37 protein-coding genes, 1 tRNA gene and 2 pseudogenes are annotated in these 52,991 nt (G+C 35.8%); 15 read left to right on the top strand and 25 right to left on the bottom strand.

Annotated features, from left to right (window positions below):
• Positions 1-653: 653 nt before the first annotated feature.
• The 19 genes and pseudogenes from IR213_RS10885 to IR213_RS10795 all read right to left on the bottom strand — a co-directional run bounded on the left by IR213_RS10885 (position 654) and on the right by IR213_RS10795 (position 19,541).
• On the bottom strand, positions 654-1,382 hold the full coding sequence (locus tag IR213_RS10885; protein ID WP_194312348.1) for a hypothetical protein: 729 nt from the start codon (positions 1,380-1,382) through the stop codon (positions 654-656).
• 94 nt (positions 1,383-1,476) lie between these two features.
• Entirely contained in the window at positions 1,477-2,136 is a 660-nt protein-coding gene (locus IR213_RS10880; protein ID WP_194312347.1) for an ATPase, read from the bottom strand.
• 256 nt (positions 2,137-2,392) lie between these two features.
• Positions 2,393-3,229: a transcriptional regulator gene (locus IR213_RS10875; RefSeq protein ID WP_194312346.1), complete on the bottom strand. Its 837-nt coding sequence runs from the start codon at positions 3,227-3,229 to the stop codon at positions 2,393-2,395.
• A gap of 13 nt (positions 3,230-3,242) precedes the next feature.
• Entirely contained in the window at positions 3,243-3,545 is a 303-nt protein-coding gene (locus IR213_RS10870; protein ID WP_194312345.1) for a helix-turn-helix domain-containing protein, read from the bottom strand.
• Positions 3,546-3,821: 276 nt separating this feature from the next.
• Positions 3,822-4,712 carry an RteC domain-containing protein gene (locus tag IR213_RS10865; RefSeq protein WP_194312344.1) on the bottom strand — a complete coding sequence of 297 codons (891 nt, stop codon included), beginning with the start codon at positions 4,710-4,712 and terminating at the stop codon, positions 3,822-3,824.
• Between the two features lie 49 nt (positions 4,713-4,761).
• Positions 4,762-6,014 (bottom strand): annotated as a pseudogene (locus tag IR213_RS10860) (site-specific integrase).
• A gap of 249 nt (positions 6,015-6,263) precedes the next feature.
• Positions 6,264-6,348: transfer RNA gene (locus IR213_RS10855), tRNA-Ser, on the bottom strand.
• A 167-nt stretch (positions 6,349-6,515) separates the two neighbouring features.
• Positions 6,516-7,649 (bottom strand): 3,4-dihydroxy-2-butanone-4-phosphate synthase, encoded by a 1,134-nt coding sequence (gene ribB / locus IR213_RS10850; protein ID WP_194312343.1) that lies wholly within the window; start codon positions 7,647-7,649, stop codon positions 6,516-6,518.
• Between the two features lie 6 nt (positions 7,650-7,655).
• Entirely contained in the window at positions 7,656-9,092 is a 1,437-nt protein-coding gene (locus IR213_RS10845; protein ID WP_194312342.1) for an LptF/LptG family permease, read from the bottom strand.
• Between the two features lie 6 nt (positions 9,093-9,098).
• A complete protein-coding gene (locus IR213_RS10840) occupies positions 9,099-9,761 on the bottom strand; it encodes a LolA family protein (RefSeq protein WP_194312341.1) in 663 nt (220 codons plus the stop codon).
• Positions 9,745-12,192 carry a DNA translocase FtsK gene (locus tag IR213_RS10835; RefSeq protein WP_194312340.1) on the bottom strand — a complete coding sequence of 816 codons (2,448 nt, stop codon included), beginning with the start codon at positions 12,190-12,192 and terminating at the stop codon, positions 9,745-9,747. The genes IR213_RS10840 and IR213_RS10835 overlap by 17 nt, the downstream gene beginning before the upstream one ends.
• 18 nt (positions 12,193-12,210) lie before the next feature.
• Complete coding sequence (locus IR213_RS10830) at positions 12,211-12,585, bottom strand: diacylglycerol kinase (protein ID WP_194312339.1); 375 nt, start codon at positions 12,583-12,585, stop codon at positions 12,211-12,213.
• 6 nt (positions 12,586-12,591) lie between these two features.
• Entirely contained in the window at positions 12,592-13,089 is a 498-nt protein-coding gene (gene tpx / locus IR213_RS10825) for a thiol peroxidase (RefSeq protein WP_194312338.1), read from the bottom strand.
• A 663-nt stretch (positions 13,090-13,752) separates the two neighbouring features.
• A complete protein-coding gene (locus IR213_RS10820) occupies positions 13,753-14,010 on the bottom strand; it encodes a DUF6952 family protein (protein WP_194312337.1) in 258 nt (85 codons plus the stop codon).
• Positions 14,011-14,012: 2 nt separating this feature from the next.
• Entirely contained in the window at positions 14,013-14,321 is a 309-nt protein-coding gene (locus IR213_RS10815) for a thioredoxin family protein (RefSeq protein ID WP_194312336.1), read from the bottom strand.
• An 18-nt stretch (positions 14,322-14,339) separates the two neighbouring features.
• The gene (locus IR213_RS10810; RefSeq protein WP_194312335.1) at positions 14,340-14,978 is read right to left on the bottom strand and encodes a peroxiredoxin; all 639 of its coding nucleotides are present in this window, start codon (positions 14,976-14,978) and stop codon (positions 14,340-14,342) included.
• Positions 14,979-15,115: 137 nt separating this feature from the next.
• On the bottom strand, positions 15,116-16,720 hold the full coding sequence (locus tag IR213_RS10805) for a glycoside hydrolase family 3 protein (RefSeq protein ID WP_194312334.1): 1,605 nt from the start codon (positions 16,718-16,720) through the stop codon (positions 15,116-15,118).
• Between the two features lie 10 nt (positions 16,721-16,730).
• Positions 16,731-18,002 carry an MFS transporter gene (locus IR213_RS10800; protein ID WP_194312333.1) on the bottom strand — a complete coding sequence of 424 codons (1,272 nt, stop codon included), beginning with the start codon at positions 18,000-18,002 and terminating at the stop codon, positions 16,731-16,733.
• Positions 18,003-18,017: 15 nt separating this feature from the next.
• Complete coding sequence (locus IR213_RS10795; protein ID WP_194312332.1) at positions 18,018-19,541, bottom strand: glycoside hydrolase family 10 protein; 1,524 nt, start codon at positions 19,539-19,541, stop codon at positions 18,018-18,020.
• 237 nt (positions 19,542-19,778) lie between these two features.
• Here IR213_RS10795 and IR213_RS10790 point away from each other — a divergent pair, with 237 nt between their 5' ends.
• From IR213_RS10790 to cmk, 6 genes are all read left to right on the top strand, one after another.
• On the top strand, positions 19,779-22,691 hold the full coding sequence (locus IR213_RS10790) for an FAD-binding and (Fe-S)-binding domain-containing protein (protein ID WP_194312331.1): 2,913 nt from the start codon (positions 19,779-19,781) through the stop codon (positions 22,689-22,691).
• Between the two features lie 181 nt (positions 22,692-22,872).
• On the top strand, positions 22,873-24,804 hold the full coding sequence (locus IR213_RS10785) for an amino acid permease (protein ID WP_194312330.1): 1,932 nt from the start codon (positions 22,873-22,875) through the stop codon (positions 24,802-24,804).
• 133 nt (positions 24,805-24,937) lie between these two features.
• Positions 24,938-26,245 (top strand): MFS transporter, encoded by a 1,308-nt coding sequence (locus tag IR213_RS10780; RefSeq protein ID WP_194312329.1) that lies wholly within the window; start codon positions 24,938-24,940, stop codon positions 26,243-26,245.
• A 298-nt stretch (positions 26,246-26,543) separates the two neighbouring features.
• Positions 26,544-28,994, top strand: coding sequence for an endopeptidase La (gene lon / locus IR213_RS10775; RefSeq protein ID WP_194312328.1), 2,451 nt, complete (start codon positions 26,544-26,546; stop codon positions 28,992-28,994).
• 164 nt (positions 28,995-29,158) lie between these two features.
• A complete protein-coding gene (gene porQ, locus IR213_RS10770) occupies positions 29,159-30,178 on the top strand; it encodes a type IX secretion system protein PorQ (RefSeq protein ID WP_194312327.1) in 1,020 nt (339 codons plus the stop codon).
• 7 nt (positions 30,179-30,185) lie between these two features.
• On the top strand, positions 30,186-30,866 hold the full coding sequence (cmk, locus tag IR213_RS10765; protein WP_194312326.1) for a (d)CMP kinase: 681 nt from the start codon (positions 30,186-30,188) through the stop codon (positions 30,864-30,866).
• 102 nt (positions 30,867-30,968) lie between these two features.
• Here the strand turns inward: cmk and IR213_RS10760 are convergent, their stop codons facing one another.
• Complete coding sequence (locus tag IR213_RS10760; RefSeq protein WP_194312325.1) at positions 30,969-33,542, bottom strand: glycoside hydrolase family 3 N-terminal domain-containing protein; 2,574 nt, start codon at positions 33,540-33,542, stop codon at positions 30,969-30,971.
• A 155-nt stretch (positions 33,543-33,697) separates the two neighbouring features.
• Here IR213_RS10760 and IR213_RS10755 point away from each other — a divergent pair, with 155 nt between their 5' ends.
• Positions 33,698-34,444 (top strand): NUDIX hydrolase, encoded by a 747-nt coding sequence (locus IR213_RS10755; RefSeq protein WP_194312324.1) that lies wholly within the window; start codon positions 33,698-33,700, stop codon positions 34,442-34,444.
• Positions 34,445-34,529: 85 nt separating this feature from the next.
• Here the strand turns inward: IR213_RS10755 and thrC are convergent, their stop codons facing one another.
• The 3 genes from thrC to thrA all read right to left on the bottom strand — a co-directional run bounded on the left by thrC (position 34,530) and on the right by thrA (position 39,321).
• Positions 34,530-35,819: a threonine synthase gene (gene thrC, locus IR213_RS10750; RefSeq protein WP_194312323.1), complete on the bottom strand. Its 1,290-nt coding sequence runs from the start codon at positions 35,817-35,819 to the stop codon at positions 34,530-34,532.
• 53 nt (positions 35,820-35,872) lie between these two features.
• Positions 35,873-36,796: a homoserine kinase gene (locus tag IR213_RS10745; RefSeq protein ID WP_194312322.1), complete on the bottom strand. Its 924-nt coding sequence runs from the start codon at positions 36,794-36,796 to the stop codon at positions 35,873-35,875.
• Between the two features lie 77 nt (positions 36,797-36,873).
• Positions 36,874-39,321: a bifunctional aspartate kinase/homoserine dehydrogenase I gene (gene thrA, locus IR213_RS10740; protein WP_194312321.1), complete on the bottom strand. Its 2,448-nt coding sequence runs from the start codon at positions 39,319-39,321 to the stop codon at positions 36,874-36,876.
• Positions 39,322-39,700: 379 nt separating this feature from the next.
• On the opposite strand from thrA, the gene hutH reads away from it, so the two are divergent.
• The 8 genes and pseudogenes from hutH (at position 39,701) to IR213_RS10695 (ending at position 49,697) form a co-directional block, all read left to right on the top strand.
• A complete protein-coding gene (gene hutH / locus IR213_RS10735; RefSeq protein ID WP_194312320.1) occupies positions 39,701-41,203 on the top strand; it encodes a histidine ammonia-lyase in 1,503 nt (500 codons plus the stop codon).
• 57 nt (positions 41,204-41,260) lie between these two features.
• A complete protein-coding gene (locus tag IR213_RS10730) occupies positions 41,261-41,638 on the top strand; it encodes a hypothetical protein (RefSeq protein WP_194312319.1) in 378 nt (125 codons plus the stop codon).
• Positions 41,639-41,820: 182 nt separating this feature from the next.
• Entirely contained in the window at positions 41,821-42,405 is a 585-nt protein-coding gene (locus tag IR213_RS10725; protein ID WP_194312318.1) for a heavy metal-binding domain-containing protein, read from the top strand.
• A gap of 78 nt (positions 42,406-42,483) precedes the next feature.
• Positions 42,484-42,711: a heavy metal-binding domain-containing protein gene (locus IR213_RS10720; RefSeq protein WP_194312317.1), complete on the top strand. Its 228-nt coding sequence runs from the start codon at positions 42,484-42,486 to the stop codon at positions 42,709-42,711.
• 62 nt (positions 42,712-42,773) lie between these two features.
• Positions 42,774-46,001 (top strand): annotated as a pseudogene (locus IR213_RS16630) (efflux RND transporter permease subunit).
• The gene (locus IR213_RS10705) at positions 45,988-47,247 is read left to right on the top strand and encodes a TolC family protein (RefSeq protein WP_194312314.1); all 1,260 of its coding nucleotides are present in this window, start codon (positions 45,988-45,990) and stop codon (positions 47,245-47,247) included. Before IR213_RS16630 ends, IR213_RS10705 begins: the two are co-directional and overlap by 14 nt.
• Entirely contained in the window at positions 47,244-48,494 is a 1,251-nt protein-coding gene (locus tag IR213_RS10700; protein WP_194312313.1) for an efflux RND transporter periplasmic adaptor subunit, read from the top strand. Before IR213_RS10705 ends, IR213_RS10700 begins: the two co-directional genes overlap by 4 nt.
• A 3-nt stretch (positions 48,495-48,497) precedes the next feature.
• Positions 48,498-49,697: an efflux RND transporter periplasmic adaptor subunit gene (locus tag IR213_RS10695; protein WP_194312312.1), complete on the top strand. Its 1,200-nt coding sequence runs from the start codon at positions 48,498-48,500 to the stop codon at positions 49,695-49,697.
• Between the two features lie 56 nt (positions 49,698-49,753).
• Here the strand turns inward: IR213_RS10695 and IR213_RS10690 are convergent, their stop codons facing one another.
• Both IR213_RS10690 and IR213_RS10685 read right to left on the bottom strand, forming a co-directional pair.
• Positions 49,754-50,704, bottom strand: a complete 951-nt coding sequence (locus tag IR213_RS10690) for an alpha/beta fold hydrolase (protein WP_194312311.1) — start codon at positions 50,702-50,704, stop codon at positions 49,754-49,756.
• 461 nt (positions 50,705-51,165) lie between these two features.
• Positions 51,166-52,326 carry an alpha/beta hydrolase-fold protein gene (locus IR213_RS10685; protein ID WP_194312310.1) on the bottom strand — a complete coding sequence of 387 codons (1,161 nt, stop codon included), beginning with the start codon at positions 52,324-52,326 and terminating at the stop codon, positions 51,166-51,168.
• Positions 52,327-52,991: the final 665 nt, after the last annotated feature.

The following is a 52,991-nucleotide window of genomic DNA, read 5'->3' as shown; positions in this document are numbered from 1 at the left end:
TTCAATATCTTTGGAACTCATAAATTTTGTTTTTTGTCACTCAAAATATATGAAAAAAAGGGCTTACTTTTAAAAGTAGCCCTTTCTGTTTAAAAATATTAATCGGTTAGTAGTGTATCAATATATATTATGGCACATAAAACAAATATCATATTCAAAAATGGTTTTATTAAATTAGTATTGAAATTAAATAGTAGTCTTTTTATTCTTAACCAAATCTAATCAAAATCAATGCTATTAAAAGTACTACAAATAAGACTTTGTTAACAAAATTTATAATCAAAAAATAATCTAGTTAGACCATCTTGTTTTACCGTTTCCCTTATTTTGATAGATTATTTTAAATTATCTCTTGTCATTTGAGTTTACATTAAAACTGATAAGGTTGAACATATTTCGCATTCTGGAATGCAGCCTGTTACCATAGAGCATTTCAATTTCGGAGGCGGATAGATTGGAGGTAAGGTGAGTGATGGAATTATTCACCACGAACTGCTCGTAACGACTGATCAATACCTCAGCCATTACATTGCAATCGTTGCCAAAATGTTTGATTTGTTGTTCGGCACCTAAGTCATCAAAGCAATAGCCGGAAAGGCGTGATTGGAAATTTGTTTTGAGGGATACTTATTTATAGATCGTTTTTCCTTAACTTAATTATTTTGAAATAAGAACTCGTGTGTATCAATAACGGCAGCTCTTCCCATCTGTACTAAATTTTCCGTTTTTTTTAAAAATATCCCCAATGTTTTTTCATTATAAATCAATTTCATTTCCGAAGAATAATCGGTCACTAAATACATATCACCTTCTAATTTAAAAAAAGGAATTTCAGATTTGCCTTTTGCTTTTATTCCTTTATTTACGACAACACCATTATTTAATACATCCTTTAGTACTGCATCACTTTTTTCTTTTGAAGCCACTTTTGCATAGGCTACCATCATATTCAGCCATTCGTCACTATCAATCAAGTACCATTGTACCTTGTTAAAGTCAATACCTTGATCGCTGATCCAACCATAGCTGGTAAAAGCGAGTAATACCTGCTTTCTGCCATCAAGTTTTGGATTATCTGATGGACTAAATTCTTGTATTTTAAAAGAAATAACAGAAGTTGCTGACATATCTTTTGTTTTTTTGCCATTAAAATCAAGTGTTTTTAATGAAAAACTATTTAATTCTGGATGATTAGCTAAAACCCATTGGGTGGCGGTCAATTCTGCTCTTTCTTTCATATCCTCAACTGCAGCGATTCCTGCTCCAATGGCTAAAAGACCAACGCCAACTGCAGCCGCAGCCGCAGCACCATTACTTTGCGCTTTTGATTGTTTAGGAACCAGTAATGTAATAATAATTAAAGCAATAGTTAATTTTTTCATTTTATAGTACGATTTGGATTAATAATAATCAAATGTAGCTTATGGAATATCGTTTGCATTACGGTTTTCCACATTGTGAAAAAATTATTTAAAATCATCGTTTATCATTGGAGTTGTCATTAAAACTAACGAGGTTGAACATATTTCGCATTCTGGAACGCAACCTATTGCCGTAAAGAATTTCGATTTCGGATGCTGATAGGTTGGAGGTGAGGTGAGTAATGGAATTATTTTCCACGAACTGCTCGTAACGACTTATCAATACCTCAGCCATTACATTGCAATCGTTACCGAAATGTTTGATTTGTTGTTCAGCACCCAAGTCGTCAAAGCAATAGCCCGAAAGGCGTGATTGGTAGTTTTGTTTTAGTGTGTATTTGTTGATAGCGTCAAAACCACTTTTTGCAAATTCGAAAGATATTTCCCGACAGGTTTTGATTTTATAATCGGATAAAGGGCTTGCAAATGTTTTGATGAGGTGCATTATTGAGGTTTTTCCGCAACCAATTGGACCCGATAATAAAATGCCTTTGTTGAGGTCGATTTGTAATTTTAAGGCTGTGTTTTGGTCTTTGATCATATAGATTACCAATTTGTAAATGGTTGGAATATCGAGTATGTTTATTTTGAATGATTGCCCGTAATGTTCTTTTCCTTGGGATTCTATATAGGAAAGGCATTTGTTGAAATCATAGATTTTTTGGTTGTTTTCAATAGTATATGTTTCTTGGATTTTATGGATATGAATTTGCATTTTTTGTGAATTATAAGATTATAGAATCAATCTTTCTTTTTTTCTTGATAAAAAAAGAAACAAAAAAATCAAGTCTTGGAATCCTCATCGGTCAAAATAACTCTCAAATTCTAAATGAAAAGAACTCGCTGCGCTCAAACAGCTTTTCATTTTACGAATTCTTCGTGTTTTTTGACACTCGATTCCGGATCCCTAGGACGTGGAGGGATGTATCGACTAAACTTTTTTATAATTCTGGAACTTTTGAAGGGAAAAATTATAAAGGTTCGGCATAGTTTTTTGAATTTGTAGTATGTAGATGATTCGGCTGGGGTTTGTTTGATTTTGGTTGAAAATTGTTTGTGTTAAGCATCCAATTTCGGGCAGCCGCTTTCCAGTCTTTCATTTTGGATTTTCCACCCACAAGCCAGCCGTTGCTTTGGAAGTGGTTGTAGAACTTTTGGGCTTCGATTTCGGAATTGTTTTTCTCCTTGAAATAAAGAGCTACTTCTTCCCAGATGGGAGGGATTTTCTCACCGTGTTCTATACCTTTTTTTTCGCGCAACTTTTTTTTGGGCTGCGGTTCCTTTTCTAACAAAAAAGCGTCGTTTTTATCTTGCTTTTTTTGTGCTTGCCCGTTTACAATGTTTATACTGTTTGTATTGTTTATATAAGGTAGAAGTTCAGTGCTTGTACAGTGCTTGTTTAGTACTTGTTCAATACCAAGTTCATCAACTTGTACAATAGCTTGTTCATTGACTTGTTTGATTTTTTGCTGGGTTTTGAGCTTTTTTATTTCCTTTTTTTGAATTGGTTTGGTGTAGAAATCCAAGTTGAGTACCTCGAGTGTGGATCCTTTGAACGGATTGTAAGAAGGCATATATTTCACAAAATCTCTTTCGTCCAATTCCCGGATGCATTTGTGGTAGGTTGCGTAGGAAGCGATTTTGCTGATGCGCATTAATTCATCCCTGGAAATGCCAATCGGGTTTTGGAAACGGTTTTGGTTCCATAATTGGAATATGGCCATATAGAGGCTGATGTGCGTTGGGTTGAGGTCGAAGTCGGTTGATACTTTTTCGAAAAAGCCTGTGAGGTGTTTGATGTAGTTCATTATGGGTGTTGGGTTATTTGTTAAGCAACTTTAAGATGTCATCGTACTTGTAGTAAATGATCCCGCCGATCCGGTTATAGTTGAGGGTTCCGTTAATGCGAAGATTTTGTAAAGTGCCAGGAGAAATTTTAAGGAGTTTGCGCACCTCGGAAGATTTGAGCCATTGGGGAGGTTGTTCCACTGCAGGTTTGCCTGATTGGATTTCGTGGAGTAGCGCGTTGCCAAAGTTGAGGAGATCTCTTTTGGTTACCATTTGGTGGTTTAACAACTCAAAGTTGTCGATTTCCGGGAAGAGTTTTTTTGGATGTAAATTCATAATGAAAGTGTTTGATTTGTTAGATTTTACCAGCTAACATTTATGAGTTAACTGCTAATACAAATTACTTTCATTTGGTTATTTTTACTTCCCAAGTAATACCCAAGTTGGGTGTTATTATTCATCAAAAAAAAACAGAACCCTTTTGTTTATTGGGTTCTGTTTTTGAATTTTAACATTTGAGTGCTTATTTTTCCCATTGGAGTATTAGAGGGATTCAACCAAAAATATAGTCTTGACAAAGGAAACCCAAGGTGTACCCAATGGGGTATTTTGTTAATGCTTCTTTTTTGAATCATCATTATCCATTTTCTCGATAAGTTTTTCAGACATCGTGTTGATGAATCGTGTTTTTGAAACTTTACGGGATTTTATATCCGAGTAGTTTCCGTATAGATTGGAATCAATTTCTACATTTAACATTGTGCCTAAAAAAATGGCCAATTCTTTTAAATCAAAATTTCCATTATTGATACAGCCAGTAGCTTGAAATGCATATACGAGTTCTGTCATATCTACTTTTGAACCGGTCCAATTGAATTTGTTATCTATTGGAAGATTTTTAGGTAGGTACTTGCCATTGAGTTCGTCGAGTTTGTTTTCCAAATGAATGGCAAAGAGATCGTTTGCCATTATGGTGGCCACATTGTAATCGTGTGAGGTGCTCAGTTTGGAATCGAAATTTATGAGACAACAATCATATTTGATGATGTCCTTGAAGCTATGACGTACAAAATGATCTTCATCTTTGTCTGATGATCTGGAGCGATAGTATTCGTATAAATCCTGATTGCTTATTGCATGATAATGAATACCCATCAACAATTTTTCGTACTGCTTTTTTTTGTCCATTTTGGTTTGGGGTAAAGTGGTTTCTAATTTGAGTATTGCTTTGTAATAGATCAGTTTTGAAACCAGTCTTGGTTTCAATTCTTTGAAAAAATGGATTTCTTCTTGAAGCGTTTTAAAAATATGATTTTGTAACCAATTGTATATCTCTTTTAACTTCTTTTCAATATAATGAATAATCTCTAAAGAAACAGTCAAAACATCTTTTGAAGTGTTATTAAGGACTTTATATTCTCTTTCAAATTCATTAAAGTAGCTGATGTAATTGAGTTCCATGAGGAATAACTGGTTTGAATTGGGTGTGCCAAAATAAACCATTTTGTATTGATTTTTGTCATACTTTTCGCTAAAAAGTTATTAACAGTCCCTAAGCCTTGCGGCTACTTAATTTTTTATCATTTAGTGCCTTTGAAGCAAATTTTGATTTTAAAATCATCATATCTTCGCTAATTTTTTTATCTAAAATTTTAGCATAATGTTGGGTAGTTTTAAGGCTGGTGTGTCCCAACATTTTACTGACCGTTTCCAGAGGAACACCATTGGAAAGTGTCACAGTTGTCGCAAAAGTATGTCGAGCAATGTGGAAGGTCAATTCCTTTTTGATTTCGCAAACATCTGCAATTTCTTTAAGATAGGCATTCATTTTTGATTGCTCAAAATAGGGAGGAGGCGTTTCTCGTTTTTGCAAACCGGATAATCGGCATATTTGTCGATGATGTCTTTTGCCGTTGGCAATAATGGAATTTTAGAAGCGGTATCTGTTTTTTGTCTGTTCTTGAAAATCCATTTATCACCATCTATTCCCAAAGAAATATTGTCCAATGTTAATTGTTTCACGTCGATATATGCTAAGCCTGTAAAGCAGCTAAAAACGAATATATCGCGAACAAGTTCCAATCGCTCGGAAACAAATTCTTTGTTCATCATTTGTTCTATTTCAGCTTCAGAAAGGAATTCTCGAATGACTTCTTTGACTTTCGCTTTGTAATTGGTGAAAGGATCCTTGTTTAGCCATCCGTTGGCCAAACACTGGTTGATGATTTTGTGGAAGTTCTTGATGTATTTTACAGCGGTGTTGTTGGCACATTTTCGTTCGCTGCGCAAGTAGAATTCATATTCTGTGATAAAGGAATGATCTATCTTCTCGATATTGATATCCGTGATGTTGTATTTCCAGAAAATGAAATCTTTGGTGTGCTTCAACGAAGTTTCATAGCGTTCCAATGTTCCAGGTGCATATTCCTGACCAACCAGTTCTTTGATTTTACGATTGTGTTCTTGGAAGATTGGAACTAACATTCGCTCCCGTTCTTTTTTTCCGGTTAACTCATTTTTGAAGGATTCAAAATTTACCGGAATGTCTTTTTTGATTAGATTTTTTTCCACATTTAGAATCTTTGATTTTAAATTGTCAAGATGTCCATTGATTGAACGAGCTTCTTCCGAAGTTCCTCTCATTTTAGACATTTCGGAGTGCCATTTGTCTGGGTCAACAAACTTGCCAGTACTGTTATCCAATCGTCTACCATTGATGGTAATTCGTTGGAAAATTGGAGCCAAACCTTGAGCATTGACTTTGACTCTTTTTAAATAAAAAAGGATTGAAATTGGATTGTCCATAATTGGTAACCTTTAAGTTAATAGAAATTTAGAAAAACTATCAACACAAAACAAGATGTTCAATGAATGAACCCCTTGTTTTAAAAGGGTTAACAAAGGTAGGGGCACAATGATTTTGAATTTTTAAAGTGCCCCGAATTGTACCCCTTTAGAATGAGAAACTATGAATAATTTGGATAGGGGTAGAATTAAAAAACCCTCTAAATCATACGATTTAAAGGGTTTTGGTAGGTTTTTTGAAATAACCAGCGGAGAAAGAGGGATTCGAACCCCCGGACCTGTTACAGTCAACAGTTTTCAAGACTGCCGCATTCGACCGCTCTGCCATTTCTCCAATAAACCGCATTGGATTTCTCAATGCGGTTGCAAATATAAGAACCTTTTTTTGTTTTACAAAAACTATTTTTATAAAATAAACATCCTTTTTAGCCCTTTTTTTTTAATCGTTTCATTTCTTGGTTTTTAATTCAAAAAAAAACCAAAAAAAAGCAAAATAAAGTGCTAATACATTACGTATTCTTTGATTTCAAGCCCGTATCCAATCATTCCCACACGTTTGGTCTGCTCCGTATTCGAAAGCAGTCGGATCTTCGAGATGTCCAGATCGTGTAAAATCTGGGCACCAATACCAAAATCCCGATTGTCCATTTTAATCTGTGGGGCTTTAAAAACACCTTTGCTTTGCAGCGCCTTCAGTTCCAAAATCCGATTCAGTAAATCTCCCGACTGCGATTCCTGATTGATAAATAATACAGCTCCTTTACCATCGGCATTAATCAACTCAAAAAGATCACACAATTTTTTATTGGCATCATTGGTCAGTGTACCCAAAATGTCATTATTAATCAAAGTCGCATTAATACGGGTCAATACCGGCTCACCAATATTCCAGGTTCCTTTAGTTAAGGCAATATGAACCCGATTGTTCGTAGTTTGAAGGTAAGCTCTGAGTCTGAATGTGCCAAAACGAGTTTTAATCTCAAAATCTTCTTTCTTTACAATCAAACTGTCATGTTGCATGCGGTAAGCAACCAGATCCTCAATCGAAACTAATTTCAAATCAAACTTCTTGGCGACTTCTGCCAATTGCGGTAAACGCGCCATCGTGCCGTCCTCATTCATGATTTCAACAATCACTCCAGCCGATTTGAAGCCTGCAAGACGGGCAAAATCAATCGCAGCCTCCGTGTGCCCTGTGCGTCTCAAAACGCCTCCCTGCTTAGCAATGAGTGGAAAAATATGGCCTGGTCTGGCTAAATCATGGGGTTTGGTGTTGGGGTCGGTCAATGCTAAAATGGTATGCGCGCGGTCTGCCGCCGATATACCTGTGGTAACACCGTTACCTCTTAAATCCACTGAAACGGTGAATGCGGTTTCCATAGGGTCGGTGTTGTTATGTACCATTGCAGCGAGTCCCAAATCCTTACAACGATTTTCGGTCAGTGGAGCACAAATAAGCCCCCGACCATGGGTAGCCATAAAATTGATCATTTCTGGTGTGACCTTTTCGGCAGCAGCCAAAAAATCACCTTCATTCTCCCGATCTTCATCGTCAACAACAATAATGATTTGACCTTGACGAATGGCTTCGATAGCTTCTTCGATGGTATTGAGTTGAATGGTGCTTGCAGCCATAATTACTTATTTTGAAGGTGGAAATATTTTTTGAAAGATTTTTTGAAAGGGCGCCAAAACGACATCCATATTGATTAAGCCAATGTCATTTGTGGCCCGATAAGTCAGTAAAATAGCCAGTGGCAACAAGATAAACGAGGACATCCAGGCGCCTAAAAAAGGAGCCAGTCCGTTTTCTTGTGAAATTCGTTTCCCAAAAGTATTGATAAAGTGAAAGGATATAAATATTAATACGGCAAAAACTATTGGTAAACCTAGTCCTCCTTTTCGAATAATGGCACCTAGCGGAGCTCCAATAAAAAACATCAGGAAACAGGCGAAGGCAATGACAAACTTGTCATAAAAAGCCAGAATGTGACCGTTGATATTCTTTTGTTTGTTTTCTAATTCAGTATTGGTTCCGTTAATCGAAAACAGCGTGCTTTCGACGGTGCTACCCGCAAAACTTAAGATAGCCAGTTTTTTATCATTGGTATATAAGGACAGTAAATCTTTAGGAAGAGCCTTGTGTTTTTTGATAGGGTTAATGACTTTTATAGTTCGTTGAATCCCGATGCGCTGATTGATGTTTTCCGAAAAAGACAATATATCAGTATTCATATTTTTATGCAAAGAATCTAAAGTATAACTTAGTTCACTAAGATTCAGCATGGTATTAGTATTAGTGATACTGGCATCATTTACATCTACCTTATTCAGTTTAGACAGATCAATATTAAGGATGTACCGTTTGAAAGTGCTTTTTGCAAAAGGAACTTTGCTGCGGTCTTCGTATTTTTTAGGGGTGATATCTTCATAATAATAGCCGTCGTTTAGCACCATTTTAAGGGTGTTTGATTGCTCACTACTGATTAGTACGCCGTTTTTGGCCTTGATTACGGTCTTATTTCCGTCACCCATAGCTGATTTCTTGTGGATAGTTATTCCCGTCAAATTATTGCCGTTGGGACCTGATTTCTTATTGACCTTGATCGAATAAAGCCCCACCGTGCTAAACTGCCCTTCGGCAATAGCCAAAGCCGGTTTTAGCTGGGCAATGTTTCTCCTGAAATTGATAAACTTATATTCCGCATAAGGTATCACATTATTGGCAAAGGAAAAGGCTACGACACTCAGGATAGCAATGAAAATAATCAGGCTTTTCATGGCGCGTTGCAGCGAAATTCCCGCCGACTTCATAGCAGCAAATTCATAATTTTCGGCCAGATTACCAAAGGTCATAATCGAAGCCAGTAAAACCGATAAAGGCAATACTAAAGGAACGATACGAGGCATTGCAAATAATAAAAACTTGAGAACCATGACTAAATCCAAATCCTTACCAGCTAATTCTGCGATGAACAACCATACCGACTGGAGGATGAATATAAAAAACAGGATTATAAATACCATGAAAAAGGTACTTAGAAAAGTCTTTAGTAAGTATTTATCGAGAATTTTCACCTAGAATTAATCTAATTTATTGATGTAGTAATTTGGATATTTACTGGCCACAAAGATAAATTGATTTTTTGACAAAGGTTGGTTGGTTTTAAAAGAATTAACAGTGAGTGTTGTTTTGGTCCCTTTTTTGCCGGTTTCTATTAGATTGTAGATGTGTTTTGTCTGAATATCAATGCCTAATAAAATCTCTTTTCTTTGGTCTTTGGTGTTCATTGGAACTAGTTTGACGTATTGAATTTTACGACCTTTGATGTCTTGAAGCTCATCCATACTGCACTTGTAACCGGTATTAAAAAAAGTCAGCATTTTCGAAGGAGTAATGGCATTGTCGTCTTTTTCGTTAACGGTTGAAACAGTAACCTCTTCGTCTTCTGGAACAATGGTATAGGTTTTCTTTCCGTCGAATATCTTGGTCACACCCATAAAATTTAATACATATTGATTGCTTTTCATCGTGACATTTCCCTTGCTATCCTGATTGATGTTTTCTTTGGCGTTATTCAGGGAATATTTAAAATCAATGATAATATTGTCGTAGCTCTTTATTTTTGCGGTGACTTGATTAAGAAGGTCTTTAGCGTCTTTATCTTGTGCATGTGCAAAAAGGCTAATAAGGAATAAAAAAGTAATCTGTAATGTCTTAGTCATTGTATTAATTATTTTGTTCATTTTTGAAAAATTGATCAAGAGAACCCATATCTAGAATGTTGACGCTTCGGGCTTTGCTACCTTCAAAAGAGCCCACTATACCGGCCGCCTCTAGTTGATCAATAAGTCTTCCGGCTCGGTTGTAACCCAATTTTAGTTTTCTTTGCAAAAGCGAAGCAGAGCCTTGTTGTGCCATTACAATAATCTCGGCAGCTTCTCGGAATAAAGTATCTCTTTCGGAAATATCCATATCAAGATTGATGCCACTTTCTTCTCCAACAAACTCTGGAAGCAAATAAGCAGTAGCGTAGGCTTTTTGGGCGCCAATAAACTCCGTGATTTTTTCCACTTCAGGAGTGTCAATAAAAGCACATTGCACACGCACCACATCATTTCCGTTGTGATATAGCATATCGCCGCGTCCTATTAATTGGTCTGCACCTTGTGTGTCTAAAATCGTCCTGGAATCAATTTTAGATGTTACTCTAAAGGCGATTCGGGCAGGAAAATTGGCTTTGATCAATCCCGTAATCACATTTACCGAAGGTCGTTGTGTGGCAATAATCAAATGGATACCAATGGCACGGGCTAATTGAGCCAATCGCGCTATTGGAACTTCAACTTCCTTTCCTGCGGTCATGATTAAATCCGCAAACTCATCCACAATTAATACAATGTAAGGTAGAAATCGGTGACCGTTTTCTGGATTTAATTTTCTGGATTTAAATTTGTCGTTGTATTCCTTAATGTTGCGAACCATTGCATCTTTCAATAAAGAATAGCGATTGTCCATCTCCACACAAAGTGAATTCAAGGTATTGATAACCTTGGCATTATCTGTAATAATGGCGTCTTCGGTATCGGGAAGTTTAGCCAAATAATGTCTTTCAATCTTGTTGAAAAGGGTTAATTCCACCTTTTTTGGATCGACCAAAACAAACTTGATTTCGGCTGGATGTTTTTTGTAAAGCAATGAAGTAATAACAGCATTTAAACCAACAGACTTTCCTTGTCCCGTTGCACCAGCCATTAGTAAGTGAGGCATCTTGGCTAAATCGACCACGAAGGTTTCATTCGAAATGGTTTTCCCCAAAGCAATTGGCAATTCCATTTCAGCTTCCTGAAATTTGGCTGAGCCAATTACACTTTTCATCGATACCATTGTTGGATTCTTGTTGGGAACCTCGATTCCAATGGTTCCTTTCCCGGGAATAGGAGCGATGATACGAATCCCTAATGCCGAAAGCGACAAGGCAATATCATCTTCTAAACTCTTGATTTTTGAAATACGGATTCCCGCTTCGGGCACAATCTCATAGAGCGTCACCGATGGACCAACCGTCGCTTTAATCTGAGCGATTTCTATTTTATAATTGCGAAGTGTTTCTACAATTCGGTTTTTATTTTCTTCTAATTCCCCCTGATTAATGGTGATACCGCCAGTGGAGTATTCTTTTAATAAATCAATTGTAGGGTATTTGTAATTGGATAAATCCAAAGTAGGATCAAACAATCCAAAATCAGCCACTAGTTTCGACGCCAAATTCTCTTCTATAATGTTTTCTTCGGGAGCTTTCTCAATCACAAAATGATCATCGTTGGTATGAATAATTTCCGGTGAATGAAAAGACGGTGGTGTCACTTCTAAAGGAACAGTTTTCAAACTAATCTCCGAAGGATTACTAATCGTAGGCTTTAACGCTTCTTTGTTGAGTTCAAATTGAGAACCAGCAGATTTCAAATGAATATCTTGGCTTACATCTTCAGCATCTTCCACAGCATATTCTTCGAGGTTGTAGGCGCTGGAATCAATAGTCGAAGCATTCGTAGCTAAATCGGCTTTGATTTCTTTCTTAGTTCTTTCAAAAAAGGATTTAATCTTCTCAGGAGATACCTTAATTTTAAAGATCAGATAAAGAATGAGTCCAAAAACCAAAACTAGTAATGTGCCGGTTTTGCCAATGTAATCCTGAGCGAATAAATTCAGTTCATAACCAATGGTTCCACCTAACTCGGGTAAGGAAGTGGCAAAAAAACCAAACGATACCGAAAGGAGAATTGCCACAAATAAATCCCAAAACCAAATATTCTTGAGCTTCTTAAGGGAAACATCTAATATTAAAAACATTCCGGTTAGGAAGAATAATTTGACAAATAGAAAGGAAGCAAGGCCAAAACCTTTATAAACAATTAAATCTGCCAAGAAAGCACCAAATTTTCCCAGCCAATTCTCAACCGTTTCGTTTCGGTCAGCCAATTGATTGACGGTGCTTTGGTCGGCTTGTCCGTAGATATAAAAGGAAATGAAAGCAAGCAATAAAGCAATGGAAAATAATACCAAGAGCGAACCCAAAACAATTTTGTGCTGTTTTGTAAATGTCCAGGACTTCTTTGTCCCGGATTTAGTATCAATTTTCTTGTCTGGAGTTGCTGTTTTTATTGTTTTTGCCATTCTTTATTTAACTATTTGCTAGAAAATTTTTGGTACATATATAATTAATCCAATGGCAATGTCCGTGATAGCAGCAAAAAATACAGCACCAGCGGAAATATCTTTGATGAATCCAATTTTTTCATGATATTCTGGATGAATAAAATCAGCTATTTTTTCAACTGCAGTGTTCAATCCTTCAATACTCATTATTAAACCAATAGCAAAAATTTGAAAAAGCCATTCAATTGCAGAAATAGAAAAATAGAAACCAGCAATTGTCATTAAAATGGCAATTGAAAATTGCATCTTGATACTGTCTTCGGTGGTAATTAATTTTACGGCACCTTTCACTGCAAATGAAACGCTTTTTAATCTTCCGCTAAAGAATGAGTTGTCTTTCTGAAATTCCATACTTTATTAAAGCACCGCTAAGGCAGCTTCATAATTGGGTTCATTGGCTATTTCAGGAACTTGTTCTGTGTAAATAATAGACCCATTTGCATCAACAACAATAATACATCTTGAATGTAAACCTGCCAAAACACCATCAGCAATTTCTAAACCATTGGTTTTACCAAAACTACCGTCTTTAAAATCCGATAAATTAACCACATTTTCGATTCCTTCAGCACCACAAAAACGTTTTTGTGCAAAAGGTAAATCTCTTGAAATGCACAATACTTTGGTGTTGGCTAATTTGCTGGCACTTTCGTTGAATTTACGAACCGAGCTAGCGCAGGTTCCCGTATCGATACTTGGAAAAATATTTAGAACTAATTTTAATCCTGCAAAATCGCTTAAAGAAGCTACAGAAAGATCGTTTTTCACTAATTTAAAATCGGCTAATTTTGTGCCAACTTTTGGTAATTCACCTGAAGTGTGTATTGGATTTCCACCTAATGTTATTGAAGCCATAATTTATTTAGTTTTTAATGTGGCTCAAAAGTATGAAAATTTATTTAGTTAAGTTTTTCTAAAACACTTTTTTGTTTAATTGATTAATCGTGATATCACAATATAAAAATTAATTAATTTCATACGAGCATCAAAATCAGAAAGTTTTTCAGAAGAACACAATCAATTGGCGACATAGTTTAAGGCATTGTCAACTCCGACAAGAATAGCAATAATCGAGTATTTGTTTGTTGTTTATATGTGTATTTGTGGAGATATTGAAAAAACTTGCCTGTGGGAGGAACTTCAACCGATGTAGTAATTATCAATTGCATATTAAACTTGGTTCCAAACAAACAAAAAAGCTTTCAGTGAAATCTACCGCATTCTTATAAAAAAAGGTGGACACTTCAGTATTTCAGATTTCGCTGTTATTAGGTGTATTGCCTGAAAAGAAAAAAAACGCTACCAAAATGAATGCTGGTTGTTTGGCTAATGCCATTAAAAAAGACCACATTACCTCAAACCACAAGCTAACCCCAAATCAAATGCATTACAAAATAATAATAACCTATAAAACTAAAAAACAGCATCAAAAAACGTTTTTGATGCTGTTTAATTTATCAATTATTGTCTAATAATCTGTATCAATTATTTAGGACTGGTCAAATTAATAAAGCAAATCTATTTATCGATAGAACCCAGAACACGCTTCATAAAAGTATTCAAAGCCTCTTTTTTATCCATTCCGCCCTTGATCATTTTGTGAACTTCAAGTGCTCCGTACATATTGGAAATTAGCTCCCCAATAACGTCCAATTCTTCATCTTTCAGAGTAGAAAGTTCAGTCAAAGTTTCTAAAACTTCAATGGTTTCCACAAGATAATCCTGATCATTTTCTTCGATGAATTGAGACAAATGTTTGATAATGGGTAATTTCATAGTTATTTGATTTCGTTAACCAATTCTGCTAAAATTTCAGCTTTATTGGTTTGGGTTTCGTTAACTAATTTTCCATTAACAAAAGTTGCGAATGTAGGCAGGTTACTCACATTGGCCAGTTTTCTGGATTCTGGAGAATTCTCGGCATCAATCAAAACAAAAGCCAAGTGTTCGTTTTCAGAAGCCATTTTCTTGAATTTGGGTTTCATAATGCGACAATTCCCGCACCATGAAGCTGAAAACTGAACAATTACTTTTTCATTATTGGAAACTAAGTCCTGTAAAGTATCTTCGTTTAATTCGATTAACATATTTCTTTATTTAATGAATTAGTGGGAACCTAAATAAGCTGCAGTACTGTTTCTGTCTGCGTGCATAGCATCTTTTCCTTCTTCCCAGTTTGCTGGACATACTTCACCTTTTTCTTGAACGTGCGTATAAGCATCAACTAATCGTAAATATTCTTTGACGTTACGGCCCAATGGCATATCATTTACACTTTCGTGGAAGATTTTTCCCTCTTCATCAATTAAGTAAGTGGCTCTGTAAGTTACATTTGAACCTTCAACAATCACTGAATCAGTTTCGTCGCTGTAGCTGGTAGACTCGATATCTAGAATTCCAAGAATGTTCGAAAGGTTACGGTTAGTATCTGCAAGGATTGGATAAGTAACACCTTCTATTCCTCCATTGTCTTTTGCTGTGTTTAACCATGCAAAATGCACTTCATTAGTATCACAAGAAGCTCCTATTACGATGGTGTTTCTTTTTTCGAATTCTGGCAAAGCCGCCTGAAAGGCGTGTAATTCCGTTGGACAAACGAATGTAAAGTCTTTTGGATACCAAAACAATAATACTTTTTTGTTATTTTTTGTAGCTTCTTCGAAAATGTTGATTTTCAAATTATCACCCATTTCTGAGATGGCGTCTACTGCAATACTTGGGAATTTTTTTCCTACTAATGACATTTTTGTATGATTTTAAGTTGTTATTTTTTTATTTGAAACAAAGGTAATTCAAAACACTTTCTGTGAATATAAATAGTAATTATAATTTTTTATATTATAATAGTTTAAAGTTATGAAAATTTAATATTCAATAATAATTACTTATTCAATCCCTTTACCTTTACCGGCAAAGTTCCTCTACATTTCGAGTTTCTGAGTAATTGACGTGCCGCACTTTCTTGGAATTCCTTAAAATCCTGATACACTTGGATAATGCCTAAAGTATATTTTAAATTTGGAATTACCTTCAAAGCATAAGGATTTCCAAAAATGTATAAAATGCATTTCTTCTTGGAAAATAAATCTCCTAAAAAGGTCAAAACTGTATCTTCGATTTCAAAATTGTGTAAAGGTTTTGCTTTGGGCACAAAAAGCGAGATTAATAAGGTGTCATAATCTTTTAGCTTTTCGGTCAGTTCTTGAATCGTATCTTTATCTCCTGTTTCGAGAGCAAATTTTGGAGAAGGCAAAACTATGGACAATGATTTGAAAAAGAGGTTGTCAGGGTTTTTATAAAGACTTAATTTAGCTAGTTTTTCATTGTTCTTGGCTTCAAATAAGTGTAAACTATTGTTATTGTCTTTGATTTTGGTAGTGCTTTTATCAGCAATTAAACGATTTAAAATAGAAGTGGTTTCAAAATCAAATTTGCCCTGAGGGTCTGTGTTTCCATCAATAATTCCTGCTTTTTGTTTGCATTTCCACAAACGGTTGAAACTGGCTTCAATGCGTTCAGGTGTGGCATTTTTGAGGATTTCCTGTATGCCTTCGGTCACGTTTTCGGCAAAACACAACACATCGTTTCCGGCATTGAAGGCTTCCCATTCCAGTTGCCCTTTTTTGTCATACAATTTTGAAACGCTGTGCATATTCAAAGCGTCCGAAATCACCAGACCATCATAACCTAATTGAGTTCTTAAGATGCCTTCAATAATTGGTTTCGACAAGGTTGCCGAAGTGTTTTTGCCATCATTCAATGCAGGAACGGCCAAATGTCCAATCATAATCGAATCGACATTATGCTCGATTCCTTTGATGAAAGGAACCAATTCGTTTTCCATTAATTCTTCTAAAGTTTCTTCTAAAATGGGCAATCCCAAATGAGAATCTATGCTGGTGTTTCCGTGACCAGGAAAATGTTTTAAACATCCTAAAACGCCAACTTCATTTAAACCACGTAAATATTCCAAGGCTAAATTGGCGACTTTTTCTTTTTTTTGACCAAAAGAACGGTAGCCAATTACGGGATTATTGGGATTGTTGTTGATGTCTGCCAGAGGCGCTAAATTGTAATGAATCCCTGCTGCTTTTAAGTCCAAACCAGTTTGTTTTCCCACTTCATGAGCCAAATATTCGTATCGTTCCGGCAAAGCACCAAGTGTTATTGCATAAGGATATTGTGGCGTATTTTCGACCCGCATCGCCAATCCCCATTCGGCGTCAATACTCATCAAAAGTGGAGTGGAGGCACATTTTTGAAATCGTACGATGAGTTCTTTTAATCGATCAAAACTAGTATCGTTGTGTTCAACTTTTTTCTTAGATTCATAGTTAGTTGCAGCACTGGCTCGACTGTGAAAAAATGTCAACCCGCCAATGTTATGTTCTTTAATTAAACGCTCAATTTTCTGAATGTTTTCTTCGGTGTCGTTGATGAAAACGGCCGGAAAAAAGAATTGTCCTATTTTTTGTTCTAATGTCATACTTAGAGATTTATGCTTCTGATTTTTTTCCAAAATCCTTTGGAAAGATTAAAAAACGAGAAAGAATTAACCCTGGGACCGTGGCGCAAAGCACCCAAATAAAGAAACTGGCATATCCCAAATATTCCTGAATATATCCGCTCAACATTCCCGGAAGCATCATTCCTAATGCCATAAATCCAGTAGCAATAGAGTAGTGGGAGGTTTTCGATTCGCCATCGGCAACGTAAATCAGAAACATCATAAAGGCGGCAAAGCCAAATCCATATCCAAATTGTTCGCAAATAACTGTGGCATATACATAGAAAATTGAAGCAGGATGAAAATGAGAGAGCAATATAAACCCGATTATTGGTAAGTGCATCGTCAGAATCATAGGCAGCATCCATTTACCAAGTCCGTCTTTGGAGATTGCAATTCCTCCTAAAATTCCGCCAACAACAAGAGCACTAACACCAAAGGTGCCATATATAAGTCCAATATCTTCAGTAGTTAATCCCATTCCGCCCAATGATTTTTCATCAAGAAGAAAAGGAGTCAGCATTTTTAATAATTGAGATTCTCCCAGTCTAAATAACAAGATGAAAGATAGAACCAAACCAATTTGCTTCTTTTGGAAAAAAGAAACAAAGACTTCCCCGAAACTAATTTTGGGTTTTGATTCAGTTGGTTCTTCAAGGATTTTTGTTTCAATTCGTGGTGTCGAAAAATAATTATAAATCGTTATTGCTGCCATAATGAAAGCAACAATGACCATAGTATATGACCAAGCTTTCGTTTTATCACCATATTTTTCTTCCAGAAAACCGGCAATGATTACGATTAATCCGTTTCCGGTAAGCAAAGAAAGACGGTAAAACGTGCTTCTGATTCCCAAGAAAAAAGATTGTTGTTCTTTGGCCAAAGCCAACATGTAAAATCCGTCACTGGCAACATCATTCGAAGCGGAAGCAAAAGCGGCTACCCAAAAGACAGCCAAACTCAATACGAAAAAATTGCTCATCGGAATCGTTAATCCAACAATCAGAAAAGCAATAGAAATCAACAATTGCATGGCTAAAAACCACTTTCTTTTGGTGGAATATAAATCAATAAACGGACTCCATAACGGTTTGATTACCCAAGGTAAGTACAGTAAACTGGTGTAAATTCCAATATCTTCATTACTGATTCCCAGATTCTTGTACATAATCACCGAAACTGAAATAATAATAGCGTAAGGCAGGCCAGAAGCAAAATTTAATACGGGTATCCAAAACCAGGGTTTAGAGTCAATTTTCATCTATTTTTTAATGGATTAATTTATTATGGTTGCAGCACTTTCATTGCCATAATAATCGATGAAGGTGATGGCGCACGTATTGTTTTCATCTGGTTTTTTCATTGGAATAGAGACAAAAATTGAATCGCTTTTTGAATCCAAAGTTATTTTTTCAATGATTTGACTCGGATTATTGATATCAATATTAAATGTCTTTTTGGCACGATAAACCATGATGTAACGTACTTTGCTGTTCAATGGATATTTAATGGAAAAGCAAGAAGTGTCCATGTCTTTTTCAATCAAGTTTATCGTTGGAATATCAATCATACTCTTCTTTGAATTGGGAACAGCAAACGGAAGCGCAGGATATTTATATTGATTCGCCGACAATAATTGGGCAACAGCCTGATTTTTATTCACAAACGATTTGGCACTGAAAAAGGCATTTCCCTGAACGTTTTTATAGGTTCGGGTAACATTGATCTGATTCGGAATTTCATTTGGATTATTCCATTTTTTATCGGAATCACTGTTGATTTTATAGGTCCCATTTCCAATGTAAATAGCCGTGTTTTTTGAATTCTCAGACCACCATTTCAATAATTTTGAGTAAGAAGCTTTAGGATGATCCAAACTCCAATACAGTTGTGGAACGAGATAATCAATCCAGCTATTTTCCATCCAGGCCAATGGATCTGCATATAAATCGTCATAATTAGTTTGACCGGATTCTGTGTCAGAACCTTTTGGATCTACGGATTTATTGCGCCAAACTCCAAACGGACTTATGCCAAATTGCACCCAAGGTTTGATGCTTTTTATGGAAAGGGAAACATTTCTTACCAGATTATTTACGTTGTTTCGCCTCCAATCTTCCAGACCAAGTCCGGAACCATATTTTACGAATGAGGCTTTGTCGTTAAATACTTCACCTGTTACTTTATACGGATAAAAATAATCATCAAAGTGAATGGCATCGATGTCGTAATTGCGAACCACTTCACTCACCACGGCAATTAAATGATTCTGAACTTCAGGTAAAGCCGGATTGTAATAATATTTACCGCCATATTTAATCATCCATTCGGGATGAGTATAGAAATCGTGAGTGGGACTTAAAATGTCTGTTCTTAAATCCATCGTGGCACGATAGGGATTGAGCCAAGCATGAAATTCGAAACCTCGGGCGTGAGCTTCAGTAATCATCCATTCCAGCGGATCAAAATAAGGGCTTGGTGCTTGACCTTCTTTTCCGGTCAAATATCGTGACCAGGGAGCCAATTGGGTTGGATAAAAAGCATCGCCACAACTTCTAATTTGAACGATTACAGCATTATAATTTAGTTTTTTATAGGTGTCTAAAATCTCAATAAAATCGGCTTTTTCTTTTTCGACTGCATCAATATTGCTCTTTGGCCAGTCAATATTAGCCACTGTAGCTATCCAAACCGCCCTAAATTCGTTTTTGGGATTTGTCGCTGTTTCCTGAGCATTTCCATTCGAAAAGGAAAGTATAAATAGGAAAAACTGTAACAGTAAAGACTTGTATTGATTCATTTTTAATCTAATTATGTAAAAGTCAAAAGTAGTTTTTTTGGTGAAATTTATCATATAAATTATTCATAAAATTCAACTTTGCTTATTGCAGCAATTTCTTTGCCAATTCTTTTAGGAACATTTTTGAAATAAAGTCCTCTCATTTGCTGCATACTTCAAAAGATTTCAATTTTTCTTATTTGTTTATCAAATTTTGAAGTGCTATATTTTATATTTGTCAATAATATTATTTGAATTATGCCAAGCCAATTTCATTTACAGCAATTATCAGAATCTTTAGAAGGAAAACTTCTTTTTGACGACCTCCATAAAACAATCTATTCTACTGACGCCTCAACTTATAAAATTAGGCCTATTGCTGTAGCTTATTCAAAAACCAATGAAGATATTGTCAAGTTAATTCACTTTGCAACCAAAAATAAAATATCGCTTACGCCAAGGACTGCTGGAACTTCATTAGCAGGACAAACGGTTGGAAATGGAATTATCGTGGATGTTTCGAAACATTTTACCAAGATTATTTCTTTCGATGCGGCAAAAAAAACAATAACCGTTCAACCCGGAATCATCCGGGATGAACTTAATATATATTTAAAACCTCACGGATTATTTTTTGGTCCAAATACTTCCACCTCAAATCGGTGTATGATGGGAGGAATGGTAGGAAATAATTCTTCGGGAACGACTTCGATTCGATACGGAGTGACACGCGATAAAATCGTGGAGATTAAAGCCATTTTGAGTGACGGGTCACTAGCTGTATTCAATGAAATTTCTTCAGCTGATTTCGTCGAAAAAACAAAAGGCAATTCGCTCGAAAGTAAAATCTATAAGACCATTTATGAGGAACTTTCGAATGAAGAAAACCAAAAAGAAATTGTAAAGGAATTTCCAAAACCAGAGATTCACAGGAGAAATACTGGATATGCAGTTGATTTATTGTTGAAATCAGATTTGTTTTCTGGTTTGGAACCAACAATAAATCTGGGTAAATTACTTTGTGGAAGTGAAGGAACTTTGGCTTTTACCACAGAAATTACCTTGAGAGTGGATGATTTGCCTCCAGCCAATAATATTATGGTTGTTGGACATTTTCATACCATTCAGGAAAGTTTAGAAGCCGTTGTTGTGGCGATGAAACATCATCTTTATACTTGTGAAATGATGGATGATACGATTTTAGACTGTACCAAAAACAATCGGGAACAAGCCAAAAACAGGCTTTTTATTGAAGGAAATCCAAAAGCGATTATGATGTTTGAAGTAGCTTCGGATTCAATGGAAGATGCCGAAAATCAAGCTAATGCTTTAGTTTCTGATTTACAAGACGGTAATTTTGGTTATGCTTTAATAAAATTGTACGGAGCCGATATTGATAAAATCATCGAACTCCGAAAAGCGGGTCTGGGACTTTTGGGAAGTATCGTTGGCGATAATAAAGCTGCCGATTCTATTGAAGACACTGCGGTTGAATTGAGTGATTTGCCCAATTATATAGCCGAATTTGCAGCGATGATGAAAAAGTACGGTCAGGATGCGATTTATTATGCACACGCGGGAGCAGGAGAATTGCATTTGCGCCCGGTGTTGAATTTAAAGAAAAAAGAAGATTTAGTCCTTTTTAGAACCATCGCCACCGAAGTTGCACATTTGGTAAAAAAATATCGAGGGTCGCTTAGCGGAGAACACGGTGACGGAATAGTTCGCGGAGAATTCATCCCGTTTATGATTGGCGAAAAAAATTACGAATTATTAAAAAGAATCAAATCCGCTTTCGATCCTAATGCCATTTTAAACATTGGTAAAATCGTGAATACTTCAAAAATGGATGAAAACCTTCGGGTGGAGTCGGGAAGGGTGGAACCAGATATTCAGACGATTCAGGATTTTTCGGATAGTATGGGAGTTTTACGATTGGCAGAAAAATGCAATGGTTCCGGCGATTGCAGAAAATTACCTTCGGCCGGAGGAACTTTGTGTCCTAGTTATCGGGCCACCAGAAACGAAAAAGATACGACTCGGGCTAGAGCCAATGCACTTCGAGAATACCTCACTAATTCTGAAAAAGACAACAAGTTCAATCATAAGGAATTGTATCAAGTTTTTGAATTGTGTGTAAGTTGCAAAGCTTGTGCGAGCGAATGTCCAAGCAATGTTGATGTAGCAGCTCTAAAAGCGGAATTTTTGTACCAATATCAAAAAGCAAATGGATATTCCATTCGGAACAAAATCTTTGCCAATAATTCCAAATTAAATCAATTTGGCAGTTTGATTCCGAGTTTTACGAATTTTGTGGTAAACCTGCCATTCGTAAAGAAAAGTATGGGAGTGGCTACAAAAAGAGAAGTTCCTTTACTAGCCAAAATTACTTTTAGAAAATGGTATGAAAATTACCAATCAAAAACACAAAAACATTCCTTTCCAAACGGAAAAGTCTATTTGTTTTGTGATGAGTTTACAAATTATTATGATGTCTCTGTTGGAATTGATGCCTTTGAATTATTAACGAAATTAGGGTATAAAGTAGAAATAGTCCACCACGAAGAAAGCGGTAGAGCTTATATTTCAAAAGGTTTTCTGGAAGAAGCACAGGCTATTGCCAATAAAAACGTGGCTATTTTCAAAGACTTAGTTTCCGAAAACACACCTTTAATTGGAATCGAACCTTCGGCAATATTGACTTTTAGAGACGAATACATCCGATTGTCAAAAGACAAAGAAAGTGCCGAGAAAATTTCTAAAAACACACTTACCATTGAGGAGTTTTTCAAAAAAGAAATTACTTCAGGAAAAATTCATTCTGAGCAATTTTCCAATGTTGAAAAAACGATAAAAATTCACGGACATTGTCATCAAAAATCTTTGAGTTCAGTTGAAGCTACTTTTGCGATGTTAAATTTACCCAAAAACAGTTCTGTTACCATTTACAATTCGGGTTGTTGTGGAATGGCAGGATCTTTTGGATACGAAAAAGAACATTATGATATTAGTATGCAAATGGGAGAAGATACCTTGTTTCCAAAAATCCGTGCAACAGACTCCGAAACGGCTATTGCGGCTGCGGGAACGAGTTGTCGTCATCAAATTTTTGATGGTACCAATAGAAAAGCCTTGCATCCTGTGACTATTTTGAGAGCTTGTTTGAAATAAAAAGGATACTATTTTTTAGCATAAATTTTTGAGTTTAAAACTTTAAAATAAAAATAGTATCTCAAAACTTTGTAAATTGAAATTGTTTTATATATTTGGGATTTTAAAATAATTTACATAATAATCAAAATAAAATTGTAAAATTTACAATATATTTATTTTTAACGATAAAATTTACAACATGACGTTTTCAAGTTTATTCAGAAAAAAGACAGTTCAGGACATTTTAAAACAAGTGGCAAAAAATGAAACCGATGGACATAATGCTTTAGGCAAACACCTAACGGCTCGCGATTTGACAGCTTTTGGTATTGCCGCAATTGTGGGAGCCGGTATTTTTAGCACAATTGGTAAAGCCAGTGCCGATGGAGGTCCAGCTGTTATTTTTCTTTTCTTGTTCACTGCGATTGCTTGTAGTTTTGCTGCTTTTGCTTATGCTGAATTTGCTTCGATGGTTCCCGTTTCAGGAAGTGCCTATACCTATTCTTACGTCGCTTTTGGAGAAATTATAGCCTGGATTATTGGTTGGGCCTTAATTATGGAGTATGCCATCGGTAATATAACGGTCGCTATTTCTTGGAGTGATTATTTTACGGGCTTGCTGGATAGTATGGGAATCCATTTGCCGCAATGGGTCCAAATGGATTATTTAACAGCTTCGAATGGTTTTAAAGATGCCACAGCTTTGATGCAGGGAGGTAAAACTTTCGAAAATCTGAGTTCGGGTTTACAGGCATCCTATACGGCTTGGACAACGTCACCGGTTATTGGCTCTTTTCATTTTGTAGCTGATTTACCAGCATTGCTCATCATTATTTTAATAACGGCTTTGGTGTATCGCGGTATGAAAGAATCCAGAAATGCCAGTAATTTGATGGTTGTAATTAAATTATGTATCGTACTTTTAGTAATTGCTGTAGGTGTTTTTTACGTAGATACAGCAAATTGGCATCCTTTTGCTCCAAATGGAGCGGCTGGTGTTTTGAAAGGAGTTTCGGCAGTTTTCTTTGCTTACATTGGTTTTGACGCAATTTCTACTACAGCAGAAGAATGTAAAGATCCGCAACGGGATTTACCAAAAGGAATGATGTGGGCCATTATTATATGTACCATTTTATATATTGCAATTGCATTAGTATTAACAGGAATGGTAAGCTATAGTGAGTTAAATGTGGGTGATCCTTTAGCTTTTGTATTTGATAAATTGCACTTAAAATGGATGTCTGGAATTATTGCGGTGAGTGCAGTTATAGCGATGGCAAGCGTTTTGCTGGTTTTCCAAATGGGGCAACCTAGAATTTGGATGAGTATGAGTCGTGACGGATTGTTGCCAAAACGTTTTTCTAAAGTGCATCCAAAGTTTAAAACGCCTTCTTATGCAACTGTAGTTACCGGTTTTGTGGTTGCAATTCCAGCCTTGTTTTTGAATCTGACAATGGTAACTGATTTGTGCAGTATTGGAACTTTATTCGCCTTTGTTTTGGTTTGTGCAGGAGTATTGGTTTTGCAGAATCAAACAGATATTCCTCGCGGAAAATTTAAAACACCTTATGTAAATTCAAAATACATTATGCCTTTTTTAATTGCCATTGGATTGTTTTATTCTTTTGGATACAACAAAAAAGCAACGATGGATTTTTTGACTAATGAGACTCAAATAAAAAATTCAGCGGATATAATTACTTCTTTAGATAAAGATCATTTTGCAAAAGTATATGATTATTTAGTAAGTATTGATGCTAAAAACAGTACTACTGATACACCAGATTTAGAACTTATTTTGAATCAATACCAACAAGATGATATAAAATATGCTGCTGTAATAAAAGGCTTGCCTGTTGATGATTATCACAAGTATGAAAGTGGTTTTAGCTTGTTTAAACACAAAATTCCAATGTGGGTTTTCTTGATTGTTTTGTTTGGATTGACGATTTGGTCCAATAGACAAAATTTATCACTAATTCCTTTACTAGGCTTGATTTGCTGCTTGTATATGATGGCAGAATTAAGCGTTTGGAACTGGATATATTTTACAATTTGGTTGCTTATTGGGCTATTGATTTACTTTGGCTTTAGCCGAAAAAACAGCAAGTTAAATCTTCGTGAAGCATAAATTCTCTTAATTGAAAATTATTTAATTGCCAAGAATTTTATTTTTAAATTCTTGGTAATTTTTTTAATGGTTCAGTACAAATTAAACTTTAGTGAATTGTTTTTTGCTATATTTGAAATCATAAATAGTACAAATGCAAAATTTACCTAAAGGGAGTCCTAAATTAATCAATGCCTGGGCATTTTATGATTGGGCAAATTCAGTTTATTCGTTAGTAATTGCCACAGCAGTTTTCCCTATCTATTATGAGTCTGTGACCAGCGGAAATGACGGAATGGTAAATTTTATGGGAGCATCAGTTCTCAACAGTTCTCTATTATCCTATTCGTTGTCTTTTTCGTTTTTAATTGTTGCTTTTTTATCTCCAATATTATCAGGAATTGCTGATTATTCAGGAAATAAAAAGAGTTTTATGAAGTTCTTTTGTTACCTGGGTGCACTCTCTGTGATGAGTTTGTTTTTCTTTAAAGACCAAAATACATTATGGATTGGAATTCTTGCAACTATCTTGGCAAGTATTGGTTTTTGGGGAAGCATCGTTTTTTATAATTCGTATTTACCGGAAATTGCTTTCCCTGAGCAACACGACAGAGTAAGTGCTAAAGGATTTATGCTTGGGTATGCAGGTTCGGTGCTTTTATTGACTTTTAATTTGACGATGGTAATGAAACCCGAATGGTACGGAATAACAGATCCTACTTTACCGGCGAGAATTTCATTTTTATCTGTTGGTATTTGGTGGATGGGTTTTGCACAAGTAACATTTCATTTTTTACCCTCTAATATATTCAATAAAAGGCCTAGAAAAGATTTTATCTTTAAAGGAATAAGAGAGCTGAAAGTGGTTTTGGTAAGTTTAAAAAAATTAACTTCTTTGAAACAGTTTTTAATCGCTTTTTTTCTTTATAGTATTGGAGTTCAAACTATTATTTTATTGGCAGGAATATATGGAAAAGTAGAACTAGGAATAGAAACAAGTCAATTAATCATTACTATTTTATTAATTCAATTGGTGGCCATTTTTGGGGCTTATCTCTTTTCCAGAATCTCAGAAAGCATTGGAAACATAAAAACCTTAAAATTGACCATTGCCATTTGGGGTTTTATCTGTTTTGCAGCATATTTATTGGATAAGGATAACAAGTATATTCATTTGCAATTTTATTCACTTGGCGGAGCGATAGGAATGGTGCTTGGTGCAATTCAATCTTTGTCGCGTTCCACTTATTCTAAACTATTACCAGAAACCGAAGACCATACAACATACTTTAGTTTCTTTGACGTTACCGAAAAAATCGCCATAGTTTTAGGGACTTTTATATTTGGTTTTGTGGGTTCAATAACGAATTCAATGCGAAATTCTATTTTTATCCTTGCTGTTTTCTTTTTGCTGGGCTACATTGTGCTTAGTTTTATGAAGAAAATAGAACCTGTAAAATAATAGTTAGCTAATTATTTACTTCCAATGAAGAGTAGCTTCAGGTGATTCGTTTAGACAGAGCTATTCTTTTCTGAGTTTAATCTTTCCAACTTTAATTTGGTAAATAAAATGGATTTCCAAAGCCACACTTTAATAGGAATAATCTATTTAGGACGGTTTTTGGCATAATGATTGTCAGTTTTTAATGTTAAGCAAATATTATGCATCTTATATCGATTTTATTGAAATTTATGCTACTGATGCCTTATATTTGTTATATTAATGAACATATTTAATGACAAAAAGACTCAAATAACAAATGTCGCAACATAAAATACTTACTATTGACAATTTGTCACTTCAGGAATTCGATACAGATACTGATTTAATTCCATTATTGACTCCGGAAGATGAGGAGGAAATGAATAATGAAGAATTGCCGGATTCATTGCCTATTTTGCCATTGCGAAATATGGTTTTATTTCCTGGTGTAGTTATTCCCATTACGGCTGGACGCGATAAATCCATAAAATTGATTAATGATGCTTATGCCGCCGGAAAAATCATTGGCGTTGTAGCTCAAAAGAATGAAGATGTTGAAGATCCTACAAAAAAGGATGTGCATAATATAGGAACTGTAGCTCGAATTTTGCGAGTTCTAAAAATGCCTGATGGAAATGTTACCGTTATTCTTCAAGGGAAAAAGCGTTTTTTAATAGAATCTGTTGTTTCTGAAACTCCTTATATTACAGCCAGTATAAAAGAAGTTGAAGAGAAAAGACCTGGAAAAAAAGATTCAGAATTTTTAGCAATAATTGATTCAGTTCGGGAGTTAGCCATTCAAATTATAAAGGAAAGCCCAAACATACCAAGTGAGGCCACATTCGCAATTAAAAACATTGAAAGCCAATCGTTTTTAATCAATTTTGTGACTTCAAATATGAGTTTGTCTGTTGAGGAGAAACAAAAGTTATTGTCGATTAATTCTTTGAAAGAAAGGGCACTCGAAACACTTCGTTATATGAATACTGAGTTGCAAAAACTCGAATTAAAAAACGATATTCAGTCTAAAGTTCGTTTTGATTTAGACCAGCAACAACGAGAATATTTTCTTCATCAGCAAATGAAAACCATTCAGGAAGAATTGGGAGGCGTTTCGCAAGAAGAGGAAATGGACGAAATGAGCCTGAAAGCCAAAACCAAGAAATGGGACGAAAAAACGCAAAAGCATTTCGAAAAAGAATTGGCTAAAATGCGCCGAATGAATCCACAAGCACCTGATTTTGGTATTCAAAGAAATTATTTGGACTTGTTTTTAGAATTGCCTTGGAACGAATATTCAAAAGACAATTTTGATTTAAAAAGAGCACAAAAAATTCTGGACAGAGACCACTTTGGTTTGGAAGATGTCAAGAAAAGAATGATAGAACATTTGGCAGTGTTAAAATTGCGAAATGATATGAAATCCCCAATAATCTGTTTGACAGGACCTCCGGGTGTGGGTAAAACATCCATTGGAAAATCTGTTGCCGAAGCTTTGGGAAGAGAATATGTGAGAATATCTCTTGGCGGTTTGCGTGATGAAGCAGAAATTCGAGGTCATCGAAAAACCTATATTGGCGCAATGCCGGGACGAATTATTCAAAGTTTGAAAAAAGCAGGAACCTCAAATCCGGTTTTTGTTTTGGATGAAATCGACAAATTATCAAATAGCAGTCAAGGAGATCCATCATCAGCATTATTAGAGGTTTTGGATCCGGAACAAAATAACTCCTTTTATGATAATTTTCTTGAAATGGGTTATGATTTATCAAAAGTGATGTTCATTGCCACTTCAAATAATATGTCGGAAATTCAACCAGCCTTGAGAGACAGGATGGAAATAATAAAAATGTCGGGTTACACTATCGAAGAAAAAGTCGAAATTGCCCGTCAGCATCTGCTTCCAAGACAATTGAAGGAACACGGGATGACTTCTAAAGATTTAGTTGTTGGAACAAAACAATTAGAAAAAATTGTGGAAGGTTATACTCGTGAATCTGGCGTTCGTGGTTTAGAAGCAAAAATTGCACAAGTGATTCGTAATGCGGCCAAATCAATTGCGATGGAAGAGGAGTACAACAAGAAAGTAACCAATGAAGATATTGTGAGAATTCTTGGTGTTCCAAGATTGGAAAGAGACAAATATGAGAGCAACGATGTTGCAGGAGTTGTAACTGGACTGGCTTGGACAAGTGTTGGCGGTGATATTCTTTTTATAGAATCTTTGATTTCTCCAGGAAAAGGAGGGATGACTATTACGGGGAATTTAGGTACTGTAATGAAAGAATCGGCAACAATTGCTTTGGAATATATCAAAGCCAATGCAGAATTTTTAGGCTTAAATCCGGATATGTTGTCAAAATACAATATCCATTTGCACGTTCCTGAAGGAGCAACCCCAAAAGATGGTCCAAGTGCGGGGATCGCAATGCTGACATCATTAGTTTCGGTACTTACACAAAAGAAAGTGAAGAAAGGTCTTGCGATGACCGGCGAAATTACATTACGCGGAAAAGTATTGCCCGTGGGTGGATTAAAAGAAAAGATTTTGGCGGCCAAAAGAGCCAATATTAAAGAAATTATCCTGTGCCACGAAAACAAAAGCGATATAGACGAAATAAAACCCAAATATATTGAAGGATTAACGTTTCATTATGTGAAGGAAATGAGCGAAGTTTTGAAAATTGCCATTACTAATCAAAAGGTAAAAAACGCAAAAGTATTATAAACAAAGCTTTTTAATACAATTCAATTCCATCCTGAAGCCTTAGGATGGAATTTTTTATTTGATTTAGAATTTGCCTAGAAACTTCATCAGGAAAACAAGAATTTTTACCATTATAATTTTATCTTCGCATTTGCGTTTTATTATACAGAATACCTATTTAAAGTATGCAAAAAAAACTTTTAATTCTCTTTTTGTTTTCGATTTGCACTGTTACCTACAGTCAAATAGGAGGTAAGTATATTTATCAGTTTTTAAACTTGGTTACATCGCCAAGACAGGCGGCTTTAGGCGGTAAGACGATTACTATTTATGATGATGACGTCAATCAGGCTAATTTCAATCCTGCTTCAATAAATCAGGAAATGGACAATCATTTGGCTCTGAATTACGGGAGTTATTTTGGTGAAGTGACTTATGGAACTGCTTCTTATGCTTATACTTATGACCGCCATTTGCAAACTTTTCAGGTGGGAATAAATTATGTGAATTATGGCAAATTCGATGGTTATGATGAAAATGGTCAGACCACTTCTCAATTTACTGGGAGCGAAACCGCACTTTCATTTGGATATTCTTATAATGTCCCCAGTACAAATCTTTTTATAGGAGCTAGTGGGAAATTGATTTCTTCGACTTTAGAAAGTTATAATTCCATTGGTGGAGCGGTCGATTTGGGAGCTATTTATATAGATGAAGCTAACGATGTTAATTGGGCTTTGGTAGTTCGAAATATTGGAACACAATTTACAACCTATAATGGCATAAACGAAAAATTGCCATTGGAAATATTGGCTGGAGTTTCACAAGAATTGGAAAATGTACCTATCCGCTGGCATCTTACCTTGGATAATTTGCAGCAATGGAATATTTCATTTTCTAACCCGAATCAGGCAGAATCATCATTGGATGGAAGCACAATCGAGAAGAAGACATCCATTTTTGGTAATGCTTTGCGTCATACCGTTTTTGGAGCGGAGTTGTTTCCAAAAAAATCGTTCAATCTAAGATTGGGATATAATTTTAGAAGAGCCGAAGAATTGAAAATTTTGGATCAACGAAATTTCTCCGGAATTTCTGTTGGTTTTGGACTGAAATTTAACAAAATAAAATTCAATTATTCGTACTCAAAATATACCTTAGCAGGAAATACGAGTTTGTTTGGTTTAACTATTAACTTACAATAAAACTATTTTGAATAAAAAAATTACCATTGCTATTGACGGATTTTCATCTACAGGAAAAAGCACTTTGGCCAAGGAATTAGCCAGGTATTTGGGTTATGTATATGTTGATACTGGAGCAATGTACCGTGCAGTAGCTTTGTTTGCAATGCAAAAGGGATATATTGGTGCAGCTTTTTTTGATAAAAAATCACTTATTAAAAGTTTACCTTTCATAAAATTAACGTTCAAATTCAATCCTGATTTGGGATTTGCCGAAATGTATTTGAACGATGTCAATGTAGAAAAAGAAATACGCACTATTGAAGTTTCCAGTTATGTGAGTAAAGTTGCAGAAATTTCGGAAGTGCGATCAAAACTAGTCGAACAGCAAAAGGAGATGGGGAAAAATAAAGGCATTGTTATGGATGGAAGAGACATTGGCACCGTAGTTTTTCCTGATGCAGATTTAAAAATATTTATGACGGCAAGTCCATTGACCCGTGCCCAAAGGCGATTTAAAGAACTACAAAAAAAAGGAGATAATGTGACTTTTGATGAAGTTCTAAAAAACGTTGAAGAAAGGGATTATATTGATACCCATCGTGAGGATTCTCCGCTTGTTAAGGCAGAGGATGCAATAGAATTTGATAATTCAAATATTTCGAAACAGGAACAATTTGAAAAAGTATTAAAATTAGTCAATATTTAGAATTGTAGTACAGTTTTAATAAGTATTTAAGCCCCGCAAAATTGCGGGGTTTTTTAAGAGCTACTTCTTTGCAGCAGTTGTATAAAGAATTTGATGCACCGACTAATGTTTCAAATCTGAAAATTTGGTATCAGAAGCAAACGAAGAATTTGTTTTTTCAACAATTAATTCTTTGGCTAAAGAAAAACTCGCCGTTTGTTTGATGTTTGATGATGATGTTCCAATGGCTACTTTATAAGCACCAGCTTCGGCAATCCAAGCATTTTTAGCAGTTACAAATGAAGCCAAATCTTTAGGGTTTATGGTTAAAGTAATTGTTTGACTTTCTCCGGGTTGTAATAATTTTGTTTTGGCAAAAGCTTTCAATTCTGAACTTGGTTTGTCAATATTTTTTGATGGAGCCGAAAGATATAATTGTACTACTTCTTTTCCTGCTGTTTTACCTGTATTTTTTACCGTTACAGTAGCAGTTAATTTGTTTGCAAAAGTTGCAGCGCTTAATTTCAAACCAGAAATATCAAAACTTGTATAAGATAATCCGTAACCAAATTCATAAGATGGTTTTACGTTGAACGTATTAAAATAACGGTAACCCACATAAATTCCTTCTTCATAATTTACGCTTGTTGGATTTTCGGCAGGTGTTCCAATCCAGTTTTTAGCTGAAGGTGTATCTTCATATTTTACAGGAAAAGTCATTGTCAATTTTCCGGAAGGAGTTACTTTTCCAGAGAGAACATAGGCTACAGAATTTCCACCTTCCTGACCCGGTTGCCAAGGCAAAATAATGGCATCAACTTTATCTTTCCAACTTGCAGTTTCAATTACACCACCAATATTTAGAATTACAACTACTTTTTTTCCTTTTGCGTGAAAAGCTTCGGAAACATTGTTTATTAAATTTACCTCATCAGCAGCTAAATTAAAGTCTTCTTCAATATTTCTGTCAGCTCCTTCGCCAGCATTTCTGCCAATTGTTATTAAGGCTGTTTCTGATGTATTGGCTTTGTTTTGAATGGTTTCTTTTGATAATTCTAATTCAACAATACGTTTTGGAGTTGCCAATAGTCCACCATTTTTTTCACGGCGGTCCATTTCTATTGCTTTTTGCTCAACAACATAAGGTTGATATACCGCTTCTAATTCTTTGTCGATTGTATATGATATTATTGGTTTTTTTGGAGTATTTTTTTCTTTTGATAAATCTCCAGCCGAATTATTTTTTAAGTTTATTTTATTAAGATCACTATTTGTTAATGATTTTGTATCAGCATTTGTTAAACCGTCAATCAAAGAAATTGTGTAGGCTTCATTAACATCACCACTTCCGGTACCTCCTGAAATAAAATCATAAGAAGTTATACCAAAAACAGCTAATTTTGTTGATTTAGAAGAAAGTGGTAGCGTATTACTATCATTTTTTAATAAAATAGTTCCTTCGGCAGCGGCTTGTCTGGTCACTTCGGCATTTGCTTTCAAATTTGGCTGGTCAGAATATTTGTAATTATTCATTGTGGGCGATCTCATTACCAATTCTAAAATACGGGTTAAATCTTTATTTATCACTGCTGCGGTTAATTTGCCGCTTTTTATATTGTCTAAAATGGCTTGTTTTTGATTAGGTAATCCAGGCATTAATAAATCATTCCCAGCCGATAATTGCGTAGTTACATCGCTACTAGGAGTTTCTTTTTTTAATGGCGCTATAAAATTTAGGTAACCACCAAACCAATCAGTCATCACTAAGCCTTTAAAACCCCATTCATTTCTTAATACGGTTGTCAATAAATCTTTTCTTGCAGAAGTATAAGAACCATTAACTAAGTTATAAGAAGACATAACAGTCCACGGTTGTGCTTCTTTTACAGTGATTTCAAAACCTCTTAAATAGATTTCACGCAAGGCTCTTTCGCTAATATGAGCATTTACACCCATACGATTGCGTTCCTGATTGTTTGCTGCGAAATGTTTTACCGAAGTTCCAACCCCATTCGATTGAATACCATTTACGATTGCCGCTGAAATTTTACCTGTCAATAATGGATCTTCAGAATAATATTCGAAGTTTCTGCCGCACAATGGATTTCTGTGAATATTCATTCCAGGTCCTAGTAAAACATCTATTCCATATTCTTTCACTTCGTTACCCATTGCTTTTCCAACATTGTTGATTAATTCCGTATTCCAAGTGGATGCCAATGCGGTTCCAACAGGAAAAGCCGTTCCGTAATAGGTTGCTGTTGAATTGACGCGAGTAGGTTTAATTCTCACTCCAGCAGGACCATCAGAAACCGTAACCGATGGAATTCCCAGTCGTTTAATTTCAAATGTTCCACCAGCAGCTCCAGGTACTTTTCCTTGAAAGCCTTCAGTCGTAAATTTTAAAGTAGTTAAATCAAATCCTGGCATTCCAATTCCGATAAGCATACTTGCTTTTTCATCATCGGTCATTTTGCTTATCAAATCTTGAATCCTGTCATTCATAGGAAGGCGTGTATCTTCATATTTATCTAATTTTCCGTTTTGATTTAAATCAGAAAAGGTAAACCCGTTAATAGTTATTAAAGGTTTGTTTGTGTCTTTAGTCCCCGGATTTTTACTCCAAGAAATTCCAGAAACAACTAATGTTGAAAGAAGCGATATTTTCGCAATTTTCGAAAATGAGTAATTTTTCATAAGGTTAATTTAGTTAATAGTAATTCATTGCTTCATTATGAAGCAATATTAATTTTATTTTTTAATATTTGCAAAAAAAATATGTTTTTTTTATAAATAGTTTGGCAAAGTGAAAGTTAGCGTCAATTTTGTATTTTCGCATTGAATTTGTACTTATGGAGTTTAAAAGAATAATTGAAGAAAAATCAAAAAAAGCATGGGAAATCTATATCCCTCATTTGTCTATTGACTGCGTCGTTTTTGGATTTCAGGATTCAAGTTTAAAAGTTTTGGTTACCAAAATGAAAGAAAATAATCTTTGGGCACTTCCTGGAGGCTATGTGTTAAAAACGGAGAATATTAAAGAAGCTGCTAACAGAATTCTTCATCAAAGAACTGGAGCAGACAATATTTATTTGCAACAATTCAGAGTTTTTAGTGATTTAAATCGTTCCGAAGGTTTTTTTGAGAATTTTGACAATACGATATGGAATAAGCAACGATTCCTCTCGATAGGATTTTATGCCTTAGTTGATTATTCAAATGTAAATCTAGTTATTGATGAAATCTCTGATGCCTGCGAGTGGAAAGCGATTGATGAATTGCCAGAACTGATGATGGATCACCGGCGTATTTTTGATAAAGCTTTAAGTACACTTCGAAAACAATTAAACCATAAACCTATTGGTTATAATTTATTGCCCGAGAAATTTACTATGCCCGAACTTCAAAAATTGTATGAAATTATTTTGGACAAAAAACTCAATCGCGGGAATTTTTACCGAAAAATTCTGCGTTATGATATTCTAATAAAATTGGACGAAATCCGAAAGGGAGGCGCACACAAAGCACCAGATTTGTACCAATTTGATGTAGAAAAATTTCAGTTGGCTTTAGAAAATGGTTTTAGCGAGGGTTGGTAAATAATCGGAAACAACCAGCAATAAAAAAGCACTTTACGGTTAAAATAAAGTGCTAATAAATAAATAGCTTATTATTTTTGGAAAATTACCCCAAAAAAGCTTTCAATTCCTCGTAAGTTTTAATTTTGACACTTATTTTTTCTTTATTCAACACGCTTTCTATTTGTGTTGGAATAGGTAGTTTTATATTCAATGCCGGTTCCACCACATCCAAAAACTTGATGGGATGAGCAGTTTCCAAGAAAATTCCAATGGCATTCGGGTAGTTTTTTAACTCTTTTTTCAAACCCAAATAGCCTACTGCGCCGTGAGGTTCTGCAATATAACCATCGGTTTTGTAGATGGATTTCATCGCTTCCAAAGTTTCATTATCGTTATATGAAAAGGAAGAGAAATCTTTTTTAAATTTTTCCAAATCGTTGTTGTACATTTCTTGGATTCGAATAAAATTACTTGGGTTTCCAACGTCCATAGCATTCGAAATAGTCGCTTTGGAAGGTTTTGGGTCGTAATTTCCCTTTTCTAAAAATCTTGGTACGGTATCATTTATATTGGTTGAAGCCACAAAATGTTCGATTGGCAAACCTAATTTTTTTGCCATAATTCCGGCGCAAATATTCCCGAAATTCCCGCTTGGGCAGGAAAATACCAAGGGTTTGTTTTGCGATTTCAATTGCTTGTAGGCAAAGAAAAAGTAAAACATTTGCGGCAACCAACGGGCTATATTAATTGAGTTGGCTGAAGTCAGGTTTTTATGTTTCAGGCTTTCGTCCAAAAAAGCTTTTTTGACCATATCCTGGCAATCGTCAAAAACACCGTTCACTTCCAATGCTTTGATGTTTTGTCCCAAAGTCGTTAATTGGCGTTCCTGAATGTCGCTCACTTTTCCAGATGGGTATAAAATAATAACTTCTACGCCTGGAACTCCCAGAAAACCACTCGCAACTGCACCGCCGGTATCGCCCGAAGTCGCCACGAGAACCGTGTTCGTGTCGTCTTTTTTGTCTTTGTTGAAATACGCCAAACAGCGTGACATAAAGCGTGCGCCAACGTCCTTGAAAGCCATTGTAGGCCCGTGATACAATTCTAATGCGTAAATATTATCCTCGACTTTTACCGTCGGGAAATCGAAGCATAAGGTTTCGGCAATGATTTGTTTTAAAATTTCGGTAGGAATTTCGTCGCCCACAAATTGTAGAATAGCTTCAAAAGCAATTTCTTCGTTACTCAGATTTTCGATATTTTCGAAAAAATCTTTAGGTAATGGAGAGATTGATTCCGGAAAATACAATCCTTTATCGGTTGCCAGTCCTTGAATCACGGCTTCTTCGAAAGAAACTTCGGGGGCATTATGGTTTAAACTGTAGTATTTCATTTTATTATCATTGCGAGGCGTTGCGAAGCATGAAGCAAAGCAATCTGTTATTGTTATTTTATTATACTCACACCTTCTGGATTCACTTTTGAAACGTGAATTTCATAAGGTAAATTGATTTCGTCGTATACGGCACTCATTGCCTTGGCGATTTTTTCGGCAGTTTCCTTTCCTTTGCTCAACGCAAAAATGGATGGACCAGAACCTGAGATTCCTGAACCCAAGGCTCCGTTTTCAAGAGCAGCCTTTTTAATCAAATCAAAACCTGGAATCAGCATACTACGAACCGGTTCGATGATTTCGTCGTGTAAAGAACGTCCAATCAAATCGTAATCTTTCGTGTATAATCCTGCCACTAATCCGCCTACATTTCCCCATTGGGTAATGGCACTTTTCAGGGAGACAGTTTGTTTTAACACGGAACGCGCATCCGAAGTTTTCAACTCAATTTGAGGATGAACAACAGTGGCGTACAATTCTGATGGGCTTTCAATTTTGATGATGTCCAATGGATTGGAACTTCTTACCAAAGTAAAACCGCCCAATAGGCAAGGAGCCACATTGTCGGCGTGGGCATTTCCACTGGCTAATTTTTCGCCTTGCATGGCAAATTTCACCAATTCTTTTCGGGTAAAAGGTCGTCCCAACAATTCGTTGATTCCAAAAACAGCTCCCGCAGAACTGGCTGCACTGCTGCCGATTCCGCTTCCGGCTTTAATGTGTTTGTAGATTTCTATCTCAAAACCAAACTCGGTTTCCACTTCTTCCAACATTGCCAAGGCGGCAACACCAGCGACATTGTTTTCGGTTTCCAATGGCAAATCCGCTCCCACGATTTTAGTGATGCGAATGCCTTTTACATCCGATTTTCGAATAACCATTTCGTCACCCGCAGTAGTCAGGCAAAGTCCCAAAACATCAAATCCACAGGATAGATTGGCAATGGTCGCAGGGCAAAATATTTTAATTTCATTCATAAATAATAGTCTTAAAGTCGAAAGTCTTAAAGTCAAATATACTTTGACAATTTAAGGCTTTTGGCTTGCTGAGGGTTTTAAATATTTCCAACCCGAATTACGTCGGCAAAAATTCCGGAAGCCGTTACCGCAGCACCGGCACCAGCACCTTTTATCAATAAAGGTTGGTCGATGTAACGATCCGTGTAAAATTGAACAATATTGTCTTTTCCTTCCAAATTGTAGAACGGACTTTCTTTTGGGATGAATTCTAAGCCAACACCTGCTTTACCGTTTTCGAAAGTTGCAACAAATTTTAATCGGCTGTCTTTAGCTTTAGCTTTAGCCAAAAGGTTTTCAAAATGAGCCGCATTTGCGATTAAAGACTTGAAAAAATCATCATTGTTTTTTGTACTCATGCATTCCTTTGGAAGGAAAGGATTATTTTGAATATCTTCGATTTCCATTTGGTACCCGCTTTCTCTTATCAGGATTAATATTTTTCTGGCTACATCCACACCGCTCAAATCGATTTTTGGATCTGGTTCGGTAAATCCTTGAACTCCGGCTTCTTTTACCACATCGTGGAACGAATTATTTTCGTCGAAATTGTTGAAAATAAAGTTCAAACTTCCGGACAATACTGCCTGAATTTTGTTGACTTTATCGCCCGAAGCTATTAAATTTTTAACGGTATCAATTATTGGTAAACCTGCGCCCACATTGGTTTCAAACAAGAATGGTGCATTATATTTTCTGGATAAATTTTTCAGGTTTTTGTAATTGTCATACGCTGAGGAACAGGCTATTTTATTACAAGTAACTACAGCGATATTTTGCCTTAAATACTGCTCATAAGTCTCGGAAACACTTTGATTTGCGGTAATATCAACAAAAATACTGTTGCGTAAATTGAGTTCCTTTACCTTTGAAATAAAGGTTTCTTTGCTGGCTGTTTCTCCATTTTCCAATAGTGCCTGCCAATTTTTTAAATCGATTCCTTCTTCATCAAAAAGCATTTTTCTGGAATTGGACACGGCCGCCACTCTAAGGTTTATTTTTAGATTTTCTTTTAGGAATTTCTTTTGTTGGTTGATTTGTGAGATGAATTTTTCACCTACATTTCCAACACCCATCACGAACAAATTCAACTGTTTAGTGTTTTCCTCAAAAAAGTTTTCATGTAATGTATTTAAAGCTTTTTTTACGTCTCTTTCATTGATAACCGCCGAGATATTTCTTTCGGAAGCTCCCTGAGCAATCGCTCTGATATTTACATTGTTTTTCCCCAAAGTGCTGAACATTCGACCGCTCAAACCTTGGTGATTTTTCATATTTTCGCCCACCAAAGCAATGATGCAAAGGTTTTTTTCGACAATGCAAGAATCAATTTTGTTTTGTGAAATCTCTATTTCAAAAGCTTTATTGATAGCGCTTTCGGCATTTTCGGCATCAACATCCAGAATTCCGATACAAATGGAATGTTCCGAAGAAGCCTGAGTGATAAAAATTACGTTGATATTTTCATGTGACAATACCTCGAAAAGTCTTTTAGAAGAACCGGCGACGCCAATCATTCCTGAACCTTCAAGCGTAATCAAAGTAATATGGTCAATGTGGCTGATTCCTTTTACAGGATTGGTATGTGAAGTATCCTGGCTTGAAATATAAGTTCCTTCGGCTTCCGGTTCGAAAGTGTTTTTGATCCAAATGGGAATGTTTTTTCTTAAAACGGGCTGGATTGTTGGCGGATACAATACTTTGGCGCCAAAATGCGACAATTCCATGGCTTCCTGATAAGAAATTGTGGCAATAGGTTGGGCTTGTTTCACCACTTTTGGGTTTGCTGTAAACATTCCGTTGACGTCTGTCCAGATTTCCAATTCAGAGGCATCTAAAGCTCCTGCTAAAATTGCGGCGGTATAATCAGAACCGCCACGACCCAGCGTTGTGCCAATTCCATCAGTAGTTGAAGCGATAAAACCTGGCATCACTACTATTTGAGAATCATTGGAAGCAAAATAATCAGCAATTAGTGGATTTGTGATTTCGAACTTTACGGCAGCTTTGCCAAAGTTATTGTTGGTTTTTATCAATTCGCGACTGTCTTTGTACCCGCTATTTTTATGTTTTTGTTTGAAGGCTTCGGCGATAATATACGAAGACAATAATTCGCCAAAACTCAAAATCGTATCTGAAGTTCTTGGAGATAATTCGCCCAAAAGGAAACAGCCGTCGAGTAAAGTTTCGAGGTGATTGATGATTCTTTTGATGTGGCTTAGTAAACCACTTTGTTCGCTAACCGGTATCAATTCTTTGATAGCGTCTAAATGTTTTTTCTCGATTTCAGCAACAATTTCCTTGTAGCTTTCGTCGCTTGAAGCTGCTTTTTGAGAAGCAAGAACCAATAAATCAGTGACTTTGGTAAAAGCAGAAACTACAACAATTAGTTTTTCTTTTTCTGCCTTTTTAATCACTATATCTAATACGAGTTTTATGTTTTGCGCATTGGCTACCGAAGTTCCGCCAAATTTTAATACTTTCATTATGTCTTTTTTATTTTAAAAATGCAAATAGTTTTTATACACCTATGAACTCTCTTCATTTAGAAAAAAGCACGAAAACTGGATTATATGTAAAATGTATACCCCTAAAGGGTAGTGGTAGTTGTTGTAGCAGTAAATGTAACAGCAAGTGCAACTCTGGTTTGAGTTGTTATCGAAGAATGAAATGTTTTGCTGTTATTTGCCATTTTGATTTTTCAAAAGTACAGTTTTTTATAAAATAACAAAACCTTTTATCCTGTTTTTATGAATATTTTAAAAAACACAGTGCAAAAAAAAGAATATTAAATATTTTACCTTCAAAATCTTGTTTTTTAATATTGGTTTGTGGAATTTTGACCTCTCAAAAGCCACTGTTAAAATGGATAATACACATTATATAAGTACCCAAGTACTTTCTCTGGAAGCCTTACAAGAAATTATTTCGCATCATAAATCGTTGGCGTTATCGGATGAGGCCAAGGTTAATATCCAAAAATGCAGGGATTATTTAGATGCCAAAATGGCTTCGCATACGAAACCTATTTATGGTATTAATACCGGTTTTGGTTCGCTTTGTAATGTCAAAATTTCGAATGAAAACCTTTCGAAACTACAGGAAAACTTGGTAAAATCGCATTCTTGTGGAACTGGTGATGAAGTTCCGAATGAGATTGTCAAATTGATGTTGTTGCTCAAAATTCAGTCTTTGAGTTATGGTCATTCGGGGATTCAATTGCAAACTGTAGAACGATTAGTCGATTTTTACAACCATGATATTTTACCCATAGTTTATTCACAGGGTTCACTTGGTGCTTCGGGCGATTTAGCTCCTTTAGCCCATATGTCATTGCCTTTATTGGGTGAAGGCGAAGTGTTTTTTGAAGGCAAAAAAGTCCATTCGAGTGTAGTTTTGAAGCATTTCAATTGGAAACCCATAGTGTTGCAATCCAAAGAAGGATTGGCTTTATTAAACGGAACCCAATTTATGAGTGCTTATGGTGCTTATATTTTGATGAAAGCCAGTAAATTTTCATATTTTGCTGATTTAATCGGAACTATTTCTTTGGAAGGATTCGACGGCAGGATTGAACCTTTTCACGAGTTGATTCATTTTATACGCCCGCACAAAGGGCAAATGGTAACAGCCAATCGCGTGAAGGAATTTTTGGAGGGAAGTGAAATCATAAGTCAGGAGAAAACACACGTTCAAGATCCGTATTCTTTTAGATGTATTCCGCAAGTTCACGGTGCTTCGAAAGATGCGATTGATTATGTTAAAAAAGTTTTCAAGACCGAAATCAATTCGGTTACGGATAATCCCAATATATTTATCGAAACTGACCAAATTATTTCCGGTGGGAATTTCCACGGACAACCTTTGGCTTTAGCTCTTGATTTTATAGCCATTGCTTTGTCCGAATTGGGCAGTATTTCCGAAAGAAGAACGTATCAATTGATATCGGGTTTACGAAATCTTCCCGCCTTTTTAGTGGATAATCCTGGTTTGAATTCAGGTTTGATGATTCCCCAATATACAGCCGCAAGCATTGCCAGCCAAAACAAACAATTGGCAACACCAGCGAGTGTTGATAGTATTGTTTCAAGCAACGGACAAGAAGATCACGTTAGTATGGGAGCCAATGCCGCTACAAAAGCCTTGCGTGTGATGGAAAATCTGGAGCGAATTCTTGCTATTGAATTGATGAATGCTTCGCAAGCTATTGAATACAGAAGGCCTTTAGAATCAAGTGATTTTATCGAAATGTTTTTAAAATCGTATCGTGAGGAAGTTCCTTTGGTAAAAGAAGACCGAATTTTACATTATGATATTAAAAAAACGATAGTTTTTTTAAACAGTTTCGAAATTGAAGATAATTTTTAGCATATTTTTAATATTAAAATAAAATATTTTCATAACTTTGAACATTATTAAATTGCAATGAGAAAAAAATTTCACATAATACTATTGATTGTTACCGTTGGTTTCTTCTTGATGCCATCGTTGACAATTGCTTGTGAAATGAAATCCGGAAAATCATGTTGCAATACAGAAACTCCTAATTCTAATATAGAAAAAAAGGATTGTTATAAAATTGCAAATCATTCGAAAAATAAGGAACACGAAGACTCTTGCAACGGAAAATGTGGTCATTCTAATTGTACCACTTCATCAGTTCAATTTAGTATTGCTTTTTTTGAAATAAAATTTAAAAGTAACAATTTTGATTTTTCAGAAAAACAACAAAATTATTTCAATTCAGAAACCAATCTTTCTTCTGGTTTCCATTCTATTTGGCTTATTCCTAAAATAAGCTAAAACCCCTTTTTTTACAGCCATAGTTACGTCTTTTTTAAATCAAATATTGTATTGACAATTTTGTGAATTTGACAGGATAAGTATGGAAAACCTATAAATTTTAGCAACTATTTTACAAAATTCTTGAAGATTATTTGTAATAATTGCGTAATTTTGATTATATCAATTTAAAACAACAAAAAATGAAAATATTAATAATCGTACTAAGCGTATTCTTAGCAGTTAGCACAGGAGCATCAGCTCAAAACAGCACAAAACCTTCAAAAGAAGAAACTCAAAAAACAATTTATACCTGTCCAAAGCATCCTAATGAGGTGAGTATAAAAGAAGGAAAATGCAGCAAATGCGGAACGGAATTGGTAAAAACTACCAAAATACAACACAATGCAGCGGTTAAGGGAAGTCAGGCATCAACAGTTGTTGAAGCCAAATACATTTGCAAAATGGACGGTTCCACTTCCGATAAACCTGGAAAATGTACTAAATGTGGAAAGGAAATGAGTAAAAATGAAGCTTATAAAATGGCTTATGCCTGTCCAATGCATCCCGATCAGATGAGTATGAAAGAGGGTAAATGTGGTAAATGTGGAATAAAAATGGTAAAAATTACAGAATTAAAGCATAATACGGCAGTAAAAGGTAGCCAAACATCTGCTATTGTTGAAACAAAATATGTTTGTCCAATGCACCCTGATTTTATTGGAAAAAAGGGAGATAAATGCTCTAAATGTGGAATGGAAATGATAGAAATAAAAGAAAAAAGATAAAATAATAATTTCAGTAATTTAAAGCCAATAGACTCTATATCTAAAGGCTTTTTAACTTTAATCTCTAAAATATTTAAAATGAAAAATATAATTTTTTCTGCCATTATAATGGCTTTCGTACTGGTTTCCTGTAACCAAAAAAGCAAAGATGTTGAAACAAATACTCCGATGATGGAAAAAGATTCTACCAAGGTAAATGACAGCAAAGCAAAAATTTATGCTTGTCCGATGCATCCGGAATCTCAGGGCAAATTGAACGATAAATGTACAAAATGCGGAATGAAATTAACCAAAGAAGTTAAATAAATTCTAAATCTATTCCTTCCCTATCTTTTGGGAAGGAATAGATTATCTGTAATTAAAGCCTTATGGTAGAAAAACTAATATCATTCTCGTTAAAAAACCGTTTTATCGTTCTACTCGTTTCTGCTGCTTTATTTTGCTGGGGCATTTACAGTATACAACAAAATCCAATCGATGCCATTCCCGATTTATCCGAAAATCAAGTTATTGTTTTTACAGAATGGATGGGGAGGAGTCCTCAAGTTATAGAAAATCAAGTTACTTATCCTTTGGTTTCCAATTTACAAGGAATTCCAAAAGTTAAGAATATTCGGGGAGCTTCTATGTTTGGGATGAGCTTTGTTTACATCATTTTTGAAGACAACGTTGACCCTTATTGGGCCAGAACCCGTGTTTTGGAAAGGCTTAATTATGCCCAACGCTTATTACCTCAAAACGTGGTTCCCACTCTTGGGCCAGACGGAACAGGAGTTGGTCATATCTTTTGGTACACTCTAGATACAAAAGGAATGGATTTAGGTGAGCAACGTGCCTTGCAAGATTGGTATGTGAAATTTGCCCTGCAAACGGTTCCTGGCGTTGCCGAAGTCGCTTCGTTTGGAGGATTTGAAAAACAATATCAATTGGTTTTAGACCCTCTTAAGATGCAATACTACAACGTGAGTATGATGGAAGTGATGAACGCAGTCAAGGCCAATAACAACGATGTGGGGGGGCGAAAGTTTGAAATGAGCGACCGATCTTATATTGTCAGAGGGCTAGGCTACATCAAAAACATCAAAGACGTTGAAAAAATAGCCATTAAAAACTACAATTCAGTTCCTGTAAAAGTCAGTGATGTGGGTTCGGTACAAATGGGTGGCGACTTGCGTTTGGGAATTTTTGACCAAAACGGAACCGGAGAAGTCGTGGGTGGAATCGTGGTAATGCGTTACGGCGAAAATGCCGATAAGGTCATCAAAGCCATAAAATTAAAAATGAAAGAAGTCGAAAAAGGATTTCCTGAAGGTGTCACTTTCAAAACTTCCTATGACAGAAGCGAACTAATTGAAAAAGCCGTTGAATCCGTAAAAGGAACTTTACTGGAAGAGATGATCGCTGTTTCCATCATTGTGCTGATTTTCCTTTTTCATTGGCGAAGTGCTCTAATCATCCTGATTCAGATTCCAATTTCGGTTGCCACCGCTTTTATATTCCTTCAGGCATTTGGAATTTCTTCCAATATTATGTCCCTCACGGGAATCGCTTTGGCCATTGGTGTTTTGGTTGACGACGGAATTGTAATGGTCGAAAATGCCTATCGGAATATTTCAGAGAAACAGGAGGAATTGGACCATAATCTTTAATCTATTGGAATGAAAAATTTATTCAAAAAAATATTCAAAAGAAAACAGGATCCACTTACTTCCGAAGAACGACTCAAGATTGTTGAAGTTTCTTCAAAATTAGTTGGGCCGGGTGTTTTTTATTCAACCATAATCGTAATTGCCTCCTTTCTTCCTGTGTTTCTTCTTACCGGAATGGAAGGTAAATTATTCAGTCCCCTGGCTTGGACAAAATCCTTAATCCTTATTGTCGATGCCTTTTTTGCCATTACGCTCACGCCAGTTTTGATTAGCTTTTTGCTAAAAGGCAAACTTCGCCCGGAACATAAAAACCCAATTAATCGAAAACTGGAAAGCATTTATACTCCAATTTTGACTTATTGTCTAAAATGGAGAAAAACAGTTTTAGGCATTAATATTGTTGCTTTATTGATTGGAGTGTTAATGTTCACCAGATTGGGCTCCGAATTTATGCCACCATTGGATGAAGGTTCAATTCTGTTTATGCCAGTTACTTTGCCAGATGTATCCAATTCTGAAGTAAAACGAATTTTACAAGTTCAGGACAAATTGATTAAGTCGATTCCCGAAGTGGCTCACGTATTAGGAAAGGCAGGGAGAGCAAATACTGCGACCGATAATAGTCCTATCAGTATGATTGAAACGATTGTTTTGCTCAAACCCCATAATGAATGGAGAGAAGGCAAAACGAAAGCCGATATTGTGACAGAAATCAACAATAAACTGCAAATTCCGGGAGTGACCAATGGTTTCACACAGCCCATTATCAACCGAATTAATATGCTTTCGACAGGAATCAGAACCGATGTGGGAATTAAAATTTATGGTGCCAGTCTCGATACCATCAATGTGTTGTCACAGAAAATCAAGAAAGCTCTGGAAGGAACATCGGGTGTGAAAGATTTGTATGCAGAACCCATTACGGGCGGAAAATATATTGATATTGTGCCTAAACGTGAAGTGATTGGTCGCTATGGGCTTTCGATTGACGATATTAATACTGTGGTAGAAGCGGCGATTGGGGGAATGAAACTCACCACCACAATCGAAGGAAGGCAACGTTTTTCGGTCAATGCACGCTATGCGCAGGAATACAGAAATAGTTTGGACGCCTTGAAAAAACTCCAAGTTCAGACGATGCAATTTGGCCCCATTCCTTTAGAAACCGTTGCTGATGTGAAAATAAGCAATGGCCCACCAATGATTAACAGTGAAAACGCTATGCTTCGTGGCAGCGTTTTGTTTAATGTTCGAGACCGAGATTTAGGAAGCACCGTAAAAGAAGCCCAGAAAAAACTTGATGCCATGATGACCAAGATGCCCAAAGGTTATTATGTGGAATGGAGCGGACAATGGGAAAACCAAATTCGAGCCAACAAGACATTGAGAATGATTTTGCCCATTGTTGTCCTTATTATTTTTCTCATTTTGTATTTTACTTACCGCTCTATGAAAGAGGCTTTGATTACAATGATTACTGTTCCATTTGCACTGATTGGCGGGATTTTTATGGTTTATTTTTATGGAATTAACTTGTCGGTGGCCGTGGCGGTTGGGTTTATAGCCTTATTTGGTTTAGCCGTCGAAACGGCGATGCTCATTACCATTTACCTCAATGAAGCGATGAATAAAATGGTAGCTAAACACGGCAACAGTTCCGAAACTATCACCGAGGAAATTTTAAGGGACTATATCATTGAAGGTTCGGCCAAAAGATTACGGCCAAAACTAATGACCGTTTCGGTTTCCTTATTTGGATTAATCCCAATTCTTTGGGCAACAGGAACCGGCGCAGACGTTATGTTGCCTATCACGGTTCCACTTATTGGAGGTACCATTACCTCCACAATTTATGTATTATTAGTAACTCCTGTTGTTTTCGAAATGGTAAAACTCCGCGAATTGAGAACAAAAGGCAAAATAGATCTTATAGATGCAAAACATTAAATATTATTTCGTTTTATGCTGTTTGATTTTAAATCTCACAGGCGGCAAAGCTCAAACACTTTCTTTAGACGAAGTTTTAGTTCTTGTCAAAGAAAACAATCCGCAATTAAAAATGTACGATGCCGAAATTCAAAGTATGAATGCAGCGGCAAGCGGAGCCAGAAGCTGGACGGCACCACAAGTGGAAACGGGATTTTTTTTAACGCCGTACAACACTAAATTGTGGAAAGCAAAAGGCGATTTTTCCGGATTGGGAATGTATATGGTGGGTGTTACCCAAATGATTCCCAATGCTTCGAGGTTAAAAGCCGATTCCAATTATATGAACGCCATGTCTTCGGTCGAAGTCGAAAATAAAAACTATACCATCAATCAATTGAACGCTTTGGCCAAAACTAATTATTACCAATGGCTGGTACTCAATAAAAAACTGAAAGTGGCCAACGATAATTTACTGCTTTTGGACTATATGATTAAGAGCATGGAAATTCGGTACAAATACAGTATGGATAAATTGTCGACGCATTATAAGGCAACCGCTCGCTACAGTGAATTGGAAAACACGATACTGATGATGCAAAATGAAATTTGTCAAAAACGGGTGGTGCTGAATATGTTGATGGCCAGAGATAAAAACAGCGCTTTTGAAATTAATTCAACTTTTAAATTTATTGATATTAATGAAATAAAAATAGATACAGCTTCACTTTCAAAAAGTCGTAGTGATGTCAAGGCCATCGAAAAAACGATGGCACTCAACGCATTAAAAATTGAATCTGAAAAATCAAAGTTTTTACCCGAATTTGGAGTCAAATACGATCATATGTTTGCCTTTGGCCAACAGCCACAGCAATTTTCCTTAATGGGAATGATCACTATTCCAGTACCTTGGTCCACCACGGTAAACAAAGCCAACATCAATAGTTTTAAAATTAAAAATGAAAGTTTGAATTGGCAAAAGCAAATGATTTTAAATGAAGCCACCGGGATGATTTCCGGTATGACCAATGAATTGACTACTTTGAAAAAGCAATATGAGATTGCGGAGAAAACCATCATTCCCACTTTGAGGGGAAGTTACGATGCTTCAATTTTGGCTTGGCAAAACAATACTGGTGATTTATTTGATGTTTTGGATGCCTGGGAAGCTGTGAATATGGCTCAAATGGATTCACTGGATAAATTGCAGGCTATCTTAACTGCAAAAGTAGAAATAGAAAAACAACTAGAAACCAATGGGTTATGAATAGCTATCTAAAATATGGTTTAGTTGCTCTAGGTATTGCAATTATTGGATTCGCAATCTATTTCTTAGCTATAAAACCTAGCCAACATTCGGAAATCGATCATCAAACCGAGGATTATACCTGTTCGATGCATCCAGAAATTATTCGGGATAAACCCGGGAGTTGCCCTATTTGTGGAATGACTTTGGTAAAAAAAGTAGTGCGGAATGAAGTTGTTGAAAATAAATCCATTGACAATCTTTTGAAACCAACGGACAATTTCATTATTGGGAATTACAAAACCACAATACCCAAAGACACTACCTTAACAACTGAAATAAATTTGCCGGGGATTGTGGCTTACGACCCTAATGCAGCGGTGAATATTGCCGCCCGAATGAATGGCAGAATTGAACGAATGTATGTAAATTACAAATTTCAAAGAGTGTCGAAAGGACAAAAATTATTCGATTTGTACAGCCCGGAATTATTGACGGAACAGCAAAATTTCCTTTATTTGGTTTCTGATGAAATAGGGAATCATGAATCGATTATTAATGCCTCCAAAGACAAATTATTGCTTTACGGAATGACGAATAGCCAAATCAAAGATTTAGTTTCCACCAGAAAATCAAATCCTATCATTTCGATTTACAGCCCGGCTTCAGGAAATATTGAAGGAACGGACAGTATGACTAAAGTCACTGGTGCTATTATGCAAAATTCAAGCGGAAGTACTGAACCATTATCGATTAAAGAAGGCGATTATATCAAGAAAAGCCAAACCGTTTTCAAGTTATTAAACACTGATAAAGTCTGGGGAGTTTTCAATGTCAGCCAAGGTTTTAACCGTTTCATTAAAACCAATCAATCCATTCGGATTTCAACAGAATTAGATGAAACCAATTTTATTAGTGCCCGAATTAATTTTATTGAAACCCAATTTAATCCAGCGGATAAAACCAACAGGATTCGGGTTTATTTGAACAATAGTACATCCAAATTACCCATTGGTCTGCGATTGCAAGGTGTTGTAAAAACGAATCCTATAAAAGGAATTTGGATCCCTAAAGAGGCGATGGTCAGCATTGGAACTAAAAAGATTGTTTTTGTGAAAATGGGAAATGGTTTTAAGGCAACCTCCATAAAAATAGGAACTGAAATAGCCGATTTTATCCAGATTATGGATGGCATTTCCGTTCAGGATTCCATTGCCGAAAACGGGAATTATTTAATAGACAGCGAAAGCTTCATTAAAAACCAATAACTAATGAGAACACTATTTTATATACTGCTAACCGTTTTTTTTATTGCCTGCAATTCTAAAAACCAAGATCAAAACCCCAAGACCCAAGACCCAACTACTTTATATACTTGCTCGATGGATCCACAAATAAAGGAAGATAGACCCGGAAAATGTCCAATTTGTCAAATGGAATTGACTCCGATAAAGCAGGATGATACAGAGGCTAACGAAATCAGTTTGAGCAAGCAGCAAATACAATTGGGGAACATTACCACCCAAACTATTTTGGAAGCGAACAGTAGTCTAGAACAAACATACACAGGAGTTTTGATCATTAATCAGGAAAGAATCAAGACAATTTCGGCACGTTCGATGGGGCGAATAGAAAAGTTGTATTTCAAAACCGCTGGTGATTATGTCAGCAAAGGCGCACCGGTTTATGTTTTGTACAGCGAAGATATTGCCATTGCTAAACAAGATTATGTATTGGCTTACAAACAACTTTCAATGCCGGGTGATTTTGGAAAGAATGCCAAAAATTTACTTGGTGCAGCCAAACAAAAACTGTTGTTCTTTGGCTTAACCAATGCCCAAATCGAAAGCATTAAAACTGGAAAGGATGTTTCGCCACGTACGACTTTTTACAGTACTTACAGCGGAACTATTTCGGAAATAATGACCACCGAAGGCAGTTACGCCATGGAAGGATCCGGAATTATTAAGTTGGCGGATTTGAATAATCTTTGGTTGGAAACACAAGTCAACGTGAATTATGCCAAAAATCTGAAAATAGGACAAAATGCCAGTATATCCTTTACCGATTATTCCGACAAAACCATCGACGCTAAGGTTTCATTTATTAATCCGGAGATCAATCCAGACTCCAGATTGCTGTTGATTCGGATGGAAATCCAGAATCCTAATTTGCTCTTGAAGCCAGGAATGCAGGCTATTGCCAAATTATCGCAACCCAGACAAAAAGGATTGTTTATCCCAATAGATGCGGTAATTCGAGAAGAAAACTCGGCCTATATTTGGGTCGAAAAAAGACCGGGTGTTTTTGAAAATCTAATGGTAGAAACCGGTGTGGAAACTGATGGGATGATTGAAATCAAATCAGCAATTGATGCCACTAAAAAAATAGTGATTACTGGTGCTTATGGCATAAATAGTGAATATATTTTCAGAAATGGGAGTGACCCCATGGCGGAAATGAAGATGTAAGGAAATTAAAAATCCGAAAATTAGGATTTTTTGTTTTTTTTATGGGTTTGTATTTCTTATTTCTCCAGAAATTCCCGAATAAGGGCAAAGTCTTCCTCGGGCTGTTCGATTTGCGGATTATGTCCACTTTTTTCAAACATCACAAATTTTGCCTGAGGACAATATTCTTTGTATTTTACCATCATGAATGGCACGGCAACTCGGTCATATCTTCCGCCAATAATGAGGATAGGCATTTTTAAATCTTTCAATTGTTTTCTGAAATCAAATTTTCCAATGTCACTGCTTACCGTAAAATCACCGTCTTTACCAACCATTTGGTAGTACAATTTAGTATTCAAAGGATTGGGATATGGTTTTTTGCCTCTTGAAATAAATTTATCGGGATTGTAAGCATAAAGGAAACCATAAGGCACTTTACCATAAATTGCCTGATGAATGGAATCGCTTGAGATAGCGCCCTTGTCACGGATTTTCTTTAAATCCTCCCAAACTTCCGGGTAATTTGTTTTTATTTCGCGATTCGAGTTGTCATCATTTTCCTGCCACATCAAATAGCTGTGAAAGGAGTTGGCAATAATAAGATGTTTAGTGTTTTGTGGATGTTGAATGGCATAGCCTTGTGCTACTAAACCACCATAAGAATGTCCGAGGACATTAATGGCAGCATATCCCATTGCTTTTCTTAATGCTTCTAAATCGTCGATGTCTCTCTGGAGCGAATATTCTTTTACGTCTTTGGCAACATCGGATTTACCACGACCAAAACCGTCAAAATATACCAATGTATTGGTAGATGACAACGCATCAAAACTTCGAAGTCCAAAGTGGCTGCCTCCTGGACCTCCTGGAATTAAAAATAGAGGATCTCCTTTTCCAAAAGTGACCACCCATATTTTTGCGCCATTAATGGTGTAATATTTCCCGTCTTTTTGGCTGTCAGGATAGGTTTGAGAAAATAAATTGGTAGCAATAAACAGAATTGAAAGTAGTATTATTTTTTTCAAGTTGAATCAGTATTGGTTAAAAGTACGGTAAATGTAGTGTTTTTTCTTCAGGGTATAAAGAAGTTATATCGTTGGTTTTTAAAGCACTATCTGTGGCTTTGTGTTTTTAAGGCATTTTTTTATCAAACATATTATTTTTAAGGGAATCATAAAAACAGGATGATACATATTAAAGTCACTCCTGTTTTAGTTTTCTGCTTTGCAAACGCTACGATTTGTCTTTGAATTTAAGTTGGCACTCGATACAATCGAGCGCCACAGAACGTGGACAAACGAGAACCGGCGGGTAACCAAGCTTAAAACCACTCCAAAAAAAAAAAGGACACTAAATCCTCTTGCTATTCTCTCAAAACTTTACGATAACTCGATAGTGTTGACGGCAGGTACTCCGGTTTCGTTCAACCGGAGTTTCATTGTTCGTGCTGCGCACGAAACGAAACTCTAGCTGTTAGCTGCTGCATTTATTCTAGTGCTTTCAACTTCTTTTGTGTCTCCTCTACATTTGGATTTACTGCAATTGATTTTTTGTAAGCTGCTATTGCTTTTACTTTGTCGCCTTTTGCTGAATAACCATCACCTAAGCTATCAAAAGCATTAAATGAAGTTGGATAATATTTAGTATTTAATTCAAAACACTTTATAGCTTCATCCAATTTGTTTGGTGTGTTTAAAAATTTGTAACCCACTTCATTGATTACTTGTTCGGGTGGCAATTCTTGAAATCCATTTTTCTCCGAGCGATTTTCGTAGAACTTTACTACCAATTCAAGAGTTGTGTCAGACTTTGCTGGTTTCCAATTTTCAAAGATAAAATTTAATCCGTCCTGTGTTGTCTTCACTAATTCTGAATTGTGTGTTTCTTCGGGATAAGGAATATACTTATATCTTAATCCTATTATATTCTTTTGTTGAAGCAAAGATTTCAGTTTGCTAACACTTTTATGATATTCAGCACCTTCATTGCCATCACTGAAAAAGATTGATTTATGGCTATAGTCTTTGTTTTTAAATAGTATGTCAGAGTTTTTGAAAATGGATTCTTTGTCCCACCAAAGAGACGGACTAACTGCAATATATGAGTTAAACATTTCAGGATGATTTAACAGACAGTAAGCAGACATTAAACCACCTAAAGAATGTCCGAAAAATATTTTGTTAGGCGAAGGATTGTAATTCTTCTCTACATACGACATTACTTCATCCTTTATAAATTTCAGGAAATTTTCGCCTCCTCCTGAGTTTTTCCAAAAAATACTGTCTGTCGTACCATCCATATTCAGGAGGTTGTGGGTAGGTGTTAAATCGCGAGCTCTGTCATACTCGTAATTGCCAATGCCAACAACTATCATTGGTGGGAGCTGATTTGTTTGATAGAGAAAATCTACAATGCCAGCTACTAATGAAATGTTTTCTCCATCCATTAAATAGATAACTGGAAGCGGCTCAGAATGATTTACAGGAGTGTAAACATAAATTTTTCTGTCCTCTTTCAAGATAATTGAATGAATTATTTTAATCTCAGCGATGGTTATTCCTGTGCTCTCCGTCTTTTGTGCTTGCGAGATATTATTGAAAAGGCAAGTAAAAAGAAACAGGATAAAATTTGTTTTAAGAAATGTCATAATTATTCTGTTTAAATGTTTTCATTATTCTTGTCTGTCACGGTTCGCTAATGTTGCAGCTAAACGTCAGCTTGTCTAAAAACCTTCGTTTAATTTAATTTTGATTAAAAATTAAGTAAATATAGGGGATTCGAACTACAAAACAATACTTTTTTTCAAAGGGTAGAATTTTGGTTTCAAGAATTTTTTTTCCATAGAAAAGCTTAAAATGAGTCCTAATAGCAAGATACTACTATCAATAACTTGCATATACCAGACATAAAATGGCTCCAATCCGCCCTAAAAAGGTTGGCTTTGTGCCATAAAAGGCCTAGTATTTATTTAGTTAAAGTATAAAAAATATTACAAATCATCGAAATAATCTTTATTTCTTTGGATACTTTTCGTACATTCGTGCGTGTAAATTTCGCTGATTTGTATGCTATCGTAGCCTAATAACCTCAGTTTGATAGTTAATGAAAAAACCTAAAATAGTGATATAATTTGAGTCCGTATGGTAATTAAAATTTTTTGATAAGCTTATTTTTTACTACCGTATTGATGGTATTATGAAGTGATTTAGACTTATTTGTAAATTAAAAAGGGTTGACGAAATTTGTGTTGCAAAACATAATCATTTCAAAATCAACCCTTATGTACAGTGTACTAGACAAAGATATAATAAA

This window comes from Flavobacterium soyangense (assembly GCF_015277675.1).
GTDB lineage: Bacteria > Bacteroidota > Bacteroidia > Flavobacteriales > Flavobacteriaceae > Flavobacterium > Flavobacterium soyangense.
This window is presented reverse-complemented; position numbering and strand designations above follow the sequence as displayed.

Bases quoted from the DNA above. Each gene is read 5' to 3' on its own strand.
- IR213_RS10805 (WP_194312334.1), bottom strand. From the start codon at position 16,720: ATGACATTAGAACAAAAAATAGGACAATTCTTTTTTCCGGCCGTTTTC.
- IR213_RS10725 (WP_194312318.1), top strand. From the start codon at position 41,821: ATGAAAATATTAATAATCGTACTAAGCGTATTCTTAGCAGTTAGCACA.
- IR213_RS10755 (WP_194312324.1), top strand. From the start codon at position 33,698: ATGGAGTTTAAAAGAATAATTGAAGAAAAATCAAAAAAAGCATGGGAA.
- IR213_RS10875 (WP_194312346.1), bottom strand. From the start codon at position 3,229: ATGAACTACATCAAACACCTCACAGGCTTTTTCGAAAAAGTATCAACC.
- IR213_RS10800 (WP_194312333.1), bottom strand. From the start codon at position 18,002: ATGAAAATTGACTCTAAACCCTGGTTTTGGATACCCGTATTAAATTTT.
- IR213_RS10815 (WP_194312336.1), bottom strand. From the start codon at position 14,321: ATGTTAATCGAATTAAACGAAGATACTTTACAGGACTTAGTTTCCAAT.
- IR213_RS10810 (WP_194312335.1), bottom strand. From the start codon at position 14,978: ATGTCATTAGTAGGAAAAAAATTCCCAAGTATTGCAGTAGACGCCATC.
- IR213_RS10870 (WP_194312345.1), bottom strand. From the start codon at position 3,545: ATGAATTTACATCCAAAAAAACTCTTCCCGGAAATCGACAACTTTGAG.
- porQ (WP_194312327.1), top strand. From the start codon at position 29,159: ATGCAAAAAAAACTTTTAATTCTCTTTTTGTTTTCGATTTGCACTGTT.
- IR213_RS10795 (WP_194312332.1), bottom strand. From the start codon at position 19,541: ATGAATCAATACAAGTCTTTACTGTTACAGTTTTTCCTATTTATACTT.
- IR213_RS10780 (WP_194312329.1), top strand. From the start codon at position 24,938: ATGCAAAATTTACCTAAAGGGAGTCCTAAATTAATCAATGCCTGGGCA.
- IR213_RS10790 (WP_194312331.1), top strand. From the start codon at position 19,779: ATGCCAAGCCAATTTCATTTACAGCAATTATCAGAATCTTTAGAAGGA.
- IR213_RS10695 (WP_194312312.1), top strand. From the start codon at position 48,498: ATGAGAACACTATTTTATATACTGCTAACCGTTTTTTTTATTGCCTGC.
- lon (WP_194312328.1), top strand. From the start codon at position 26,544: ATGTCGCAACATAAAATACTTACTATTGACAATTTGTCACTTCAGGAA.
- tpx (WP_194312338.1), bottom strand. From the start codon at position 13,089: ATGGCTTCAATAACATTAGGTGGAAATCCAATACACACTTCAGGTGAA.
- IR213_RS10685 (WP_194312310.1), bottom strand. From the start codon at position 52,326: ATGACATTTCTTAAAACAAATTTTATCCTGTTTCTTTTTACTTGCCTT.
- IR213_RS10835 (WP_194312340.1), bottom strand. From the start codon at position 12,192: ATGGCAAAAACAATAAAAACAGCAACTCCAGACAAGAAAATTGATACT.
- IR213_RS10745 (WP_194312322.1), bottom strand. From the start codon at position 36,796: ATGAATGAAATTAAAATATTTTGCCCTGCGACCATTGCCAATCTATCC.
- hutH (WP_194312320.1), top strand. From the start codon at position 39,701: ATGGATAATACACATTATATAAGTACCCAAGTACTTTCTCTGGAAGCC.
- thrC (WP_194312323.1), bottom strand. From the start codon at position 35,819: ATGAAATACTACAGTTTAAACCATAATGCCCCCGAAGTTTCTTTCGAA.
- IR213_RS10880 (WP_194312347.1), bottom strand. From the start codon at position 2,136: ATGCAAATTCATATCCATAAAATCCAAGAAACATATACTATTGAAAAC.
- IR213_RS10785 (WP_194312330.1), top strand. From the start codon at position 22,873: ATGACGTTTTCAAGTTTATTCAGAAAAAAGACAGTTCAGGACATTTTA.
- IR213_RS10830 (WP_194312339.1), bottom strand. From the start codon at position 12,585: ATGGAATTTCAGAAAGACAACTCATTCTTTAGCGGAAGATTAAAAAGC.
- IR213_RS10720 (WP_194312317.1), top strand. From the start codon at position 42,484: ATGAAAAATATAATTTTTTCTGCCATTATAATGGCTTTCGTACTGGTT.
- IR213_RS10840 (WP_194312341.1), bottom strand. From the start codon at position 9,761: ATGAACAAAATAATTAATACAATGACTAAGACATTACAGATTACTTTT.
- IR213_RS10885 (WP_194312348.1), bottom strand. From the start codon at position 1,382: ATGAAAAAATTAACTATTGCTTTAATTATTATTACATTACTGGTTCCT.
- thrA (WP_194312321.1), bottom strand. From the start codon at position 39,321: ATGAAAGTATTAAAATTTGGCGGAACTTCGGTAGCCAATGCGCAAAAC.
- IR213_RS10760 (WP_194312325.1), bottom strand. From the start codon at position 33,542: ATGAAAAATTACTCATTTTCGAAAATTGCGAAAATATCGCTTCTTTCA.
- IR213_RS10700 (WP_194312313.1), top strand. From the start codon at position 47,244: ATGAATAGCTATCTAAAATATGGTTTAGTTGCTCTAGGTATTGCAATT.
- ribB (WP_194312343.1), bottom strand. From the start codon at position 7,649: ATGGCTGCAAGCACCATTCAACTCAATACCATCGAAGAAGCTATCGAA.
- IR213_RS10820 (WP_194312337.1), bottom strand. From the start codon at position 14,010: ATGAAATTACCCATTATCAAACATTTGTCTCAATTCATCGAAGAAAAT.
- IR213_RS10730 (WP_194312319.1), top strand. From the start codon at position 41,261: ATGAGAAAAAAATTTCACATAATACTATTGATTGTTACCGTTGGTTTC.
- IR213_RS10705 (WP_194312314.1), top strand. From the start codon at position 45,988: ATGCAAAACATTAAATATTATTTCGTTTTATGCTGTTTGATTTTAAAT.
- IR213_RS10865 (WP_194312344.1), bottom strand. From the start codon at position 4,712: ATGGTTTATTTTGGCACACCCAATTCAAACCAGTTATTCCTCATGGAA.